The organism is Marinobacter profundi, from assembly GCF_002744715.1.
GTDB classification, from domain to species: domain Bacteria; phylum Pseudomonadota; class Gammaproteobacteria; order Pseudomonadales; family Oleiphilaceae; genus Marinobacter; species Marinobacter profundi.
Window position 1 is genome coordinate 56,948 of record NZ_KZ319375.1, and the last position, 57,671, is coordinate 114,618.

Annotated in this window: 48 protein-coding genes and 1 riboswitch (2 of these 49 running past the window's edge); of the genes, 20 read left to right on the plus strand and 28 right to left on the minus strand. The window is 61.2% G+C overall.

The annotated features are described in order from the left end of the window. A protein-coding gene (gene ettA / locus CLH61_RS15515) for an energy-dependent translational throttle protein EttA (RefSeq protein ID WP_099615682.1) crosses the window boundary here: on the plus strand, positions 1 to 1,047 show its 3' portion. It extends 615 nt beyond the left edge of the window; only the last 1,047 of its 1,662 coding nucleotides appear in the window; the start codon falls outside the window, past its left edge; the stop codon is at positions 1,045 to 1,047. A gap of 76 nt (positions 1,048 to 1,123) precedes the next feature. Further along, positions 1,124 to 2,500 (plus strand): DNA repair protein RadA, encoded by a 1,377-nt coding sequence (radA, locus tag CLH61_RS15520; RefSeq protein WP_099615683.1) that lies wholly within the window; start codon positions 1,124 to 1,126, stop codon positions 2,498 to 2,500. Between the two features lie 9 nt (positions 2,501 to 2,509). On the opposite strand, the gene CLH61_RS15525 is transcribed toward radA, so the two are convergent. The 11 genes from CLH61_RS15525 to CLH61_RS15575 all read right to left on the minus strand — a co-directional run bounded on the left by CLH61_RS15525 (position 2,510) and on the right by CLH61_RS15575 (position 17,139). Beyond that, positions 2,510 to 2,878, minus strand: a complete 369-nt coding sequence (locus CLH61_RS15525) for a PilZ domain-containing protein (protein WP_099615684.1) — start codon at positions 2,876 to 2,878, stop codon at positions 2,510 to 2,512. Between the two features lie 68 nt (positions 2,879 to 2,946). Continuing rightward, a complete protein-coding gene (hemE, locus tag CLH61_RS15530; protein ID WP_099615685.1) occupies positions 2,947 to 4,011 on the minus strand; it encodes a uroporphyrinogen decarboxylase in 1,065 nt (354 codons plus the stop codon). Between the two features lie 196 nt (positions 4,012 to 4,207). Continuing rightward, positions 4,208 to 5,626, minus strand: coding sequence for an FAD-dependent oxidoreductase (locus CLH61_RS15535; RefSeq protein WP_099615686.1), 1,419 nt, complete (start codon positions 5,624 to 5,626; stop codon positions 4,208 to 4,210). A gap of 76 nt (positions 5,627 to 5,702) precedes the next feature. Further along, positions 5,703 to 10,157, minus strand: a complete 4,455-nt coding sequence (gltB, locus tag CLH61_RS15540; RefSeq protein ID WP_099615687.1) for a glutamate synthase large subunit — start codon at positions 10,155 to 10,157, stop codon at positions 5,703 to 5,705. A 258-nt stretch (positions 10,158 to 10,415) separates the two neighbouring features. Continuing rightward, entirely contained in the window at positions 10,416 to 11,519 is a 1,104-nt protein-coding gene (aroB, locus tag CLH61_RS15545; protein ID WP_099615688.1) for a 3-dehydroquinate synthase, read from the minus strand. Beyond that, a complete protein-coding gene (aroK, locus tag CLH61_RS15550) occupies positions 11,512 to 12,078 on the minus strand; it encodes a shikimate kinase AroK (RefSeq protein WP_099615689.1) in 567 nt (188 codons plus the stop codon). Before aroK ends, aroB begins: the two co-directional genes overlap by 8 nt. Before the next feature lie 148 nt (positions 12,079 to 12,226). Then, positions 12,227 to 14,284, minus strand: coding sequence for a type IV pilus secretin PilQ (pilQ, locus tag CLH61_RS15555; RefSeq protein ID WP_228152671.1), 2,058 nt, complete (start codon positions 14,282 to 14,284; stop codon positions 12,227 to 12,229). 65 nt (positions 14,285 to 14,349) lie between these two features. Further along, positions 14,350 to 14,898: a pilus assembly protein PilP gene (locus CLH61_RS15560; protein ID WP_099615691.1), complete on the minus strand. Its 549-nt coding sequence runs from the start codon at positions 14,896 to 14,898 to the stop codon at positions 14,350 to 14,352. 2 nt (positions 14,899 to 14,900) lie between these two features. After that, positions 14,901 to 15,512, minus strand: coding sequence for a type IV pilus inner membrane component PilO (locus tag CLH61_RS15565; RefSeq protein WP_099615692.1), 612 nt, complete (start codon positions 15,510 to 15,512; stop codon positions 14,901 to 14,903). Continuing rightward, on the minus strand, positions 15,509 to 16,075 hold the full coding sequence (locus CLH61_RS15570) for a PilN domain-containing protein (protein WP_099615693.1): 567 nt from the start codon (positions 16,073 to 16,075) through the stop codon (positions 15,509 to 15,511). The genes CLH61_RS15565 and CLH61_RS15570 overlap by 4 nt, the downstream gene beginning before the upstream one ends. After that, the gene (locus CLH61_RS15575) at positions 16,075 to 17,139 is read right to left on the minus strand and encodes a pilus assembly protein PilM (RefSeq protein WP_099615694.1); all 1,065 of its coding nucleotides are present in this window, start codon (positions 17,137 to 17,139) and stop codon (positions 16,075 to 16,077) included. Before CLH61_RS15575 ends, CLH61_RS15570 begins: the two co-directional genes overlap by 1 nt. Before the next feature lie 186 nt (positions 17,140 to 17,325). Here CLH61_RS15575 and CLH61_RS15580 point away from each other — a divergent pair, with 186 nt between their 5' ends. Beyond that, on the plus strand, positions 17,326 to 19,845 hold the full coding sequence (locus CLH61_RS15580) for a penicillin-binding protein 1A (RefSeq protein WP_099615695.1): 2,520 nt from the start codon (positions 17,326 to 17,328) through the stop codon (positions 19,843 to 19,845). 121 nt (positions 19,846 to 19,966) lie between these two features. Here CLH61_RS15580 and CLH61_RS15585 read toward each other — a convergent pair whose 3' ends face one another. Together CLH61_RS15585 and rpmE are read right to left on the minus strand one after the other, a co-directional pair. After that, complete coding sequence (locus CLH61_RS15585) at positions 19,967 to 21,232, minus strand: malic enzyme-like NAD(P)-binding protein (protein ID WP_099615696.1); 1,266 nt, start codon at positions 21,230 to 21,232, stop codon at positions 19,967 to 19,969. A 309-nt stretch (positions 21,233 to 21,541) separates the two neighbouring features. Beyond that, complete coding sequence (gene rpmE / locus CLH61_RS15590) at positions 21,542 to 21,763, minus strand: 50S ribosomal protein L31 (protein WP_099615697.1); 222 nt, start codon at positions 21,761 to 21,763, stop codon at positions 21,542 to 21,544. Positions 21,764 to 22,002: 239 nt separating this feature from the next. On the opposite strand from rpmE, the gene CLH61_RS15595 reads away from it, so the two are divergent. The 6 genes from CLH61_RS15595 (at position 22,003) to CLH61_RS15620 (ending at position 28,955) form a co-directional block, all read left to right on the plus strand. Further along, positions 22,003 to 24,165, plus strand: a complete 2,163-nt coding sequence (locus CLH61_RS15595) for a primosomal protein N' (RefSeq protein WP_099615698.1) — start codon at positions 22,003 to 22,005, stop codon at positions 24,163 to 24,165. A 113-nt stretch (positions 24,166 to 24,278) separates the two neighbouring features. Beyond that, positions 24,279 to 25,964, plus strand: a complete 1,686-nt coding sequence (argS, locus tag CLH61_RS15600; RefSeq protein ID WP_099615699.1) for an arginine--tRNA ligase — start codon at positions 24,279 to 24,281, stop codon at positions 25,962 to 25,964. Between the two features lie 33 nt (positions 25,965 to 25,997). Then, positions 25,998 to 26,624: an SPOR domain-containing protein gene (locus tag CLH61_RS15605; RefSeq protein WP_099615700.1), complete on the plus strand. Its 627-nt coding sequence runs from the start codon at positions 25,998 to 26,000 to the stop codon at positions 26,622 to 26,624. Positions 26,625 to 26,706: 82 nt separating this feature from the next. Continuing rightward, positions 26,707 to 27,237, plus strand: a complete 531-nt coding sequence (hslV, locus tag CLH61_RS15610) for an ATP-dependent protease subunit HslV (protein WP_099615701.1) — start codon at positions 26,707 to 26,709, stop codon at positions 27,235 to 27,237. 12 nt (positions 27,238 to 27,249) lie between these two features. Beyond that, complete coding sequence (gene hslU / locus CLH61_RS15615; protein WP_099615702.1) at positions 27,250 to 28,578, plus strand: HslU--HslV peptidase ATPase subunit; 1,329 nt, start codon at positions 27,250 to 27,252, stop codon at positions 28,576 to 28,578. Positions 28,579 to 28,583: 5 nt separating this feature from the next. Further along, positions 28,584 to 28,955 carry a gamma-butyrobetaine hydroxylase family protein gene (locus CLH61_RS15620; protein WP_099615774.1) on the plus strand — a complete coding sequence of 124 codons (372 nt, stop codon included), beginning with the start codon at positions 28,584 to 28,586 and terminating at the stop codon, positions 28,953 to 28,955. Here the strand turns inward: CLH61_RS15620 and CLH61_RS15625 are convergent. The 3 genes from CLH61_RS15625 to CLH61_RS15635 form a co-directional block, all read right to left on the minus strand. Next, positions 28,940 to 30,184: a patatin-like phospholipase family protein gene (locus CLH61_RS15625; RefSeq protein WP_099615703.1), complete on the minus strand. Its 1,245-nt coding sequence runs from the start codon at positions 30,182 to 30,184 to the stop codon at positions 28,940 to 28,942. The genes CLH61_RS15620 and CLH61_RS15625 overlap by 16 nt on opposite strands. Positions 30,185 to 30,301: 117 nt before the next feature. Beyond that, complete coding sequence (gene ptsP, locus CLH61_RS15630) at positions 30,302 to 32,602, minus strand: phosphoenolpyruvate--protein phosphotransferase (RefSeq protein ID WP_099615704.1); 2,301 nt, start codon at positions 32,600 to 32,602, stop codon at positions 30,302 to 30,304. Between the two features lie 14 nt (positions 32,603 to 32,616). Then, positions 32,617 to 33,147, minus strand: coding sequence for an RNA pyrophosphohydrolase (locus CLH61_RS15635; protein ID WP_099615705.1), 531 nt, complete (start codon positions 33,145 to 33,147; stop codon positions 32,617 to 32,619). Positions 33,148 to 33,318: 171 nt separating this feature from the next. Between CLH61_RS15635 and CLH61_RS15640 the strand changes: the two genes are divergently transcribed. Beyond that, on the plus strand, positions 33,319 to 33,975 hold the full coding sequence (locus CLH61_RS15640; RefSeq protein WP_099615706.1) for a histidinol-phosphatase: 657 nt from the start codon (positions 33,319 to 33,321) through the stop codon (positions 33,973 to 33,975). Positions 33,976 to 33,985: 10 nt separating this feature from the next. Then, complete coding sequence (locus CLH61_RS15645) at positions 33,986 to 34,813, plus strand: imelysin family protein (protein ID WP_099615707.1); 828 nt, start codon at positions 33,986 to 33,988, stop codon at positions 34,811 to 34,813. Here the strand turns inward: CLH61_RS15645 and CLH61_RS15650 are convergent. The 7 genes from CLH61_RS15650 to thiC form a co-directional block, all read right to left on the minus strand. After that, entirely contained in the window at positions 34,793 to 35,992 is a 1,200-nt protein-coding gene (locus CLH61_RS15650; protein ID WP_099615708.1) for a class I SAM-dependent rRNA methyltransferase, read from the minus strand. The two genes, CLH61_RS15645 and CLH61_RS15650, sit on opposite strands and share 21 nt — an antisense overlap. Before the next feature lie 8 nt (positions 35,993 to 36,000). After that, positions 36,001 to 36,393: a glycine cleavage system protein GcvH gene (gene gcvH / locus CLH61_RS15655; protein ID WP_099615709.1), complete on the minus strand. Its 393-nt coding sequence runs from the start codon at positions 36,391 to 36,393 to the stop codon at positions 36,001 to 36,003. 63 nt (positions 36,394 to 36,456) lie between these two features. Then, a complete protein-coding gene (locus CLH61_RS15660; RefSeq protein ID WP_170003766.1) occupies positions 36,457 to 37,047 on the minus strand; it encodes a YqiA/YcfP family alpha/beta fold hydrolase in 591 nt (196 codons plus the stop codon). Positions 37,048 to 37,049: 2 nt separating this feature from the next. Further along, the gene (gene cpdA, locus CLH61_RS15665; RefSeq protein WP_099615710.1) at positions 37,050 to 37,856 is read right to left on the minus strand and encodes a 3',5'-cyclic-AMP phosphodiesterase; all 807 of its coding nucleotides are present in this window, start codon (positions 37,854 to 37,856) and stop codon (positions 37,050 to 37,052) included. Between the two features lie 110 nt (positions 37,857 to 37,966). Continuing rightward, positions 37,967 to 38,452: a DUF1249 domain-containing protein gene (locus CLH61_RS15670; protein WP_099615711.1), complete on the minus strand. Its 486-nt coding sequence runs from the start codon at positions 38,450 to 38,452 to the stop codon at positions 37,967 to 37,969. Beyond that, positions 38,449 to 39,072 (minus strand): NUDIX domain-containing protein, encoded by a 624-nt coding sequence (locus CLH61_RS15675; protein ID WP_099615712.1) that lies wholly within the window; start codon positions 39,070 to 39,072, stop codon positions 38,449 to 38,451. The genes CLH61_RS15670 and CLH61_RS15675 overlap by 4 nt, the downstream gene beginning before the upstream one ends. Positions 39,073 to 39,206: 134 nt before the next feature. Further along, complete coding sequence (thiC, locus tag CLH61_RS15680; RefSeq protein WP_099615713.1) at positions 39,207 to 41,084, minus strand: phosphomethylpyrimidine synthase ThiC; 1,878 nt, start codon at positions 41,082 to 41,084, stop codon at positions 39,207 to 39,209. Between the two features lie 103 nt (positions 41,085 to 41,187). Next, positions 41,188 to 41,314: riboswitch (TPP riboswitch) on the minus strand. 167 nt (positions 41,315 to 41,481) lie between these two features. Here thiC and CLH61_RS15685 point away from each other — a divergent pair. Continuing rightward, the gene (locus tag CLH61_RS15685) at positions 41,482 to 42,855 is read left to right on the plus strand and encodes a TolC family outer membrane protein (RefSeq protein ID WP_099615714.1); all 1,374 of its coding nucleotides are present in this window, start codon (positions 41,482 to 41,484) and stop codon (positions 42,853 to 42,855) included. 53 nt (positions 42,856 to 42,908) lie between these two features. Here the strand turns inward: CLH61_RS15685 and waaA are convergent, their stop codons facing one another. Beyond that, positions 42,909 to 44,174, minus strand: coding sequence for a lipid IV(A) 3-deoxy-D-manno-octulosonic acid transferase (gene waaA / locus CLH61_RS15690; RefSeq protein ID WP_099615715.1), 1,266 nt, complete (start codon positions 44,172 to 44,174; stop codon positions 42,909 to 42,911). A gap of 196 nt (positions 44,175 to 44,370) precedes the next feature. Between waaA and lpxL the strand changes: the two genes are divergently transcribed. From lpxL to CLH61_RS15725, 7 genes are all read left to right on the plus strand, one after another. After that, the gene (lpxL, locus tag CLH61_RS15695; RefSeq protein WP_099615716.1) at positions 44,371 to 45,318 is read left to right on the plus strand and encodes an LpxL/LpxP family Kdo(2)-lipid IV(A) lauroyl/palmitoleoyl acyltransferase; all 948 of its coding nucleotides are present in this window, start codon (positions 44,371 to 44,373) and stop codon (positions 45,316 to 45,318) included. Further along, positions 45,318 to 46,283 (plus strand): mitochondrial fission ELM1 family protein, encoded by a 966-nt coding sequence (locus CLH61_RS15700; protein ID WP_099615717.1) that lies wholly within the window; start codon positions 45,318 to 45,320, stop codon positions 46,281 to 46,283. The genes lpxL and CLH61_RS15700 overlap by 1 nt, the downstream gene beginning before the upstream one ends. Beyond that, complete coding sequence (locus CLH61_RS15705) at positions 46,280 to 47,383, plus strand: glycosyltransferase family 4 protein (RefSeq protein ID WP_099615718.1); 1,104 nt, start codon at positions 46,280 to 46,282, stop codon at positions 47,381 to 47,383. Before CLH61_RS15700 ends, CLH61_RS15705 begins: the two co-directional genes overlap by 4 nt. 3 nt (positions 47,384 to 47,386) lie before the next feature. Further along, on the plus strand, positions 47,387 to 49,108 hold the full coding sequence (locus CLH61_RS15710; RefSeq protein WP_099615719.1) for a YrbL family protein: 1,722 nt from the start codon (positions 47,387 to 47,389) through the stop codon (positions 49,106 to 49,108). Positions 49,109 to 49,189: 81 nt separating this feature from the next. After that, positions 49,190 to 50,098 carry a lysophospholipid acyltransferase family protein gene (locus CLH61_RS15715; RefSeq protein ID WP_099615720.1) on the plus strand — a complete coding sequence of 303 codons (909 nt, stop codon included), beginning with the start codon at positions 49,190 to 49,192 and terminating at the stop codon, positions 50,096 to 50,098. Next, on the plus strand, positions 50,089 to 50,556 hold the full coding sequence (locus tag CLH61_RS15720) for a hypothetical protein (RefSeq protein WP_099615721.1): 468 nt from the start codon (positions 50,089 to 50,091) through the stop codon (positions 50,554 to 50,556). Before CLH61_RS15715 ends, CLH61_RS15720 begins: the two co-directional genes overlap by 10 nt. Before the next feature lie 14 nt (positions 50,557 to 50,570). Next, positions 50,571 to 52,577 (plus strand): glycosyltransferase, encoded by a 2,007-nt coding sequence (locus CLH61_RS15725; protein WP_099615776.1) that lies wholly within the window; start codon positions 50,571 to 50,573, stop codon positions 52,575 to 52,577. Between the two features lie 33 nt (positions 52,578 to 52,610). Here the strand turns inward: CLH61_RS15725 and CLH61_RS15730 are convergent, their stop codons facing one another. The 4 genes from CLH61_RS15730 to CLH61_RS15745 all read right to left on the minus strand — a co-directional run bounded on the left by CLH61_RS15730 (position 52,611) and on the right by CLH61_RS15745 (position 56,610). After that, positions 52,611 to 53,612 (minus strand): polysialyltransferase family glycosyltransferase, encoded by a 1,002-nt coding sequence (locus CLH61_RS15730; RefSeq protein ID WP_099615722.1) that lies wholly within the window; start codon positions 53,610 to 53,612, stop codon positions 52,611 to 52,613. A gap of 104 nt (positions 53,613 to 53,716) precedes the next feature. Next, positions 53,717 to 54,778 (minus strand): CDP-glycerol glycerophosphotransferase family protein, encoded by a 1,062-nt coding sequence (locus CLH61_RS15735; protein WP_099615723.1) that lies wholly within the window; start codon positions 54,776 to 54,778, stop codon positions 53,717 to 53,719. Next, a complete protein-coding gene (locus CLH61_RS15740; RefSeq protein WP_099615724.1) occupies positions 54,779 to 55,897 on the minus strand; it encodes a glycosyltransferase family 4 protein in 1,119 nt (372 codons plus the stop codon). Beyond that, positions 55,894 to 56,610 (minus strand): 3-deoxy-D-manno-octulosonic acid kinase, encoded by a 717-nt coding sequence (locus CLH61_RS15745; protein WP_099615725.1) that lies wholly within the window; start codon positions 56,608 to 56,610, stop codon positions 55,894 to 55,896. Before CLH61_RS15745 ends, CLH61_RS15740 begins: the two co-directional genes overlap by 4 nt. A gap of 158 nt (positions 56,611 to 56,768) precedes the next feature. Here CLH61_RS15745 and CLH61_RS15750 point away from each other — a divergent pair, with 158 nt between their 5' ends. Then, positions 56,769 to 57,671 carry the 5' portion of a glycosyltransferase family 9 protein gene (locus CLH61_RS15750; protein ID WP_099615726.1) on the plus strand. It continues 141 nt past the right edge of the window, so only the first 903 of its 1,044 coding nucleotides appear in the window; its start codon is at positions 56,769 to 56,771; its stop codon lies beyond the right edge, outside the window.

Genomic DNA, 57,671 nt, shown 5'->3' on the forward strand with positions numbered 1-57,671 from the left:
CACGATTACGATGGCACCGTGGTAGCTATCACCCACGACCGCTACTTCCTCGACAACGTGGCCGGCTGGATCCTCGAACTGGACCGGGGCCACGGCATCCCGTTCGAGGGCAATTACAGCCAGTGGCTGGAAAACAAGGAAAAACGCCTGGAAATGGAATCCAAGCAGGAAGCTGCCCACCAGAAAGCGATCAAGCAGGAGCTTGAGTGGGTGCGCTCCAACGCCAAGGGCCGCCAATCCAAGAGCAAGGCCCGCCTGGCCCGCTTCGAGGAAATGAGCTCCCAGGAATTCCAGAAGCGCAACGAAACCAACGAACTTTACATCCCGCCCGGGCCACGCCTTGGCGACAAGGTGATCGAGGTCGACGGTATCAGCAAGGCCTTCGGCGACCGCCTGCTTTATGAGAACGTATCCTTCAACGTACCGGCGGGCGCCATTGTCGGCATCATCGGTGGTAACGGCGCCGGCAAGTCCACCCTGTTCAAGATGATTGCAGGGATGGACCAGCCGAGCGCCGGCACCATCACCGTGGGTGAAACCGTGGAACTGGCCTACGTTGACCAGATGCGCGACCTGGACGGCAGCAAGACCGTGTGGGAAGAGCTGTCTGGCGGCCAGGACATGATCAAGGTCGGCAACTACGAAACCCCGTCCCGCGCTTATGTCGGCCGCTTCAATTTCAAGGGCACCGACCAGCAGAAGCGCGTCGGCGACCTTTCCGGCGGCGAGCGTAACCGCCTGCATCTGGCCAAGCTGCTGAAGCAGGGCGGCAACGTGCTGCTGCTGGACGAGCCCACCAACGACCTGGACGTGGAGACCCTGCGCGCCCTGGAAGAAGCCCTGCTGAACTTCCCCGGCTCCGCCCTGGTGATCTCCCACGACCGCTGGTTCCTGGACCGGGTGGCCACCCACATCCTGGCATTCGAGGACGACGGCGAAGTGGTGTACTTCGAAGGCAACTTCACCGACTACGACGCGGACTTCAAGAAGCGCAAAGGCGACTCTGCCATGCAGCCCAAGCGCATGAAGTACAAGAAGCTCGCCTGACCATCGACTAGCCAGACCATCGACAGGGCCGGCCAACAGGCCGGCTCGCTTTCTTTTTCCTGTACGGACCCCGGCCATGGCCAAAGCCAGAACAGCCTTTGTCTGCACCGAATGCGGCGCCGATTACTCGAAATGGCAGGGCCAGTGCACTGCCTGCCAGAGCTGGAACACCATCAGCGAGGTGCGCGGCGTCAGCAGCAACGCCAAGGGCGCCCGTGGCGCCCGCTTCGAGGGCTTCGCCGGTAGCCTGGCGGAGGTCCAGAGCCTGGACTCCGTCAGCCTGGCCGAACAGACCCGCATCAGCACCGGCATGCAGGAGTTTGACCGGGTTCTGGGCGGCGGCCTGGTCGAAGGCTCGGCGGTGCTGATGGGCGGCCACCCCGGCGCCGGCAAAAGCACGCTGTTACTGCAGGCGGTCTGTCATCTGGCCGGCCAGGTGCCCGCACTCTACGTAACCGGCGAGGAATCCCTGCAACAGGTTGCGATGCGCGCCAAGCGCCTCGGACTGCCCACCAGCGACCTGAAGATGTTGTCGGAAACCAGCGTTGAGCGGGTCATCCAGGTAGCCGAACACGAAAAACCCCGCATTCTGGTGGTGGACAGTATCCAGGTGATGCACGTCGCCGACATCGAGTCCGCCCCCGGCAGCGTGTCCCAGGTGCGCGAGAGCGCCGCCTTTCTGACCCGTTTCGCCAAGCAGACCGGCACCATCCTGTTCCTGGTGGGCCACGTCACCAAGGACGGCAGCCTGGCCGGCCCCAAAGTCCTGGAGCACATGATCGACTGCTCCATTTTGCTGGAAGGCTCCAGCGACAGCCGCTACCGCACCCTGCGGGGCATCAAGAACCGCTTCGGCGCAGTCAATGAACTCGGGGTGTTCGCAATGCTCGAGCAGGGGCTCAAAGAGGTCAAAAACCCCAGCGCCATCTTCCTGAATCGCGGCGAAGATGCGGCTCCGGGGAGCGTCGTGATGGTGGTCTGGGAGGGCACCCGACCGATGCTGGTGGAGATCCAGGCCCTGGTGGACATGGCCCAGGGCGGCTATCCCCGCCGGGTTGCCGTAGGCCTCGACCAGAACCGCCTGGCGATGCTGCTGGCAGTGCTGCACCGCCATGGCGGCATGCACGTGTCCGACCAGGATGTCTTCGTCAACGTGGTCGGCGGTGTGAAGGTCAACGAAACCAGTGCCGACCTGGCCCTGTTAGCGGCCATCGTGTCATCGTTCCGGGACCGCGCCTTGCCGCAGGATCTGGTGATATTCGGGGAAGTCGGTTTATCCGGAGAGATCCGCCCGGTGCCCAGCGGCCAGGAACGGATCTACGAGGCTGCCAAGCACGGCTTTACCCGCGCCCTGGTGCCCAAGGGCAATGCGCCAAGGAAAGCGATCGACGGAATGAAAGTCATGCCGGTAACCCGGCTGGCCGACGCGCTCGCGGCACTGGACGAGCTCTGAGCAGCGGCCTCAGTCAATCAGGTGGCGGAATTCCCGCTCCAGCAACACCGGATCGCCCAGGTTGAGTTCCACCAGCCGCTTCAGGTGCGCCGCGCTGTCGAGATCGATGTATTCAGACTGGAAGCCGAGGCGGTGATCCTCAATGTGCCGCAACTCCACCGCCATCACGATCGCGGCTGACCTTGAGTCAAGGTGGATCACCACCTCGCAGGGTTGCCGCGACGGCACATTCCAGCCTTCAGGGCGCCTGACCAGCACCCCGCGCAGCGAAATATCAAGCACTTCGCTGGACCACACCTGGTCTTGCCAGTGGAGCTCACAGGGAGCATCAAAACGAATGCGGTGAAAGCGCCGCTTCTCCGGGGTCCTGGGCTGCAATCGATGACTCCTATCAGTCGGTTACTCGTGTCACTGACTATAGCCCCGACCCGGCGGCGCATCCAGAATTAGCGGTGGTACTCGGAGCTGAGCTCGACCACCGCTTCAATGAAGGCCCCGGCATTGGCTGGATCCACATCCGGAGTGATGCCGTGCCCCAGGTTGAAAATGTGGCCACTGCCGGTGCCATAACGGCGCAGGATATCGGCCACTTCCTGACGGATCCGCGCCGGCGGCGCGTACAGCATGGCCGGATCCATATTACCCTGAAGCGCGACCCGGTCACCGACCCGGGCCCGGGCATTGCCGATATCCGTGGTCCAGTCCAGACCCAAGGCATCGGCACCGCTGTCCGCCATGGATTCCAGCCATTGCCCGCCGTTCTTGGTGAACAGGATTACCGGAACCCGGCGACCGTCGTGTTCACGGATCAGCCCGGCAACAATCTTGTTCATGTAAGCGAGAGAGAACTCCTCATAGGCCCAGCTGCTCAGCACTCCACCCCAGGTATCAAATATCTGTACTGCCTGGGCGCCGGCCTTGATCTGACCGTTCAGGTAATCAATGACCGAGTCGGCCAGATGATCCAGCAGGCGGTGCATGACTTCCGGCTGGCCGTACATCAGCTTCTTGGCCTCACGAAAATCCTTGGAAGAGCCGCCTTCGACCATGTAGGTCGCCAGTGTCCAGGGGCTGCCGGAGAAGCCGATCAGTGGCACCCGGCCATTCAGCGCTCGGCGGATAGTGGAGACCGCATTCATCACGTAATCCAGATCCACCTCGGCATTCATCTTCGGCAGCGCCGCCACGTCCGCCTCGGAGCGAATGGTGTGACGGAATTTGGGACCTTCGCCGGTTTCAAAGTACAGCCCGAGGCCAAGGGCGTCCGGGATGGTGAGGATGTCCGAGAACAGGATCGCCGCATCCAGCGGATAGCGCTCCAGCGGCTGCAGGGTAACCTCGCAGGCCAGCTCGGTATTCTTGCAGAGACTGAGGAAATCGCCGGCCTTGGCCCGGGTGGCACGGTACTCCGGCAGGTAACGGCCCGCCTGGCGCATCATCCATACCGGCGTGCGGTCAACAGGCTGACGCATCAGCGCCCGGAGGAAACGATCATTTTTCAGCTCGGTCATAGGAATCCCAATCGGCTCTCGAAGTGCAAAAGTATGGGGAGCAATGATACCCCGTTTGGCGCAATAAAAAAGGGCGCGGTACCGATTGGTACAACGCCCTTGCCAGGATAAAACAGGATGATGCCGGGGACGGGCTTGAGCCAGCACCCTTCCCCACCCCGGGGACAGGCTTGAGCCTGCCCCCCCCTTGGTTTTCCTACAGGTCGAGGTAGTCCATGATCCCTTCTGCGGCCTGACGACCCTCCCAGATTGCCGTGACCACCAGATCGGAGCCGCGCACCATGTCACCGCCGGCAAAGATCTTCGGGTTGCTGGTCTGAAAGCGGAACTGTGCATCTTCCGGCGCCGTTACCCGGCCGGAGTCATCGGTGGTAACACTCAGGTCATCAAACCAGTCAGCGGGGCTGGGACGGAAGCCAAAGGCGACCAGCACCGCATCCGCGGGAATGACTTCCTCACTGCCTGGCACCACCTCCGGGCGGCGACGGCCATTCTCGTCCGGCTCGCCCAGACGGGTCTGGACCACCTTGACGCCCTCAACCTGGTCTTCACCGATAATGGCGATAGGCTGACGGTTGAACAGGAACTTGACGCCCTCCTCCTTGGCGTTGGCCACTTCCCGGCGGGAGCCTGGCATGTTGGCCTCATCCCGGCGATAGGCACAGGTCACGCTGGTTGCCTGCTGCCGGATGGAGGTCCGGTTACAGTCCATGGCGGTATCACCACCGCCAAGAACCACTACCCGCTTGCCCTTCATGTCGATGAAGTCATCGGCGCTCTTTTCGAAACCAAGACGACGATTGACGTTAGAGATCAGGAATGGCAGCGCATCATAGACCCCTGGCAGATTCTCGCCGGGGAACCCGCCCTTCATGTAGCTGTAGGTACCCATGCCCATGAACACGGCATCGAATTCGTCGATGATGTCCTGCAGCATGACGTCCTTACCCACTTCGGTCGACAGGCGGAATTCCACGCCCATCTCCTCAAACACCTTACGGCGGCGGGCCATGACCGACTTTTCCAGCTTGAACTCGGGAATACCGAAGGTCAGCAAACCACCGATTTCCGGGTAGAGATCAAAGACCACCGGCTTGACGCCGTTACGCACCAGCACGTCGGCGCAACCCAGGCCGGCAGGGCCGGCACCGATTACCGCCACTTTCCGGTCGGTCCACTTCACCTTTGACATGTCCGGCTTCCAGCCGAGGGCAAAGGCGGTATCGGTAATGTACTTTTCTACCGAACCGATAGTCACCGCGCCGTAGCCGTCATTGAGGGTACAGGCGCCCTCACACAGGCGGTCCTGCGGGCAGACCCTGCCGCACACTTCCGGCAACGAGTTGGTCTGGTGACACAACTCCACTGCTTTCATGATGTTGCCTTCCGAAACCAGCTTCAGCCAGTTCGGAATGTAGTTGTGCACCGGGCACTTCCACTCACAGTAGGGGTTGCCGCAGGCCAGACAGCGGTGCGCCTGGGGGGCAGCCTGCTCCTGGGAGAATGGATGGTAGATTTCACCAAACTCTTTCTTGCGCTTCTTGGCCGGGACTTTCTTCGGGTCGACCCGCCCCACTTCCACAAACTGGAAGTCGTTGTTCAGACGTTCTTTCATGTTGACGCTCTCATCAGCTCGATTTCGACAGGGGCGGCGTCAGCGACGCCAGCCCCGAACCCATCACGTGCGGCCCTTACTCCGGACGCGCCCGGGTACTCGCCAGCAGGCTGCGCAGGTTCGCCGCCTTGGGTTTGACCAGCCAGAAGCGGCCGATGTAGTCGTCGAAATCTTCAAGGATATGCTCCGCCCAGGTACTGCCGGTTTCCGAGATGTGCTCACGGATGACGCCGCGCAGGTGGTTTCGGTAGGCCTCCATTTCCTCGCGGGAAATGCGCTGGATTTCCACCAGTTCGTGGTTGTACTTGTCCACGAAGGTGTTATCCAGATCCAGCACATAGGCAAAGCCCCCGGTCATGCCGGCACCGAAGTTATAGCCGGTGCTGCCCAGCACGGTTACCAGACCACCGGTCATGTATTCGCAGCAGTGATCGCCGGCACCTTCAACCACGGCATGGGCACCGGAGTTGCGCACCGCAAAACGCTCGCCTGCCGTGCCGGCCGCAAACAACTTGCCGCCAGTAGCGCCGTAGAGGCAGGTATTACCGATGATGGATGTTTCCTGGGTATTGAAGTTGCTGCCGCGGGGCGGCTTGACCACCAGCTTGCCGCCGGTCATCCCCTTGCCCACGTAGTCGTTGGCGTCGCCTTCCAGGATCAGGTTGAGACCACCCACGTTCCACACACCGAAGCTCTGGCCGGCGGTGCCCACCAGATCCAAAGTGATCGGCGCATCCGCCATACCCTGGTTACCGTGCCGGGCGGCGATTTCGCCGGACAGCCGGGCACCGATGGAACGGTCGCAGTTGGTCACTTTATAGCTCCAGGCGCCGCCGGTCTTGTCGGCAATCGCAGCCGCCACATCCTTCACCATCCGCTCGGCCAGGGTACCCTGGTCAAACGGCTGGTTGCGCTCGACCTGACAGGTCTGCGGCTTGTCTGCCGGAATGTGGTCATTGGACAGCAGCCGGCTCAGGTCCAGCTTCTGCTGCCGCTCGGTATCTCCCGGCAGGCGCTCCAGCAGGTCGACACGCCCCACCAGCTCTTCCAGGTTACGAACACCCAGACGGGCCATCCATTCACGGGTTTCTTCCGCCACAAAACGGAAGAAATTCATCGCCATCTCCACCGTACCCTTGAAGTGCTCTTCCCGCAGGTAGTCATTCTGGGTCGCAACCCCGGTTGCGCAGTTGTTCAGGTGACAGATACGCAGGTATTTGCAACCCAGGGCAACCATCGGCGTGGTGCCGAAACCAAAACTCTCGGCGCCGAGAATGGCGGCCTTGACCACATCAAGACCCGTCTTGATACCGCCGTCAGTCTGCAGGCGGATCTTGCCCCGCAGATCGTTGGCACGCAGCGCCTGCTGGGTTTCCGTCAGCCCCAGTTCCCAGGGAGAACCGGCGTAACGGATGGACGTCAGCGGACTGGCGGCGGTGCCACCGTCATACCCGGACACAGTGATCAGGTCGGCATAGGCCTTGGCCACACCGGCCGCAATGGTGCCGACGCCGGGCTCGGATACCAGCTTGACGGACACCAGGGCCTCCGGGTTGACCTGCTTGAGGTCAAAGATCAGCTGCGCCAGGTCCTCGATGGAATAGATATCGTGGTGCGGTGGCGGCGAGATCAGCGTCACGCCGGGCACCGAGTAGCGCAGGCGGGCGATCAGGTCGTTGACCTTGCCGCCGGGCAACTGCCCCCCTTCGCCGGGCTTGGCACCCTGTGCGACCTTGATCTGCATGACATCGGCGCTGCGCAGGTACTCGGCGGTAACACCGAACCGACCGGACGCCACCTGCTTGATCTTGGAGCGCTTCTCGGTACCATAGCGGACCGGGTCTTCACCGCCCTCACCGGAGTTGGAGCGGCCGCCGAGGGTGTTCATGGCAACCGCCAGCGCCTCATGGGCTTCGGGAGACAATGCTCCAAGCGACATGGCAGCAGAGTCAAAGCGGGGGAAAATGCTCTCCACCGGCTCAACCTCGGACAGGTCGATCCCCTGGATATCCTTGCGGAACGTCAACAGGTCACGGATAGTCGCCACCGGGCGTTCGTTGACCAGCCCGGCGTATTCCTTGTAGTGGCCGTAGTCCCCGCTGATGACCGCATCCTGCAACTTACCCACCACGTCGGGATTGAAGGCGTGGTATTCCTGGCCATGGACATACTTCAACAGGCCACCCGGCGAAATCGGCTTACGGGGCTTCCAGGCCACATCGGCCAACAGTTGCTGGTCCTGCTGGAAGTCGAAGAAACCGGCACCCTGAATGCGACTGGCGACACCGCGGAAGCAGAGATCGACCACTTCGTCGGCCAGACCAATCGCCTCGAACAACTGGGCACCGCGATACGAGGTGATGGTTGAGATCCCCATCTTGGACAGGATCTTCAGCAGGCCCTTGTTGATACCCTTGCGGTAATTGTTCTTGGCCTCGACCGGATCCATCAGCATTTCACCGGTGCGGATCAGGTCATTCAGGATCTGGTACGCCAGGTACGGATAGACCGCCGTCGCACCGAAGCCGAACAGTACGGCGAACTGGTGCGGATCACGAGCCCAGCCGGTTTCCACAATGATGTTGGAATCGCATCGCAGGCCACACTTCACCAAGTGGTGATGCACGGCGCCGGTCGCCATCAGCGCATTGACCGGCAACTCACCCTGCCGGAGATCCTTGTCGCTGAGGATCAACAGGACCTTGCCACTGCGCACCGCCTGTTCGGCCTGCTCACACACGCGGCGAACAGCCTGCTCCAGCCCCATTTCCGGGCTGTGGCTCAGGGCGATCCGGGCAACCTCAAAGCCGGGGCGCTCGTTGTTCTCGATCCGCAGGAACTTGGCCGGCGACAACACCGGCGTGGTCAGGATGACCCGGTCGGCGTGCTCCGGACCTTCCTCGAACACGTTTCGTTCCGCACCGAGACAGGTTTCCAGGGACATCACGATCGCTTCCCGCAGCGGGTCGATCGGCGGATTGGTAACCTGGGCAAACTTCTGGCGGAAGTAATCGCCAACATGACGGACCTTGCTGGACAGCACCGCCATCGGGGTGTCATCGCCCATGGAGCCCACGGCTTCCTGGGCACTCTCACCCAGCGGCCGCAACACCTGGTCCCGCTCTTCATAGGAGACGTTGAACATCTTCTGGTGAACCAGCAGATCCTCGCTTTCCATCAGGCGGAACTCGGGGGTGTCCTGGTTCAGCGTCGTCTCGACCCGCAGGGCATTTTCGCGCAGCCACTTCTTGTAGGGGTGCGCCGCCTTGAGGCGGTTATCGATGTCCCGGGTATGCAGCACCTCACCGGTCTCGGTGTCCACCGCCAGCATCTGGCCCGGGCCGACGCGGCCCTTGGCAACCACGTCATCCGGGGTATAGCCGTAGGTGCCGATCTCGGACGCCAGGGTAATGAAGTCATCTTTGGTGACCACCCAGCGGGCCGGACGCAGGCCGTTACGGTCCAGCATGCAGACCGCATAACGACCATCTGAGAACACCAGTCCGGCCGGGCCGTCCCAAGGCTCCATGTGCATGGAGTTGTACTCGTAGAAGGCCCGCAGATCGGAATCCATGGTATCCACATTCTGCCACGCCGGCGGGATCATCATCCGCACCGCACGGAACAGGTCCACACCACCGGCCAGCAGCACTTCGAGCATGTTGTCCATGCTGGATGAGTCCGATCCGGTGAGATTGACCAGCGGTTGCAGGGTCTGCAGATCCGGGAGGTCCGGCGAGCTGAACTTGGCGGCCCGGGCCAGTGCCCAGTTGCGGTTACCGTCAATGGTGTTGATTTCGCCATTGTGGGCGAGGAACCGGAACGGCTGAGCCAGCGGCCAGCGCGGCATGGTATTGGTCGAGAAGCGCTGGTGGAAGACACAGATGGCGGTCTGCAGATCCGGATCACCCAGATCCTTGTAGAAGTTGGCCAGGTCCGCCGGCATCATCAGGCCCTTATAGGCCAGTGTGCGGTGGGACAGGCTGCAGATATAAAACTCGGAGTCTTCCGCTTCGGCCATGTCGCGCTCAGCGTGACGACGACCGACAAACAAAGCGATAGAAAAATCTTTTTCGGATTTGCCGGCCGGCGCCACGAAAACCTGCTCGATGCGTGGCAGGCAGTCCAGGGCCATGGGGCCAAGGCAGCTGTTATCGGTGGGGACGTCACGCCAACCCAGAATGTCGAGCCCCTGCTCGGTCAGACGCTTTTCCAACGCTGCCTTGGCGGCAGCTGCCCTGGAGTCGTCCTGAGCAAGAAAGACCTGGCCGACTGCAAACATATCGCCGGGCTCTTTGCCAAAAGCGGCTTTCGCAGCCTTGCGAAGGAAGGCGTCAGGGCTCTGAATGAGCAGGCCACAACCATCGCCGGTCTTACCGTCCGCTGCAATACCACCACGGTGGGTCATGCAGGTCAGCGACTCGATGGCAGTTTGCAATAACTTGTGGCTTGGCTCGCCCTTCATGTGGGCGATAAGACCGAATCCACAGTTATCCCTGAACTCGTCGGGATGATACAAACCTGACATCATAAGCGTACTCTCACATAAGAAGTGCTTTTCAATCAAAGAGTTATAATCTAATTCCGTATAAAGTGACCCTTTGACACTGAAAATGGGGGCTGGACATTCTACACACGTAGAACTACGTACTCAAACCGAAATTGATTTACGGTAGGCGGAAAGCGCGGAAAGTTCGCAAACAAATTGTTTAAAATCAGGAAGCTGGAGAGCCATCCGGGGGCTTGACAAAAATCCGGAACGGCCCTCCAAAAACTGCAGAATGGTGGCTTAACGCGACGTGGAGGCTCCACAAAACGCCTCAAGAGTGGCTTGCAGGCTGTCACTTTTCACGTCAGAGGTTACCAGAGCATCACCCAGGGCTCGCAGCAGCACCAGCCGCAGATTACCGTCGACATTCTTCTTGTCGACGGCCATCAGCGTGAGGAAATCCTCCGGCGTCATACCCGCGGGCGCCTTCTCCGGCAGCCGCGCCCGACCGATCAGCACGCCTGCGCGCTCCGCATCGGCCGGCGCAATCAGCCCCAGCCGCACCGAAAGATCGGCCGCCATTAACATACCGGTGCCGACGGCCTCGCCGTGGAGCCAGTTACCGTAGCCGGCAAACGTCTCGATCGCATGGCCAAAGGTGTGGCCAAGATTCAAAATGGCCCGCAGGCCACCTTCCCGCTCATCCAGCGCGACCACTTCGGCCTTGCAGGCACAGGAACGGTGAATCGCCTCGGCTAACGCCTCTGGCTGGAGGCCGACCAGATCGGTGATGGCGCCTTCAAGCCAGCTGAGAAACGGCTCATCACGAATCAGGCCGTACTTGATCACTTCCGCCAGACCCGCCGATACCTCGCGGGGCGGCAACGTCTGCAGGGTCGCGGTATCAATCAGCACAGCTTCAGGCTGATGGAAGGCGCCAATCATGTTCTTGCCAAGGGGGTGATTGATCCCGGTCTTGCCCCCTACCGACGAATCCACCTGGGACAGCAGCGTCGTGGGAATCTGGATAAACGGCACACCGCGCTGGTAACAGGCTGCCGCAAAGCCGGTCATGTCGCCAACGACTCCGCCACCGAGCGCGACCAGGGTGGTCTTGCGGGTGTGGCGGCGCTCCAGCAGCGCATCGAAAATCCGGTTGAGGGTCTGCCAGTCCTTGTACTTTTCCCCGTCCGGCAGAACGACCGTATCCACCTGCTTACCCGGGAAACAGGCCTTCGCGGCCTCCAGGTAAAGCGGCGCAACGGTTTCGTTAGACACGACCATCACCTGATTGCCTGCCACATAGGGTGTCAGGTCCTGGCTTCCGAGCAGGCCCTGCCCGATCAGGATCGGATAACTCCGGTCACCCAGATCAACTTTCAGCTCGAGGACAGATTCACGCATGGTTTCGGCCTTCCTTTCGAATCTGGCGCTTATGGCGCGCCGTTTTCGGATTGATCCGGTTAATCAGCTGGCGCACCACCAGGCGGGGGCTTTTGCGGTCGGTGTACATCACGATATCCGCCAACCGGGTATAGATGGGGTCCCGCAGTTCGAACAAGTGGCGCAAAACCCCTTCCGGGTCGTCATTTTGCAACAATGGCCGGTTACGATCCCGACGTGTTCTTTCTACCTGCTGTTCGAGGGATGTCCGCAGATACACGATCAATGCGTCCTTACGCAGCACCGGGTGGTTCTCCGCCCTCATCACCGCACCACCGCCGGTGGCCAGAACGGTCTGGGGCTGCTCGGCGAGCTCGGCCAGCATGGCCGACTCCCGCTGACGGAACCCGTCCTCGCCCTCGACATCAAAAATCCAAGGGATATTTGCGCCGCAACGTTCCTCAATGATCCTGTCGGAGTCCAGGAAGCGATAGCCGAGTTCTCGTGCCAGCATCCGGCCGATGGTACTTTTACCGGCCCCCATCGGGCCGACCAGGACTATACGTTTGGGCAAAGACATAACTTCCGCTCATTGTTATTCAGGCGGCTGAGAATATCACAGAGCACCCGTTTCCCTAAGTTTCCTCCCTCACCCAAGCGGCAAAAATACGTCAGCCATAAAAAAACCGCCGGAGGTCCGGCGGTTTTCAAAGTCTTCAATCCGGTGATCAGTTCACCAGGTCACCCTTGAGAATCTTCGGAGTGATGAAGATCAGCAGCTCGCTGCGCTCATCAATCTTGGTCTTCTTGGTGAACAGGCGGCCCAGTACCGGGATATCCCCAAGTACCGGCGTCTTCACGGTGGTGGTAGAGGTTTCGGACTGGAAGATACCGCCGAGCACCACTGTTTCACCGTTGCGCACCAGCACCTGGGTAGTCACTTCGTTGGTGTTGATGCTCGGCACACCGGCAGTTTCCTGGCCACGGGAATCCTGATTCACCGTCAGGTCCATGATGATACGGTCATCCGGAGTAATCTGCGGGGTGACCTCCAGCGACAGGGCGGCCTCCTTGAAGGAAACCGAGGTCGCACCGCTTGAAGAGGCTTCCTGATAGGGAATCTCCTCACCGGATTTGATCTTCGCTGTCTGACGGTCAGCAGTCACTACTTTCGGCTGCGCCACAATTTCCGCCTGGCCATCGCTTTCGAAGGCGGACAGTTCCATGTCGAGGAGGAAGTCAGTGCCGATGTAACCGAAGGCAATGGACGACGTGTTGGTACGGGTTACGCCGAGATCCACGTTGAGGTCCGCCGGCAGGTTCAGCCCGGTGTTGGCAATACCGGCAACACCGCCCTGGCTGCCACCGACGATGATCTGGTCGGTGCCGCCATCCGCAGTGGCCCGACCCGCGGCGCCCCACTTGATGCCGATTTCTTCGGCCAGATCAGTCTGGGCACGAACAATACGGGCTTCGATCAGCACCTGACGCACCGGTACGTCCCAGGTGGACACCAGGCGACGGATTTCCTCCAGCTTTTCGGCAGTTTCGCGGACACTGATGGTGTTGGTGCGAACATCGGAGGAAATGAAGCCACGGGAAGAGATCAGCTCCTTATCTGCCTGGATCAATGCAACCACATCGGCGGCCTTGGCATAGTTAACCTGAATGATATCGAGGCGCACCGGTGCCAGCTCGGCGATCTGCTTGTTGGTTTCCAGCTCCAGCTTTTCGCGGGCGGCAATTTCGTCCGCCGGCGCAACCAGCAGAACGTTACCGATCTGCCGCTTGTCGAGGCCCTTGGTTTTCAGGATCAGGTCCAGAGCCTGGTCCCAGGGGACATTCTGCAGGCGCAGGGTAATGCTGCCGCTAACGGTGTCACTGGCAACCAGGTTCAGCCCGGTGAAATCAGCAATCAGCTGAAGTACCGAACGCACCTCGATGTCCTGGAAGTTGAGCGACAGCTTGTCACCGGTATAGGGGAATTTGTCTTCACGACGGGACTCCGCCTCTTCCTCGGTCAGCTTTTCCACGCTCACGGTGAACTGGGAACCCGATTGGTAGGCAATGTAGTCATAGTTGCCCTGGGGCCGGATTTCGACCACGGCATCGCCATCCATCATGAAGGTGTCGATGCGGGTAACCGGTGTGGCGAAATCGGTGACGTCCAGACGCCGACGGAGGTTCTCGGGCACACTGGTACCATCCATCACCAGGCGGATGCGACCGGCCGCTTCAGACAGGTCGACCGGCACATTGGCAGAGCCGAGATCTACAATGACCCGCCCTTCGCCATTTTCGCCGCGCCGGAAATCAACACCAGCCAGGCCACTGACCGCTGGTCGGGAACTGGTTGCCGGAGCGGCAGTGGCGGATGACGTCGGGGTAGCAACTGCCGGGGCACCTTCAGCAGCGCCGATGGTCAGCACCAGCGAATCACCATCGCGACGGGTTTCGTAAGGCGACAGCTCCACCAGATTAAAGATCAGGCGGGTGCGGTCCTTGGTTTCGACGACTGTCATGCTCTGGGCATTTCCGGAACCCAGGGAGATATTGCGACTGCTGAGTCCGCTCTGGGTATCCTTCAGGTCGACCGCGATCCGTGCCGGACGCTCAATGGTATAGCCGGAAGGTTCCGGCGGTGTGCCATCAAATTTCAGCGTCACTTCGGTGCGATCACCGGATAGCGACGAAAATGACACGTCTTCCAGCGTGACCGCATTGGCCAGGCCGGACAACAACCCAAAAGCAATCACGCCGACGTATACATTTAGTTTTCTGAACATCGCTAGCCTCGACCCCAAACTATTTTGTTCGTGCATGTTTCTTTCGTTATTCATTGTGCCGCTCCTTAGCCTTCTTCTTCGTCCAGTGCCAGGGTACGGGGACGCTCGACCCACCCGCCCCTGCCGTTGGGAACGATTTCGATAAGCTCGATGCGGTTCTCGCCCACACCGACGATGCGGCCGTAATTCTGGCCCATGTAGTTTCCGGTTCTGACCCGGTGAATCCCGCCATCGCTGTCTTTTACCAACGCCTGCAGCGTGCCGCCGACACCACTGAGAGTCCCCACCATATCCAGGCTCTTCAGGTCGTAGTTTTCCAGCACTTCCCGCGGCCTATCCAGATCGGGCTCGACATCACTGGCCGGCTCGTCATCCATCATGGTCAGCTGAACGTCAATAGGCGGCTCGAATGGCGCCCGCCGGTCCGCAGCGGAATAGCTGAATGCCTCATAGGCCTTGAACTCCGGCAACGGTTCCACGTAGCCGCGGGGCTTGGCCCGGGTTTCAGCCATGAACTGATCAATATCGGCAAAGCCATTACCCTGGGAACAGGCTGTCAGCAGGGATACCACACACACACCCAGCCAGGCCTTTCCTGCATGCTTCACTGCCATGCTTATTCTCCTGCCCGGTAACGGTAGGTGCGCGCCACGACCTGCATGTCGAGAATCTCGCCCTCACCGCCAGTTGGTTTAATGGTAAAGTCGTGCAAGGTCACGATCCGGGGCAGGCTGGCCACGCTGCTCACAAAAGACGCGAGCTCGTGATAGGAACCCGATACCCGGATGTTGATCGGCAGTTCGGCATAGAAATCCCGCTTCTGCTCTGGCTGCAGTTTGACCTCCTGCAGCGCCAGACCGTTACCCAACGCCGTATTGGTGATGTCCTCGAGCAGACCCGGCACCTCGGTCTCACTGGGCAGCTGGCGAACCAGGGCACCAAAGGTCTCCTCCATTTCTTCCATCTGCGCCTTGAACACCTCGAGGTTAGCCACCTGATAGGCCTTTTCCTCGTATTGCTTGCGCAGGTCAAGCTCGGTCTTTTCGACCCGCTCCAGCTGGGCATACTGGTCTTTGACAAAGAACCAGTAACCACCGCCAAGGATTGCGCCGAAAATGATCAGGATCACAATCGCCTTGACCGGCGCCGGCCAGATGCCGGCGTTATTGACATCAAGATCATTGATGTCGAACTCGTTCAGACTTTTCAGGGAATCCGCGAGGCTCATTTGCTCTCCTCCCCTTCGGCTTCCGGTGTCTTTTGCTGCACCGACAGGTTGAACTGGCTGTACCCGGCACGACGCTTATCGGCTGCGGCTACGTTGGTGAGGTTGGGGTCGGTGAACCAGTCTGACTCGTCAAACTTTCTCATCAGCGACGAGATCCGGCTGTTGGACTCCGCCATCCCGACCACATCGATGCGGTCGCCCACTTTCTTCAGGTCGGTATAGAACAGACCGTCCGGCAGGGTGCGCACCATCTCGTCAAACACTCTCACGATGACCGGGCGCTTGCCCTGCAAGTCCTGGATGACCTTCATCCGGGCCAGCAACTCATCACGCTTGCGCTTGAGGCTCTCGATTTCCTTGATCTGGGCATCGAGCTGCTTCATTGCGGTCTGGATGTAGGCGTTGCGGGACTGCTGGTAGGCAATCCGGCTATCCATGTCGGTTTTCCACAGGAAAGCCAGACCGGCGGCCAAGATTGCCGCCCCCAGGATCATCACCACGAACTGTTTCTGTTTTTCCGCCCGGAGTTCTTCACGCCACGGCCTGAGGTTGATCTTTGCCATCAGTCAAAGCTCCTCATCGCAAGCCCGCAGGCGATCATCAGGGAAGGCGCATCATTGCCAAGTGCCGATGCGTTAACCCGCGAACCCACTGCCATATCTGCAAACGGATTGGCAATCAGGGTCGGGGTGCCGGTTTTTTCTTCGACCATTTCCGTCAGCCCCGCAATGGACGCCGTACCTCCGGCCAACACAACGTAATCCACCGCGTTGTACTGACTGGCACCAAAGAAGAACTGCAGAGCACGGGCAACCTGCTGCACCACTGCCTCCCGGAACGGGTTCAGCACCTCGGCCTCGTAGTCATCGGGCAGACCGCCCTGCTTCTTCGCGAGCCCGGCCTCCTCAAGGGAGAGGCCATACCGGCGCTGAATTTCTTCGGTGAGCTGCTTGCCACCGAACACCTGCTCCCGGGTATAGACCGTCTTGCCGTCGGCCAGCACGCTGAGTGTGGTCATGGTGGCGCCGATATCGACGATCGCAATCACCAGCTCTTCACCCTGGGATTCCAGCTGGGATTCGATAAGTTCGTAGGCGCGTTCGAGGGCGTAGGCCTCGACGTCGACAATCTTGGCGGTCAACGAGGCAATTTCGAGGGCATCCTCACGGATATCGACATTCTCCTTGCGGCAGGCCGCAAGCAGGACATCAACCCGGTCCGGATTGGTTTCCGATGGACCGAGGACCTCGAAGTCGATGGCAACTTCGTCGAGGGGATAAGGAATGTACTGATCTGCCTCCAGGGCGATCTGGTCTTCCATCTCGAACTCGTTGAGGCCACCATCCATCTGGATGACCTTGGTGATGACGGCAGAGCCGGATACGGCCACAGCCACCTGTTTCAGGCTGGTGCGGGACTTCGAGGCAACCCGTTTGAGCACCTCACCCACCGCCTCAACGTCGGTGATATTTTTTTCGACAACCGCGTTGGCCGGCAGCGGCTCGACAGCATAGCTCTCGACCTTGTAGCGGTTACCTTGTTTTGATAATTCCAGCAATTTCACCGAGCTGGAACTGACGTCCACGCCCAGCACTGCACTGGATTTCTTTCCGAACAATCCGAACACGCGCTCACCCTATACCTGGTTACATGCACCCGGTTATGTGTTTTTTATTTAAGAGAATTTCTTCAGTTTTCCGTCTACAATGCCAGTTCTCATATCGCGAGAGGCATTGTAGTGGTGAAGTGACCCAGTCCTTCCTAAAGCAATTTCTCAAATGATAGACCTATATCCAACAGTTGTCAGAAAAAAATGTCCAGATTGCTACGCTCTTCCCGCATCCTTGCCTGGTTTTTTCTCACCGGACTCAGTCTCGCCGCTCTCGTGTCCTCAGGCTTCTATCTGTACCTGCGACCCGGGCTTCCCCCGGTCGAGCAACTTATGGACATCAAGCTGCAAACCCCGCTCCGGGTCTACAGCGCGGACAACAGATTAATAGCAGAATTCGGTGAAAAGAGAAGGGCACCGATCACAATCGAACAGATACCAACAATTCAGTTACAAGCCTTCATGGCCGCCGAAGACGCCCGGTTTTACGAGCACATCGGAGTGGACTTCAAAGGCCTGCTGCGGGCTGCAGTCGAGTTGGTCACCACCGGCGAGATCCAGTCCGGGGGCAGCACCATCACCATGCAGGTTGCAAAAAATTACTTTTTGTCACGCGACCGGACCTTCATCCGCAAGTTCAACGAGATACTTCTGGCAATTCAGATCGAGCGTGAACTCGACAAAAACCGGATCTTCGAGCTGTACCTGAACAAAATTTACCTTGGCAACCGGGCGTACGGTATCCAGGCCGCCTCCCTGGTTTATTACAACAAGCCGGTCCATGAACTGGACCTCGCCCAGATGGCAATGCTGGCGGGCCTGCCCAAGGCCCCGTCAGCTTATAACCCGCTTGCCAATCCGCAGCGGGCGCTGATTCGTCGCAACTGGATCCTGGGCCGCATGCAGGAGCTGGGCTATATCACCCCGGACGCCTACCAGCTCGCGGTTGAGGCACCGCTGACCGCCAGCTACAACGCCACTGCCACCGAAGTCGACGCCGATTACGTCGCCGAAATGGCCCGTAGCGAACTGGTCGAGCGCTTCGGCGAAGCGGCCTACACCGACGGCTACAAAGTCACCCTGACCGTAGACAGCAGCAAACAGCAGGCCGCCACCATGGCGCTCCGCAACGGGCTGGAAGCTTACGATCGGCGCCACGGCTATCGGGGACCCATTGGCAAGGTTGCCGCGGAAGAACTGGGCAACGGAGCCCCGGACGAGCTGCTGGCTGGTTACCCCCGGATCGAAGAGCTCCGACCGGCACTGGTTACCAACGTCCGGGACAAGGACGGCGAGGTGGACGTTCATGTCCGCCATCTCGGGCCAGCAACCATGGCCTTCGAATCGATGACCTGGGCCAAGCGCTTCAAGACCGAGAGCTACACCGGCGCCGAGCCCAAACAGGCCTCGGAGGTCGTCAATCCGGGCGACATCGTCTATGTCAAGGCACTCAGCGCTTCTGCACCGGACGGCGGCGAAACCGATACCGCAGCAGAACAGGGTGAGAGCGTCACCTCGTCACCACTGCAGGTCGCACTGTACCAATTGCCCAACGTTCAGGGCGCACTGATCTCCCTTGATGCCAAGAGCGGCGCCATTGAAGCACTCGTTGGTGGCTACAGCTTCAGCCAGAACAAGTACAACCGGGCAGCCCAGGCCAGGCGTCAGCCCGGCTCGACTTTCAAGCCGTTTGTCTACCTGACCGCCCTCGAAAGCGGAATGACACCGGCCACCATCTATAACGACGCGCCGATTGTCTTTAACGATGCCGAGCTGGAAAACACCTGGCGCCCGGAAAACTCGTCCGGAGAATTCGACGGCCCCACCCGGCTGCGCGAAGCCCTTTACCGCTCCCGCAACCTGGTTTCCATCCGGTTGCTGCGGGATCTCGGCATCCAGAATACCCTCAATTACCTGCAACAGCTCGGCCTGCCGACCGATGACATGCAGAAGGATCTGTCCCTGGCGCTCGGCAGCGGACTCCTGACCCCGATGGAACTGGCCCGGGGTTTTGCCGTCATCGCCAACGGCGGCTACGATGTGCAGCCCTGGCTCATCAAGGAGATCCGCGACGTCAACAACGACGTGGTATACGAGGCGCCGGAGGTTGTGCTCTGCGACCGTAACTGCGAGGAGATGGCCCAGACGGTCACACTGCCTGCCCCGCAGGATCCCGGTACCGGCGAGCGCACTGCAGACACCCCGGACCCCGAATTGCGGATCGCCCACCGACTGGCCGATGAACGGGCAGTGTATATCCTGCACTCCATGATGCGCGACGTTATCAAGCGCGGCACCGGTCGCCGGGCCCTTGCCCTGGGACGGGATGACATTGCCGGCAAGACCGGCACCACCAACGACCAGCGGGACGCCTGGTTTGGCGGCTTCAACTACGACCTCGCCACCACCGTCTGGGTGGGCTTCGACCAGCCCTCCCCCATGGGCCGCGGCGAGTACGGTGCGGTAGCAGCACTCCCGGTGTGGGTTGACTACATGAAGGTCGCCCTTGCCGACACCCCGGCTGCGTTCATGCCCCAGCCCAACGGGATTATCAGTGTGCGCATCGACCCAGCAACGGGACGGCGCGCCCGCGCCGGGCAGGAAGGCGCGGTCTTCGAGCTGTTCCGCGAAGAGAATGCACCGGAGGCACTGCCCGCAGATATCGGAAACGGCGGCCAGATCAGCGGCGGCAGCGCCGGCGGCCTGCCACAGAGCCTGTTCTGACGCAGCAGCGGGGCCTCCCGCCCCGCTGCGGAACCGGGCGACGCACACCCGGACCGCCAAACTGCAGACACAAAAAAACCGGTGGTTAACCACCGGTTTTTTTGTGCTCAAACGGATGCTATCAGATGATGTCGTCCATGGACTTCAGCGGATAGTGAGCCGGGTAAGGCAGGCCAGCTACGCCGGAATCTACCGCAGCGCGGGCTACAGCAGCAGGAACCACCTCCAGCAGACGAACGTCCATCGGCTTCGGAATGATATATTCCTTGCCGAATTCAAGGCTGTCTACACCGTAAGCCGCACAGATTTCCTGCGGCACCGGCTCCTTGGCCAATTCACGGATAGCGTGAACAGCAGCCACTTTCATTTCCTCGTTAATCGCGGTTGCACGAACGTCCAGCGCGCCACGGAAAATGAACGGGAAGCCCAGCACGTTGTTCACCTGGTTCGGATAGTCGGAACGGCCGGTTGCCATAATCAGGTCATTACGGGTAGCCATAGCTATTGCCGGGCTGATTTCAGGGTCCGGGTTGGAACAGGCAAACACGATCGGGTTCGGAGCCATCTTGGCCAGCTGATCGCCGCTCAGCAGATCCGGGCCGGACAGGCCCAGGAATACGTCGGCACCGTCAATGGCATCATCCAGAGTGCGCTTGTCGGTTTCGTTTGCGAACATCGCCTTGTACTGGTTCAGGTCATCGCGACCGGCGTGAATCACACCCTTACGGTCGAGCATGTAGATATTTTCAGACCGGATACCACAGCTTACCAGCAGCTTCATGCAGGCGATGGCGGCCGCACCGGCGCCCAGGCATACCACCTTGGCTTCTTCGATTTTCTTGCCCTGCAACTCAAGCGCGTTCAGCATGCCAGCGGCAGTCACAATGGCAGTACCGTGCTGGTCATCGTGGAAGATGGGTACATTGCACTTTTCGATCAGAGCACGCTCAATCTCGAAGCACTCGGGCGCCTTGATGTCTTCCAGGTTGATGCCGCCGAAGGTATCTGCGATGCGCTCGACAGTTTCAATGAACGCTTGCGGGCTTTCGGAATTGACTTCAATGTCGAACACGTCGATTCCGGCAAAGCGCTTGAACAGTACGCCCTTGCCTTCCATTACCGGCTTGCTCGCCAGAGGGCCGAGATTACCCAGACCCAGGATGGCAGTTCCGTCAGAAATAACGGCTACCAGGTTGCCCTTGGCTGTGTATTTGTATGCATTCTCGGGGTCCTTCGCGATCTCGCGGACCGGCTCGGCAACCCCGGGGCTGTACGCCAGGGAAAGATCGCGGGCAGTTTCGGTAGGCTTGGTGATTTCAACACTCAGCTTACCAGGCCGCGGCTTGGCGTGATATTCAAGGGCTGCTGCTTTCAGATCTTGAGACATTGCCACTGTTCCGTTTGTCACGTTTAAAGGGACGGAGATACGTTGTTGCTGACCGACTCCGGGCGCCCGGCAGTGCCGTGTGCGACTCCGGCTTTGGATTCTGGGTATACGGCCAGCCTGAATCTCTTTAACCATTCCCCAGGTACTCACCTGAAGGAGCGCGCCATTATGGCGCGAAGCCCACAACCAGACAAGGGCTCCTGAATATTCTGTAACCAGTCAATCCGGCAAAGTGCTAATAGACGCTTTAAACTGCAGGCACAAAAAAAGCGCCCCGCAGGACGCTTTTTCGTGCAATCGGGACCTGAATCAGTCCTTCTTGCCACCGATACGGCCACCGAAACGCTTCTGGAAACGGTCGATACGGCCGCCGGTATCCATCACCTTCTGCTTGCCGGTGTAGAACGGGTGACACTGGGAGCATACGTCCAGCTGCAGGTCGTGACCAACAGTGGAGCGGGTCTTGATCACGTTGCCGCAGGAACAGGTGGCAGTGATCTCTTCGTACTTCGGGTGGATACCTTCTTTCATGGCGAACCTCTGTAGGTCATGCCGCTACCCGATCACGGAAACCCGGAGGTTCCAGGTGTCAGGCACCGCATGTTTGAATCAAATGAAAAGACGGGGCACAATCAGGCCCGGCCTCAAACAGACCGCGAATATTACTTGCAATCCGGGTGCTACGCAAGCATCCGACCGGTTCCCGGCTCCATATGCAACGCCGGACCGATACGCAATTTCCACAGCATTCACCGAGGCCGGAGCCGCCAGTGACCCGAACCGCCCGCATTGCCCTCAATCGCCCGTTGCGCCGGTTGTTCGATTACCTGATCCCGGACGACCAAGAGCTCCGGAACGGGCAACGGGTTACCGTGCCGTTTGGCCGCCAGTCTGCCACCGGCATCGTCGTCGACAACAACAGCGAACCACCAGAGGGCGTCACCCTGAAGCCGGTCACCGGCGCCCTGGAACCCTGGCCGGTACTGCCCGAAGAAACATTCCAGCTGCTCAACTGGGCGGCGAGCTATTACCAGCACCCGCTGGGTGAATGCCTGTTCATGGCACTGCCGCCAGCCCTGCGTCGCGGCCGTCCGGCAGAACAGAAGCGGGAAAGCGCGTGGCAGGTCGCCGGAACGCCGGCAGACCTGCCCGCCAACGCCCATCGCCAGCAGGCATTGCTGGACTGGCTCGGGAGCCAGCCCACCGCCCGCGAAACCAGCGCCATCGTAAAAGCAGGATTCACCCGCGCCCAGCTCAGCGCCCTGGCCGACAAGGGACTGGTTGTCGAGACCCGGGTGGATGCCGAGCCCGTGGCAACGGCACAGCTGCCAGAGCTGTCTGCGGCGCAGCAACACGCCCTGGATCAGCTGCCGCTGCCCGCTGACGGCTTTGCCACCGCCCTGCTCTATGGCATCACCGGCAGCGGCAAGACCGAGATCTATCTCCATTACCTCAGGGAGTTTCTTGACGCCGCCCGCCAGGCCCTGGTGCTGGTGCCCGAAATCAACCTGACACCGCAGACCGTTGCCAGATTCCGGCGCTACTTCGGCGATCGCGTGGTGGTCTGGCACTCCTCCCTCAACGATGGCGAACGGCTGGCTACCTGGCTCCGTGTCCGCAACGGCGAACCGGTCATTCTCATCGGCACCCGGTCAGCAGTACTGCTGCCGTTCACCGGCCTGCAAACCATCATCGTGGACGAGGAACACGACAGCTCGTACAAGCAGGGCGACGGCTTCCGCTATTCCGGCCGCGACATTGCGGTCTATCGCGGCCATCTTAACCAGTGTCCGGTGATTCTCGGGTCCGCCACCCCCTCCCTTGAGTCGATCCACAACAGCCGCAACGGCAAGTACCGGCTGGTCTGCCTTGAAGAGCGGGCGGGCAACGCCCGGCTACCGGAAATCAGCCTGCTGGACATCCGCAGCCGACCCCTGGAAGGCGGACTGTCACGGCCGGCACTGCAAGCCCTTCGCCAATGCCTCGACCGGGGCCAGCAAGCCCTGGTTTACGTCAATCGGCGGGGCTATGCCCCGGTGATGATGTGTTTTGACTGCGGCCATATAGAAGAGTGCCCCCGTTGCGACACCCGGCTCACCTACCACCGTCGTGACCGCGCCATGCGCTGTCATCACTGCGACTTCCAGGCTGCCGCCAGCGATCATTGCCCGAAATGCCAGAGCGCGGCATTTAAACCGGTTGGCCAGGGTACCGAAAGGGCTGAAGACGTGTTGGGCGCGGAGTTTCCCGCCACGCCGGTGGTCCGGGTGGATCGTGACAGCACCCAGCGCAAAGGCAGCATCCAGGGCATCCTCGACCGGGTGAACAGCGGACAGCCCTGCATCCTGGTGGGCACCCAGATGCTGGCCAAGGGCCACGACTTCCCCAATGTCACCCTGGTGGTGGTGGTCAATGCCGATGGCGGCCTGTTCAGTGTGGACTTCCGGGCCCCGGAACAACTGGTCCAGACCCTGCTTCAGGTCAGCGGAAGGGCCGGTCGCGGTAACTTGCCGGGGCGGGTCCTGGTGCAGACCTGTCACAGCGACCATCCCTTACTGCAGGCCCTGTGCCGCGGCAAATACCTGCCCATGGCCGAACGCCTGCTGGCAGAACGGGAAGCCGGCCAGTTCCCGCCATTTCGCGCCATGGCCCTGTTGCGGGCCGAGGCCGACACCATGGAGAACAGCCTGGGCTTCCTCGATGGCGCGCGCCGGCAACTGGATGGCAGTGATCACGACATCGAGCTCTGGGGACCGCTTCCTGCCGTTATTGCGCGCCGTGCCGACCGCTTCCGAGCGCAACTGGTGCTGCTCGCCCACAGTCGGGGCCGCCTCAACCAGGTGCTCAGCAACCTGTGCCAGCAACTGGATAACCAGCGCCAGCCCAAGGGGCTGCGCTGGCAGGTCGACGTCGATCCACAGGAAACCGCCTGATGCGCTATGGTTTTTGCTTGCGCAGGCAGTTTCCGCGATAATAGCGCCCTTTGATTCCCTGACGGCACCGCCGTCTCCGCCCAATTTCCCGTAAAGCCGAGTCACCTGACAGCATGAAAGAAACCGTTACCCAACTGCTCGAGTCTGCACTGGCCAACCTTCAAGCCCAGGGCATCCTGCCGGCTGACCAGCAATTCTCCCCCCAGGTGGGCAACACCAAGGACAAGGCCCACGGTGATTACGCCTGTAATATTGCGCTGATCGCCGCCAAGGCCGCCGGCTGTCCGCCACGCCAGCTGGCGGAGACCCTGATCGCCAACCTGCCTGCCAGCACCGCCGTGGACAAGGTGGAGATTGCCGGACCGGGATTCATCAACTTCTTCATGAGTACCGCCAGCGCCTTTGAGATTGTGGAAACGGCGTTAGCCCAGGGCAGCGAATTCGGCCGCAACAACTCCGGCAACGGCGAAGCGGTCCAGGTGGAATTTGTGTCCGCCAACCCGACCGGCCCGCTGCATGTCGGTCACGGTCGTGGCGCGGCCATCGGCGACTGCCTGTGCCGGCTGCTGGAAGCCAACGGTTACAACGTGACCCGCGAGTTCTACTACAACGATGCCGGCGCCCAGATCAACAACCTGGCACTGTCAGTCCAGGCACGGGTCAAAGGCCTCACCCCGGACGACGGCAGCTGGCCGGCCGACGGTTACCGCGGTGATTACATTATTGATGTTGCCCGCGCCTACACTGCCGGCGAAACCATTACCGCCGATGACCGCGAAGTGACCGGCAACGGCGACGAGGATGACCTGGACGCTATCCGCGAATTCGCCGTCGCGTACCTGCGCCGGGAACAGGACCTGGACCTGCGCGCCTTCGGTGTCGAGTTTGACGTCTTCTTCCTGGAGTCTTCCCTGTACGAGGACGGCAAGGTCGAGGCCACCGTTAACCGCCTGAAAGACAACGGCTACACCTACGAACAGGATGGCGCCCTGTGGCTGCGCACTACCGAATTCGGTGACGACAAGGACCGGGTAATGCGCAAAAAAGACGGCGGCTACACTTACTTCGTGCCGGATGTGGCGTACCACCTGGACAAGTGGCAGCGCGGCTTCACCACGGTTATCAATGAGCAGGGCGCCGACCACCATTCCACGGTGACCCGCGTACGCGCCGGCCTGCAGGCGCTCAACGCCGGCATCCCCAAGGGCTGGCCGGATTACGTACTGCACCAGATGGTGATGGTGACCCGCTCCGGCCAGGAAGTAAAAATCTCCAAGCGCGCCGGCAGCTACGTCACCGTACGGGACCTGATCGACGAAGTCGGCCGTGACGCCACCAGGTTCTTCCTGGCGGCCCGCCGCGTCGACTCCCAGTTGACCTTCGATATCGACCTGGCGCGCTCCCAGACCAATGAAAACCCGGTGTACTACATCCAGTATGCCCATGCCCGGATCTGCTCGGTACTGCGCAAGCTGGCCGAAGAAGGCGTGGTGCGCGGGCGCCAGGAATGCGCGGGCGACCTCACCCTGCTGACCCTGGACGAAGAGAAGGAACTGGCAAACCAGCTGGCCCGATACCCCGAACTGGTCGCCAATGCCGCCGCCCAGCGGGAACCGCACCATGTCTCCCACTACCTCCGGGAGCTGGCGGGACAGTTCCACACCTATTACAACGCCCACAAGGTGTTGATTGACAACACCGAACTGCGGGATGCCCGGGTCAGCCTGTACCTCGCCGTGCGTCAGGTCATTGCCAATGGCCTGGACCTGCTGGGCGTCAGCGCGCCGGAAGAAATGTAGGCCTCGGAAGCGACGACAGGATAACCACGGTACATGTCACGAGATTACGCCAGGAAGACTCCGCCACGCCGGGCAGCTGCCCGGCCCGAGCGGTCGGCCCACAAGCCCCGCAAACGGGAACCGGCCCGCATGCCGTCGGCCAACAGCCAGGCGGGCGGGCTATCCCTGCGCTGGATTTTCTCGCTGGCCGCCGTGGGGGCGTTCATCGGATTTATCGTCTACCTGAACTCGCTGCCCACCGGTAGCAGCCCTGCCCGACAGACCACGCCTGCAACGCCGCCACCAGAATCGCAGCCCGCCACCCCGGCAGTCAGCGAGCAGAAACCGCAGAACTTCCGCTTCTACGAGATGCTGCCGGATTCCGAGGTGATCCCGCCCAAAGTGGAAGAGTATACCCCGGGCCCCAGCCAGCAGAACTTCCGCTACCTGGTACAGACCGGTTCATTCCGCCAGCAAGCTGATGCGGAACGCCAGCGCGCCCAGATCGCCTTCCAGGGCCTGCGCGCTTCGGTCAGCCGCATCGACCTCAACAACGGCTCCACCTGGTACCGGGTCAATGTCGGCCCGTTTGATTCCCGCAGCCAGATGAACGCCGCCATCGACAAGCTGGTGGCGATCAACATCCAGCCGCTGGCGCGGAAAATTCCCAAGGAAGACTGAATCCCCTCTCCCTCCCTTGAAAACGGCTCCACCGCCACCATAACGTCTCAATACCGTTTCTGATCAGGCAAGTGGAGCCAACATGACAACCATACTTTCTGTGCGGCGGGACGACGAAGTCGCCATGGGCGGCGACGGCCAGGTTTCCCTCGGCAACACCGTTATGAAAGGCAATGCCCGCAAAGTTCGCCGGCTGTACAACGGCAAGGTGCTGGCCGGTTTTGCCGGCGGTACCGCCGATGCCTTTACCTTGTTCGAGCGTTTCGAGGCACAGCTGGAAAAGCACCAGGGCAACCTGACCCGGGCGGCGGTTGAGCTGGCCAAGGACTGGCGAACGGATCGCGCCCTGCGGCGGCTGGAAGCGCTGCTTGCGGTGGCCGACAAGACTGCGTCCCTGATCATCACCGGCAATGGTGACGTGATCGAGCCGGAACAGGGCCTGATCGCCATTGGCTCCGGCGGCCCCTTTGCGCAGTCCGCAGCCCGCGCCCTGCTGGAGAACACCTCACTGGGCGCGCAGGACATTGTGGAGAAAGGTCTGGATATCGCAGCCGATATCTGTATCTACACCAACCACAACCGCACCATTGAAGTGCTGCCTGTTAACGACTGACCCGGAGTTCCCATGTCTTCGATGACCCCGAGAGAAATCGTCCACGAGCTCAACAAGCACATCGTGGGCCAGGAAGAAGCCAAGCGCGCCGTTGCCATTGCCCTGCGCAACCGCTGGCGCCGCATGCAGCTCGACAGTGAGCTGCGTGAGGAAATTACCCCGAAGAACATCCTGATGATCGGCCCGACCGGTGTCGGCAAGACCGAAATTGCCCGCCGCCTGGCCAAACTGGCGGACGCCCCCTTCCTCAAGGTGGAAGCCACCAAGTTTACCGAAGTGGGTTACGTGGGGCGGGATGTGGAATCCATTATCCGCGACCTGGCGGACATGGCGGTAAAGATGCTGCGCGAGCAGGAAATGAAGCGGCATGAATACCGCGCCCTCGATGCTGCTGAGGACCGCATTCTCGATGCCCTGCTGCCGCCCGCCCGGGATTTTTCCGAAGACAGCAAACCCGCGGCCGACTCTTCCACCCGCCAGCTGTTCCGTAAGAAATTGCGGGAAGGTGAACTCGACGACAAGGAAATCGAGATCGACCTGCGCGCCAGCAGCGCCGGCGTGGAGATCATGGCACCTCCCGGCATGGAAGAGATGACCAACCAGCTGCAGAGCATGTTCTCCAACCTGTCGTCCGACAAGCGAAAAACCCGCAAGATGAAAGTCGCCGACGCCCTGAAACGGGTCAAGGACGAGGAAGCCGCCAAGCTGGTGAACGAGGAAGAGATCAAGCAGAAAGCTCTGCAGGCGGTGGAACAGAACGGCATCGTGTTTATTGACGAAATCGACAAGGTCGCCAAGCGTTCCGAGGGAGCCTCCGCCGATGTCTCGCGGGAAGGCGTCCAGCGCGATCTGCTGCCGCTGATCGAAGGCAGCACCGTCAGTACCAAGTATGGCGCCGTGCGCACCGATCATATCCTGTTCATTGCGTCCGGGGCCTTTCACCTGTCCAAGCCGTCGGATCTCATTCCGGAGCTGCAGGGGCGGCTGCCGATCCGGGTCGAGCTCAAGGCCCTGACCCCGGATGACTTCAAACGCATCCTGACCGAGCCGGACGCCTCCCTGGTCCAGCAGTACGAAGCCCTGATGCAGACCGAAGGCGTCACCCTCAGCTTCCGTGAAGACGCCATTGCGCGCCTCGCAGAGGTGGCCTGGAAGGTGAATGAGACCACCGAGAACATCGGCGCCCGCCGCCTCCACACGGTGCTTGAGCGACTGCTGGAGAGCCTGTCGTTCGATGCGGGCGACAAGGTCACCGACAGCTTCGAGGTGACCGCGGCCTACGTGGACGAAAAGCTGGGCGAACTGGCCGAAGACGAAGACCTCAGCCGGTATATCCTGTGAACAACCTGCGCCCCACGGACATCCGCATCCGCACACAAAGCCGCGTACTGCGGCTGGAGTATGTCGATGGCCAGGTGTTCGAGTTGCCCTTCGAACTGCTGAGGGTGTATTCACCCTCAGCAGAGGTGCGAGGCCATGGCATGGGCCCGGGCACATTGCAGACCGGCAAGCGCAAGGTGGCGCTGACCGGGGCAGACATGGTGGGCAACTACGCCCTCAAGCTGTCCTTCAGTGACGGCCATGATTCCGGGCTCTACACCTGGGAGTACCTGCGGGAGCTGGGCGAGCAACAGGACACCTACTGGCAGCGCTACCTGGCAAGACTGGAAAAGGAAGGCGGCTCGCGGGACGAGCCGGATACTTACAGCGCTTTGTGAAGCAGCCCGGTGACGTTATCGAGCCCGGAGGCGAGTCTGCCCTTCCGGGCTTTTTTGTTCCTGCCTTTCGCCACATACAGTGGCAGCATCTCACCGTACAGGCTGGTACTGATGGTACGCTGTTCGTCCTCCAGGCGGTCCCGGCGCAAGCGAATGCCGTACTTCGCCAGCCGCGGCTCCAGCTCATCAGCCCGGGCCAGCAGATCGCGCCGGGTCATCTGGTAGGCGTGCTCACAGACCATCCGGCGGGACTGGAAACTGAACACATTGGAGAAAAACAGTTTGGCATCGTCCCGGGTGGGCTCAAAAAGCAGGATGTCCTTGTCGGGATAATCCCGGGCATATTGCGCAATACCTGACTGCATCCGCGAATACACCATGGTGCGATAGGCCTGGGAGAGCAGATTGGGCATTCCGGAACGGGTCAGCGTTCCCGGCCCCATGGTTCCGGCCCGCACGGCGGCACTGGCATCAATGGGCACCTGGGGGTTGACCGCAAACACCAGGTCCGCGCCGTCCTCGAAGGCCACCGAGGCATGCAGCCCCTTTCTCAAGGTACCGTCCACATAGTAACGACCATCAATGGTAACCGGCACATAGATGCCCGGCGACGCAGTGCTGGCCTGGATGGCCCGGGATATGGGGACATGATCAAAGCCCGGCGCTCCGAAACACACCGCCTCGGTGCTTTCCACATCCGCGGCGACGATATACAGGCTGCGCCTGAGCTGGCGGAAGTCGTTGGTCCGCCCCAGCATGGTGAACGACCGCTGCAGGTAATCGTGCAAGCCCTCGTTGTCGAACAGGCCGGCGGGAGCGGCCTGGGCGAGGATGGTCAGTGCTTCGAGCAGGCTCTGGTCGTAGGGGTTGTTAACAAATCGGGTGACCGCGCTGGCGACCAGCCCGGGCACCGCCATCAGGCGACTGCCGATTTCCCGGAATGCCGGGCGATAGAAGACTTCAGGGTGGAACGGGTGAACTTCAGCCTCGTTGCGGACAAAGATCCGGCACAGCTGGGCTGTCGTTACCTGGTTCGCCAGGTTAGCCGCCACAAAGGAGCCGGCATTCACACCGACATAGACGTCGATATTATTGAAGTCGAGACCGTCGAGCGCCTCGTCCAGCGCCCTCAGGGCGCCAATTTCATAGATACCGCCGAGCGGACCACCACCACCAAGTGCAAGACCGATACGGGGCCTGGGCTTGATCTCTGTGCTCGTTGCCGCCATGACACTGTATCCCCGCTGTCGCCATCAATGTGTTGAACCTGCATCGACGTTATCAGCAACTTTTAGAGTTTTCACCCTATAATCTGCACAAAATACGCAAAAATACAACAATTTACATTAAACGGCCTGTTCGGCAATTGCGGCAGCCGAGCGCCCAGGACGCAGGTAGCGACCAAAACCGGCATTGCGCAGGGACAGGTCCACGCAACTCTTGATCACGTGGGGGGAATCCAGCAGCAAGACATCCTCCAACAACTGGATCGCCCAGCTGCGGCTGATGCTGCGGATCACCGACTTGACCTTGGGCAGGCTGGCCGCATTCATCGACAACGCGTCATAACCCATGGCCATCAGCAGCGCCGCTCCGCCCGGGTCGCCGGCCAGTTCACCGCAGATGCTGACCGGCTTGCCGACGGCATGGGCATCATGGGCAATCCGCACCAGCGCCTGCAGCACGGCGGGGTGGTAGGAATGGTAGAGCTGGGCGACCCGCGGGTTGTTACGATCCACCGCCAGCAGGTACTGGGTCAGGTCATTGGAGCCGACCGACAGGAAATCGACCCGGTCCGCCAGTTCCCGCACCTGGTAAACCGCCGCGGGCACTTCCACCATCACCCCTACCTTGGGCATGTGGATCTCATAGCCCTCTTCACGAACCTCGTGATAGACCCGATAGATCAGGTGGAGCGACTCCTCAACCTCGGATATGTTGCTGATCATCGGCAGCATGATCTGCAGGTTGTTCAACCCTTCACTGGCCTTGAGCATGGCCCGCACCTGCACCAGGAAGATCTCGGGGTGGTCAAGGGTCACCCGGATGCCCCGCCAGCCCAGGAAGGGGTTTTCCTCCTGGATCGGAAAATAGGTCAGCGCCTTGTCACCGCCGATGTCGAGTGTCCGCATGGTGACCGGGTTCGGCGCAAAGGCTTCAAGCTGTTCGCGGTAGTATTCCCGCTGCTCCTGCTCGGAGGGGAAACGGTCCTTGATCATGAACGGCACTTCCGTGCGGTACAGGCCGATCCCCTCGGCCCCATGACTCAGGGAACGCACCACATCCGTCATCAGCCCGGTATTGACCAGCAATGACACCCGGTGGCCGTCGGTGGTCTCGCAGGGTTTGTCCCGCAGCGCCTCCAGCCCCTTGACCAGCTCGTCTTCCTCGTCACAGATTTCCTGGTAGACCGCCCGCAGATCGGCCGACGGCGAGGCAAAGATCTGGCCGTCAAAACCATCAACCACCAACTCTTTGCCATCAAGTTGGTTGACCGGAATGTCCACCAGGCCCATGACCGTCGGCACACCCATGGCACGGGCCAGGATGGCAACGTGGGAGTTACTGGAGCCGCGCACCGACACCAGCCCCACCAACTGCCCTTTGGGCACCTCCCCCAGCATGGCGGGTGTCAGTTCTTCGCTGACCAGGACGGTACGCTCCGGGTAGTTCACATCTTTCTGCTCGCCTTCCTGAAGGTGCGCCAGCAGGCGGCGGCCCAGATCGCGGATATCGACCGCGCGCTCCCGCAGATAGTGGTCGTCCATCATTTCGAAATGGCGGATATACTGCTGAACCACTTGCTTGAGGGCGCCAGGCGCCCACAGGCCCTCGCGGATTCGGTTGACCACCTCGCCCGGAAGCGCGTTGTCACCCAGCATCCGCAGGTACACTTCGAACAACGCCTGCTCTTCCGGCCGTAACTGGGCGGCCAGCCGGCTGGCCACCCGCTCTATATCCTCGCGGACGGCGGTCACCGCCTTACCGAACTGGGCAAGCTCATAATCAATGTCGTCGGTCTGCTTCTCGGGCACAACATCCAGATCCGCCGAAGGATACACCACCACACCCTGACCGATCGCGACACCCGGCGCCCCGGGCACCCCGCTGAAGCAGACATCCTTCGCCTCCTCCCCGGTCAGCGACAGGCCACTGATCGCCCCGGTTGCCTCGCTGTGGGCGATCACTCCGGCCAGCTGGGCCGACACGGTGACCAGGAAGGCTTCCTCGCCTTCATCAAAGCAGCGCGAGCTTTCCCGCTGTTGCACCACAAGAACGCCCAGCACCCTCCGGTGGTGGATGATGGGCACCCCGAGAAAGGAGCGAAAACGCTCTTCACCGGTCTCGGGGAAATAACGGTAACGGGGGTGCGACGGGGCATCTTCCAGATTGATGGGCTCCTCCCGGGACCCCACAAGACCAATCAGGCCCTCGGAATACGCCAGGCTGACCTGGCCCACCGCCTCGCGATAGAGGCCTTCGGTCGCCATCAGGATGTAGCGGTTACTGGCGGGGTCAAGCAGGTATACCGAACAGACTTCCGTACCCATGGCGTTCTGCACCCGCGAAACGATGATATCCAGCGCCTCCTGCAGATCCCGGGCGCCGTTTACCTCTTGTACAAGACTTCGCAGTATGCTCAGCATGGCGGGTCAATCCGTCATTTCTGGTGATCCTTGATGCGCCTGGACGACTCCCCCCTCGCCACCTGCTCCATATTGTGGAACAACCGCGGGGCAAGTTCGCGCAGCGCACGTCTGTATACCTCTCGCTTGAAGGAGACGACCTGTCCCAGCGGGTACCAGTAACTCACCCACTGCCAGCCATCAAACTCCGGCGAATCTGTACCGTCCACGCGTACCTGCGCATCCGGTGAAAGCATCCTCAACAGGAACCATTTCTGTTTCTGCCCCACACACACGGGGTGCGAGTTATGACGCACCATGCGGCGGGGAAGGCGGTATCTGAGCCACCCCCGGGTACAGCTGATGATCTCCACATCCGCCGCCCCGAGACCGATTTCCTCGCCCAGCTCCCTGTACAGTGCCTCTTCCGGTGATTCGTTCTGTTTGATACCACCCTGGGGAAACTGCCAGGAATCCTGGCCTATACGCCTTGCCCACAGAACCTCGCCCCTGTGGTTGGACAGAATGATTCCGACGTTGGGTCTGAAGCCGTCCGAGTCAATCACGGCACAGTCCTCTTAAAGTCGGTGAACCGGACGAACTTTATCCGGTCGAATTTTTCCAAGTTGCTCTCATTCTTACAGAAACCCCAGGGTTCGGCAAACGCAGCCTGAGCATGAGTGTCATGGTAGACTGTGACGCTTTGATTTACTGAGCCTGCTGCGGAGGACGCACCGTTGACACTTGCCATATTTGACCTCGACAACACCCTGCTTGCCGGGGACAGTGACCACGCCTGGGGCCAGTTTCTGGTAGAAGAGGACATTGTAGATGCCGAGCTTTACCGCCAGGCCAACGATCGTTTCTACCAGGATTACCTGAACGGTGAGCTGGATATCATGCGATACCTGGGGTTTGCGCTCGAACCGCTGGCCCGCCACGACCTGGACCAGTTGCTGGCATTGCGGGAACGTTTCATCGAGCACAAGATCCGGCCGATGCTGCAACCCAAAGCTTTTGAACTGCTCGACCGGCACCGCAGTCAGGGGCACACCCTGATGATCATCACCGCAACCAACCGGTTCGTGACCGAGCCGGTGGCCGGCCTGCTGGGCATTGGGCACCTGATTGCCACCGATCCCGAGATGGTCAATGGCCAGTACACCGGCCGGGTGGCAGGCACACCGAGCTTCCGGGACGGCAAGGTTTCCCGGCTACAGGAGTGGCTGCAGAGCTCTGGCGAATCCCTCGACGGCGCATGGTTTTACAGCGACTCCCACAATGATGCGCCACTCCTGCGCCAGGTCACCCACCCGGTAGCGGTCGACCCGGACCCGACCCTCGCGGCACTGGCCGCGGCAGAGGGCTGGGATATCATCTCGCTACGGGACTGAGGAACTCCGGATGACCAAGCCTGCTACCGGGCGCCGGGGCCACTTGCGGATGCACCGGCTTCCGGCCCTGCTCATCGCAGTGGCCTCCGCAATCCTGGCCGCCTGCAACGACGCTGGCCCGGCCCCAGAAGCCCCGACTACAGCACCGACCACAACCCCGGCCCCCGCCCTGCCTACGGTAACGGTCAGCGAAGCACTTGCCGGAGCGGTCAACGAACGTGCCACGGCGACCTGCGAGGCGACCGCACGGCTCCATGAAAACGTGACTCGCTTTCTCGACGCGCCGTCGGCCAGCACCCTCACCGCCGCCCGCCAGAACTGGCAGGACGCCCACCAGCGCTATCGGGAACTGGTTTCGCTCTACCTGCTTGCCGGTATCGGACTGCCACAGATCGGTGATGACCGGGATCCGATCGACGCCTGGCCGATATTGCCCGGCTACCTGGATGAAGTGGCCGGCTATCCCCGCAGCGGTATGGTTTTCTCGGAAGTCCCACTGACGCCGGAATTCCTCCGTGAAGAGCACCAGTCCACCGACTTTCTCTACCTGACCCGCGGATTCCATCCGCTGGCGGTGATGCTTGACGGTGACGGCGATGGCGCCCCGCGGCACGAGGCCTTTGCACAAGCTGACGATGACGAGCAAGGCATCAATGCCCCGCAGCGGCGGGCCGACCTGACAAGGCTGATGTCAAACCAGCTGACGAAGGATATCCGGGTGCTGTGCAGCCAGACCGAGCAACAGCAACTGGCCGAAGCCCTGGCGAGAGTCGTAGAAACGCTGCCGGAACCCGTTCCGGCAGCTCATGAGCCGGCGTCAGAAGAACCCGGTCAGTGAACGGACAAAGCAGGACTTGATGTAGTCCGTCTCCGGAATACCCGGCACCACCGGGTGGTCCGGAGCCTGGTGGCCCTGCTCCAGCAGCTGCACGAAGCGGTCGATCTTGCGGCCGCTGCTGCGAATGATGTCGATCAGCCGCTCCTGGGACAGGTGCATGGAACAGGATGCCGACACCAGCAGGCCGTCACGCTCCAGCAGCCGAAGGCCAAGCTGGTTGAGTCGCGCGTAGGCCTGTTCGCCGGCCTTCTGGTCGCGCCGGCGGGGAATCAGTGCCGGCGGGTCCAGTACCACGATGTCGAATTTTTCCTTTTCGTCGCACAGTGCCTTGAGCGCATCAAAGGCATCGCCCTCAATGGTGTCGACATTCTGCAGTCCATTGAGGCGCGCATTGTGGTGCACCGAGTCAACGGCCTGGGCCGAACTGTCGATACAGGTCACCTGGCTGGCCCCGGCACACGCCGCCTGGATACCCCAGCCACCGACATAACTGAACACGTCCAGCACCTTTTTACCGGGCGCGTAGGCCTGCAGGCGCTGACGGTTCATCCGGTGGTCATAGAACCAGCCGGTTTTCTGGCCACCTGCCAGCGGCACCTCGAAGCGGACACCGTTTTCCACCACCCGGAGAAGCTCGGTCTGCGGACCATGGACCTGCTCGACATAACTGGGCAGCCCCTCCACCTGACGCATCTTGCCGTCGTTCTTGAGGATAATCGCGGCGGGATGAACCAGCCGCTGCACCGCCCGCACGATGGCATCCCGCAGCGACTCCATACCCGCGGTGGAAATCTGCACCACCACGGTGTCGCCAAACCGGTCGATGACCAGCCCCGACAGGCCGTCACTGTCGCCGAACACCCAGCGGTAGAAGGGTTGCGGAAACAGCCGGTCGCGGATCGCCAGGGCGGCTTCCATACGCTGGGTCAGGCGCTGGGGGGTCATACCGTGGGAGGCATCCCGACTGATCAGACGCCCGCAGATCAGCGCATGGGGATTGACAAAAATCGTACCCAGCGGCTTGTCCGAGGCTGCCCGCAGCTCGGCCTGGGCCCCCGGCTCAAAGCCGGTCAGCGGTGACCGGTGGGTATCCACCTCGTTGCTGTACACCCAGAGATGGCCGGCTTTCAGCCTGCGTTCCGCACCCTTGCGCAAATATATTACCGGGAAATTCGTCAAAGGGATCGTCACTCCTCGGCTGCCACGTGCTCGCCATAGGCAGCTGCATCCATCAGCCCGTCCAGCTCACCGGCATCCGCCAGACGTACCCGGAACATCCAGCCGTCGCCGTAGGGATCTTCGTTGACGATTTCGGGCTCGTCTTCCAGACGCTCGTTAACCGCGATGACTTCGCCGGTCACCGGGCTGAAAACATCGGAGGCCGATTTGACCGACTCGGCCACACCGGCCTCCTCGCCACCATTGACTGTGACACCCACATCCGGCACCCCGATGTAGACCACATCGCCGAGCTGCTCCTGGGCGAAGTCGGTGATTCCCACGGTGGCAGTACCGTCGTCCGACACCCGCACCCACTGATGGGTCTCGATGTATTTGAGATCGACTGGGATTTCGCTCATTGTCTTGTTCCTTGGCGTTAATTTCGGGCAGTTTAACCGAAGTGTGCCTGCTGAAAACAGCTCTCAGAGGCCGGAATGCGGGATGCCGAAGAAGCTCAGGATAGCCGGCACCACCCGTTCGAAATGCTGAAAGCGATGATCCCCGCCCGGCTGGATCCATGCCGGCGAGTCGGGATACCGGACCAGGGCCTCGCGGTAATCCAGGGTCTCATCCCCGGTCTGCAGCAACAGGAACAGTCGCTCGGGGTGAGCGACCTGCCCTGCATCCATGCTCTCCAGCACCGCCATGTGAGACTCCGTCAGCAGGTAGTCTTCGCCGGTGTAGGGGTTATGCTGCGGCCCGAGGTAGTCTGCGAGCAACCGGTAGGGGTAGACCGCCGGGTTGATCAGGGCAGCCCGGATTCCGGACGCCTGGCTCAGCGCAGCGGCATAAAAGCCACCCAGAGAGCTGCCGATAATGCCGGCCGGGCGGCCTGCGATGCCTTCAAGCGCAAGACGCGCCCGCTCCAGGGCAAGCGCGGGATCAAAGCCCAGTTCCGGCACCACCAGCTCGACCTCCGGATTGAGCCGCGGCAGCATGGTCCGCAGCTCCGAGACCTTTTGGGATTTCGGGGAACTGTTGAAGCCGTGCAGGTAAAGCAGCGCCGGTCGCACGTCTAGTAACCCGTGCTGTTGTGATCGAGCCGGAACGTAAAGCTGTCCGCCCGGCGAATGCCGGTGTCAAACGTCCCCCCGGGATACAACTCAAACCAGCGATAACCTGGTGGAAGTGCTTCCACCGCAAAGCCGTCGGAATCCGGGGCGAACTGGATGCACGTCGAGGGCGAGGCCAACAACCGGACCCCGTTGCGCACCCGGTCCAGCTCCTGATGAACGTGCCCCCACAGCACCACACGAACCTGGGGAAAACGGTCGATGATATGCCAGAAAGCGTCTCGATTCCGTAAACCGATTTCCGCCATCCAGCGTGCACTGACATCCACCGGATGGTGATGGAGCACTACCATGGCAGGCAATCCCGGGTTTCTGGCCAGCGTGTCCGCCAGGAAATCGAGCTCAGCGTCCGCCAGCTCGCCATGGACCTTGCCGGGTACCGACGAATCCAGCATCAGGAATTGCCAGCCGCCGAGAACGACGTGCCGGCAGGCAACATCGGAGCCGACAACCACACCGGCCATGACTGTGCGGTCATCATGGTTGCCCGGGATCCACAGCGAACGGCACGGCAGGCACGCCAGTTTGTCCCGGAACACCTGGTAGGCGGCTGCCGAGCCGTCCTGGGCGAGATCCCCGGTGGCCAGCACCAGGTCGGGCTCCGGATGACAGCGCAGCACCTCACCGATCACGGCATCCAGGCTTTCACGGGTATTTACGCCCAGCAGGGCACCGGCTGGGTCAGCCATCAGGTGCGGATCGGTGATCTGGAGCACCCTCAGGGCTCGTCGGTTATCTGTCTGGCTCATCGCGGTTTGTTGGTCAACCCGTGGGCACGCCCGTGACGGCGGTACCTGAAAAAACTGAAACTATAGATATTCTCGCAAGCGTGTCCGGTGTATCCGTCACATTCCTGAGCCTAGCCCATTTCGCTGCCGGTTGACCACTGCGACAGCTCGATAGGCAAATGGCCAAAATGCAGGCAGAAATCCAGCCAGTCGGCGAGGAAGCCGTTGACCTGAACCTTTTCGTCAGGATGATGCATAAACCGGTTGGGGTAGTCATTGACGGGAGCAATTTGCCGGTCCCGATAACAGCTGACGACCTCTGCCATTCCGGCATCGTGGTACACCCGCACTGTAAGCTGCGGATTGTTCAGCCACTTGCCGGCATTGTGAATCTGCTCCAGCAGCAGGGTTTCGGTGAACCGGGCCGTCTGCAGCACCTGGATACGCACCCGGCCCAGATACAGATTTTCCCGGTGCAATTCAAACTCGCTCACCGGCTCGCCCCCGGCCTCCAGTTGACGAAGCCGGCGTAGCCGCAGGTAATTGCCTTCACACAACGCGCCCAGACGGCGCAGGTCCGGCACGTAGCGCTTCGGCTTCATGGCCCATTCGGTCATGGCTGCCCCCGCCCGGCGCGCAATCGCGACCGGTTAAGCTGCAGCCACTGCAAGGCAATAATGGCCGCCGCGTTGTTGATGCGACCGTCGCTGATCATGGCAATGGCCTCATCCGCAGCGACCACATGGGCCCGGATGTCCTCGTGCTCATGCTCCATGCCGAAAATTCCCCCGGCAGACTCGGTGCTGACCTCTCCCCAGAACAGGTGGATCATTTCCGTCGAACCACCCGGAGAGACCAGGTAATCACAGATTTTTTCCAGACAGGAGAAGCTCAGCCCTGCTTCTTCCTGTCCTTCGCGCTGGGCGACGTCCTCCGGCGACTCACCCTCTTCGTTCATCCCGGCAACCAGCTCCAGCAGCCAGGGCGACTGGGTGCGACCCAGCGCACCGAGGCGGAACTGTTCCAGCAACACGACCTCGTCCCTGACCGGATCATACGGCAGTACACAGGTGGCGTCGCCGCGGATGAAAAGCTCGCGGGTGAACACTGGCATCTGACGGCCATCAAAACGCGGGTGGGTCAGCCAGAGTTTATCCATGCGGAAAAAGCCATGAAATACGGTTTCGCGCTTCTCGACGTTGACATCACTGGCGGTGAACTGGAACGGTCTGGTCATCGGTTATCCCGGTTATCTGCTGGCCTTGAACGATAGCGTCTGGTCTTGCTGTTGTGCAAGTGTCTCGCTGGTGGCGCAGGGCTGTAGCCCGGCTCCTGCACCACAGCTATCAGGCCAACCAGACAGGTCGGCACTCACACCTTGTCGTAAAGCTTACCCCCGGATGCCACAAACTCCCGGGACTTCTCCTGCATGCCCGCATCAATCGCCGAGACTTCATCAATGCCATGCTCTGCCGCGTAGTCCCGGACTTCCTGGGAGATCTTCATGGAACAGAACTTCGGCCCACACATGGAGCAGAAGTGGGCCACCTTGGCAGACTCCTTCGGCAATGTCTCGTCGTGATAGGCCCGCGCGGTGTCCGGATCCAGCCCCAGGTTGAACTGGTCTTCCCAACGGAACTCGAAACGGGCCTTGGACAGCGCGTTGTCGCGGATCTGGGCACCCGGATGACCTTTGGCCAGATCGGCAGCATGCGCGGCAATCTTGTAGGTGATGATGCCGGTTTTGACATCGTCCTTGTTGGGCAGGCCCAGGTGTTCCTTCGGCGTGACATAGCACAGCATGGCACAACCGTACCAGCCGATCATGGCGGCGCCGATACCCGAGGTGATGTGGTCGTAACCGGGAGCAATATCGGTGATCAGCGGACCCAGGGTGTAGAACGGCGCTTCATCGCAGCACTCCAGCTGCTTGTCCATATTCTCCTTGATCAGGTGCATGGGCACATGACCCGGACCTTCGATCATCACCTGCACATCGTGCTTCCAGGCAATTTTGGTGAGCTCACCCAGGGTTTCCAGCTCACCGAACTGGGCGGCGTCGTTGGCATCGGCAATGGAGCCAGGCCGCAGGCCGTCACCGAGACTAAAGGAGACGTCGTACGCTTTCATGATTTCGCAGATGTCTTCGAAGTGCTCGTACAGGAAGCTCTCCGTGTGATGCGCCAGGCACCACTTGGCCATGATGGAGCCACCGCGGGAAACGATGCCGGTGGTGCGTTTGGCGGTCAGCGGCACGTGATGCAGCCGGACACCGGCATGAATAGTAAAGTAGTCCACCCCCTGCTCCGCCTGCTCGATCAGGGTGTCGCGGAAGATTTCCCAGGTCAGGTCTTCGGCGACGCCGCCCACCTTCTCCAGCGCCTGGTAGATCGGCACGGTACCGATCGGGACCGGGGAGTTGCGGATGATCCATTCCCGGGTTTCATGGATGTTCTTGCCGGTAGACAGGTCCATGATGGTATCGGCACCCCAGCGGATACCCCAGGTCAGCTTCTCCACCTCTTCTTCGATGGACGACGTAACCGCAGAGTTACCGATGTTGCCATTGATTTTCACCAGGAAGTTACGGCCGATGATCATCGGCTCGACTTCCGGGTGATTGATGTTGGCAGGAATGATGGCACGGCCGCGGGCCACTTCGTCGCGAACGAATTCCGGGGTGATCTCCGCCGGCAGGCTGGCACCGAACGACTGGCCGGGATGCTGCTGGTCCAACAGACCTTTGTTGCGGGCCTCCTGCAGCTTCAGGTTCTCGCGGATGGCGATGTATTCCATTTCCGGGGTGATGATGCCCTGGCGGGCGTAGTGCATCTGGCTGACGTTCCTGCCCGGCTTCGCCCGCAGGGGTTTACGCTCGTCCATGAACCTGAGCGGATCAAGTTGCGGGTCTTTCATGCGGCGGCGGGTGAATTCCGAGGTGTAATCCGCCAGCGGCTCCACATCGCCACGCTCGGCAATCCAGCCTGCGCGAACCGGTGCCAGCCCTTTGCGCAGATCAATGGTGGCCTCGGGATCCGAGTATGGGCCGGAGGTGTCGTACACCAGCACCGGAGGATTCTGTTCTCCGCCCATTGCCGTGGGGGTATCACCCACGGTAATTTCCCGCATGGGCACCTTCATGTCTGGTCGGCTACCCTTGACGTAGATTTTTCGCGATCCGGGTAGTGGCTGGATGGCCGCGCGGTCAACCTGTGCGGCATCACTGAGGTATTGCGGTACTTTGGTCATGTTGCGCCCCTGCTTGTTGTTGGCTCGACGGGTCGCGTATGACGGAGTCCGGCTGTTGTCCGGATTCTGGCTGCGCTCTGGCCCGCAAATGGCTGCCGGAACGCTGCTGACTGGCCTTGGATCCCTACGCCGGTATTATCCGGATCAGGTGGCGGGTTCTGCCGAAGCAATCTCAGCCAGCACCTCCAAAGCTCGAAAGCAGGAGAGTGCCAGCACCCCGTCAAGACGCGATAACTTGATGAACTTGTCACTAAATGAGTGCGATTTGCAAGTGTAGAGATGAACGGGATTATTGTCCATAATGGCGTGCGAAAGACACCTGACGGCTGACCGTTACGCGAAGTAATTGTCTGCGCCGGTTCCCGCATCCACGCCCGATGTTAATTCAGGAGAACACATGAAGAAGACACTGCTTTCAGGACTGATCGGCCTGTTTGCCGCCCAGCCCGTATTTGCCATGGATCTGGTCGAGACCTACGAGAAAGCACTCTCCTATGACTCCGGCATTGCAGCGGCGAAAGCCAGTTACGAAGCCCAGGTTGCCGGCAGCGACGTAAGCCGCAGCGCCCTGCTGCCCCAGGTCGGTGCCTTCGGGGAAGCCAACCATACTGACGTGGACGGCCCGAACCAGGACAACTCCTACCGCACCCTGAGCTACGGCGTACAACTGACCCAACCCCTGTTCCGAGCCGATAGCTGGTTCCGCTACGACGCCAGCAAGTTCCAGACCGAGGCGGCACAAGCCCGTTACAACCTGGCTCAGCAGCAGCTGATTCTCGATGTGGCAACCGCATACTTCAACGTACTGCGCGCCGCCGACACCCTGACAACAGCCCGTGCCACCGAAGCGGCGATCCAGCGCCAGTACGAGCAAGCCCAGGAGCGCTTTGATGTTGGCCTGATTGCCATCACCGAGGTGTATGAAGCCCGCGCCAGCTACGATGACAGCAAGAGCCAGCGCATTGCCGCCGAAAGCCAGCTCGACATTGCCCGCGAGCAACTGGCCCGCCTCACCGGCGAATACACCGAGGAGCTGGCTAACCTGCGGCGCAACTTCCCGCTGGGACGACCACAACCGATGGACCCCTCGGCCTGGGAAACCACCGCCCTGGAACAGAACTGGACCATCCAGTCTGCCATCTATGAGCTCAACACCAGTGAAGCCAATCTGAAAACCGCCAAGGCGGGCCACCTGCCGACCCTGGACCTGGGGGCTTCCTATGGCAAATCCGACGTCACCGGCATCGAGGGCCAGAACTCCCTGCAACAGGACGGCACCACCACCCAGGGCGTCATCGGCCTGACGCTTAATGTACCGCTGTACAGTGGTGGCGGGACCCAGGCGGGCGTCCGCCAGCAACGTTCGCTGGTTACCGTGGCCGAACAGACCCTGGAAACCACCCGCCGGGATGTCCGGGTGACCACCCGCAGCCTGTTCCGCACCGTCAATACCAACATTGAATCGGCCTCGGCCCTGGAACAGACCATCATTTCCCGCCGCAGTGCCCTGGATGCGACCCGCGCGGGTTACGAAGTGGGTACCCGGAATATTGTTGAAGTGCTGGATGCCGAGCGTGCCTACTATGTCGCGCTGCGTGACTATGCCAATGCCCGCTACGACTATGTAATCAACACCCTGCAACTGAAACAGGCCGCCGGTACGCTGAGCCCCCAGGACCTGATTGACCTGAACAACTGGCTGAGTGAAACGGCGCCCGGCATCGAGGCCCTGGCGGAAGAAAACCGAACCATGGCTGATCCTGCCCGGTAACTGCCGGGCTGGCCCCCGGGCCACCACGTGGTGGCCCGGGGGCCAGCCATCGGTCAAACCCTGGCGCTAATTCCATCGATAACGCGCTCCAGGGCGCCCCGGTTGGCATTGACCACCGCAAGGGCGTTGTTTCCCAGCGTCCCGGCAGCTGAGCGGTCGCGGAACAGGTCCGTCACTACCCTGGCCAGCTCCGTGCAGCTGGCCACCAGGGTCACCCCCCCGCCCTCGCCCAGCTGGCGATAGATCGTTTCAAAGTTGAAGATGTGCGGCCCGGACACCACGGGCATGCCCCAGGCGGCCGGCTCCAGCGGATTATGGCCGCCACGCTCGATCAGCGAGCCACCGACAAACGCCACGTCAGCCGCGCCATACAGCATCAGCAATTCGCCCATTGTGTCACCCAGGTAAACCTGGCTCTTACCGATCCGTTCCGACTGCTGTTGCCGCGAGCGCCGCGCCAGCGTAAAACCCTGCTCTGCGACCATCCCGGCCACCTGTTCAAAGCGTTCTGGATGCCGGGGTACCAGCACCAGCAGGCTGTCCGGAAACTGTTCCAGTACCGCCGCGTGCGCGTTGAGTATCTGCAGGTCTTCACCGATATGGGTACTGGCGGCAATCCACACCGGACGCGCAGCGCCCAGATCGCCACGAACGTTTCGCGCCGCCTGTCTGAGCTCATCCGAAATGTCGACATCGAACTTGATGCTGCCGGTGACCGTCACGGTATCTTCACGGGCGCCGATCCGCAGAAAGCGGCCGGCGTCTTCCTCCGCCTGGGCGGCAATCCAGCTGATCGACGCCAGCAACGGACGCGCCAGCGAGCGGACCCGCTGGTAACCCCGCGCCGAGCGCTCGGAAAGCCGGGCGTTAATAAGAAAAATGGGGACGCCGCTGTGGTGGCTGATCGAAACCATGTTCGGCCACAACTCGGTTTCCATAATCACCAGCACACGGGGCCGGAGACGGCGAACGAACCGGCGCACCGAACCCGGCGTGTCGTAGGGGGAGTAGGCATAGCGAACCTGATCACCAAAGATCGCCCGGGCCCGGGCGGACCCGGTGGCGGTCATCGCGGTCATGACAATGGGGATGCCTGGGTGACGCCGCAACAATCCCCTCACCAGGGGCGCGGCGGCAATGGTTTCGCCCACAGATACGGCGTGGACCCAGATGACCGGCTCCGGCGAGCGCGCCACAAACCCCAGCCGCTCCTGCCAGCGGTCCCAGGCCTCGGGCTTGCTGCGGCCACTCCACCACAGGCGCAGCAGGACAAAGGGCAATGCAATCCTGAAGCAAAGAGAATATAGAAAATGCAGCATGCGGCCTCCGGCTGGTCCGTCCGGCGCCATTCTACATAAATGCCCCCGCTTTGGCCCGAAACCGCCATGACTTTGATTGCCCCGGACAAATGCCGGTCGATTCATACTTTAGTCTGCGACAGCGAGCCTGTTAAACTTCCCGCCACAGTTTACCCATACTATTGATCCCAACCGGAAAGGGACGGCGGCAGTCAGCGTGAGCAAACACAAGTCGAGAACCCGAGAAACCCGTTACACCCGCTTCCTGCATCCCCGCTGGTGGCCCAGCTGGCTTGGCATCGGATTCATGTGGCTGATGGCGCAACTACCCATCCGCGTGCAGTGGTGGCTGGGTAAGCTGATCGGTGAACTGGCCTACCGGCTGGTCGCGCGCCGAAGGCACATTACCGAGGTCAATATCCGGCTCTGTTTTCCGGAATTGTCCGCTGCCGAGCAGCAGGCCCTGGTGCGTAAAGCCTTTCATTCCAACGGTATCGGTATCATGGAACTGGGGCTCGCCTGGTTCCGCAATCCCCGGCAGTTTGCCTCGATCACCCAGGTGCACGGACTGGAACACGTTGATGCTGCACTGGCCCGGGGCAAGGGTATCCTCCTGCTGGGCGGTCACTACAGCACGCTCGACCTGGGGGGCTCGCTGGTCACCGAACACATTGACGCGGATGTAATGCAGCGGGACCACAACAACCCGCTGATCAACGCCGTGATGACCCGGGCCCGCGAGCGCCGCTACGGCATGGCCCTTGGCAGCCGTGATTTGCGGGGCCTGCTAAGGCAACTCAAGCAGAACCGCATCGTGTGGTACGCAACCGACCAGGATTATGGCCGCAAGGGCATTGTGTTTGCTCCGTTCTTCAACATTCCTACCGGCAGCATTACTGCCACGTCAAGGATTGCCGAGCGCAGCGGCTGTGCGGTGGTCCCGTTCAGTCATTTCCGCCGCGAAGACAAGCCGGGGTATGACATCTACTTCCAGGCGCCACTGGAAAATTTCCCTTCTGGTGACGACCTGGCAGACGCCACCCTCGTCAACCAGACCATCGAGCGGGAAATCCGCCGCCATCCGGATCAGTACCTGTGGATGCACCGGCGCTTCAAAACCCGTCCCGGCCCCGCTGATCCCGACTTCTACCGGAAGCAGGACTGATGGTGCCGGCGGCAACCGGGTCAGCCCGTGCACCGGTACTCTGGCTGCTGACGGATAACAAACCAGGGCACCGCAACCAGTTGCGCGGACTGGGCGCCCGCCTGAAGGCGCTCGCCGGTGCCAGTGTCTACTGGCTGGATGCCACCGAATACCGGATACCCCTCTGGCGCGCCCTGCTCGGCCTCGCACCAAGGCTGGAACCGAACCTGCCGGTGCCCGACCTGATCATTGCCGCCGGCTCCGGCACCCATCGCCTGCTGCTGTCCCTGCGCCGGATCGGCAACGCCCGCACCGTAGTCCTGATGAAGCCCGGTTTCCCGCTGAACTGGATTGACGCTGCCATCGTTCCCGAGCACGACGGCATTACGGATAACACAGCAGGCAACACCAGGTTGCTGCTTACCGAAGGCATGATCAACACCCTCACTCCGCTCGCCCGCCTGACTACAAAGCAGGAAGCGCTGGCACTGATCGGCGGCCCTTCGTCGCACTATGAGTGGGACGACGACGTGGTTTTCGATCAGCTGCTGCACCTGATGCGCAGCTACCCGGACTGGCACTGGACCCTCAGCGGGTCACGGCGAACACCGGACACCCTGCGGCAACGGCTGCGCGACCTGGCGGGTGCAAGGGTCACCGTGGCAGAGCCGGAACAGACCCATGAAGACTGGCTTGCCCATCGACTGGCGGCTTCCCGTGCGGTATGGGTAACCCCCGACAGCGCCTCGATGGTGTACGAGGCGGTTACTTCCGGCATTCCGACCGGACTGTTTGAACTGAGCGCGAATACGGGTAGCCGGGTTGCCAGGGGGAATGCTCTGCTGCACCAGCGCGGCCGGGTCGCCCGCTGGAGCGATCACACGTCGGTGATGTCCGCAGCCACCGTGCCATCCCGCTCGCTGTGGGAAGCCGACCGCGCTGCGCGCTGGCTGCTGCAACGGTTACCGGGGCGTACCGCGCCATGAGGATTCTCCAGGTGCTGCCCGCGTTGTTCAGCGGCGGTGTCGAGCGGGGCACCGTGGAATTTGCCGCCGAACTGGTCAAACGAGGCCACGACTCGTTTGTGCTGTCCCGCGGCGGCCCTATGGTGGAGCAACTGGAACGCCAGGGCAGTGTTCACGTTGCCTTGCCGGTGCATCGCAAGTCACTGACCTCGCTTACCCAGATCCGCCCGGTGCGTCGACTGATCCGCCAGCTGCGCCCGGATATCATCCACGTGCGCTCCCGCATGCCGGCCTGGATTGTCTGGCTTGCCCTGCGCGGGCTTCCGGAAGCGGAGCGCCCGGTGGTGGTATCGACGTTCCACGGCATGTACTCAGTCAACCGCTACAGTGCCATCATGGCCAGGGCCAACCAGGTCATCGCCGTCTCCGAATGTGTGCGGGATTACGTGCTGAAGAATTACCAGGTTCCGCGGGAACAGCTGACGGTCATCCAGCGGGGCGTCGACGTCGATCACTTCCGCCAGCGCAAACCGGCCCCGGCCTGGAGCCGGTCCCTGCTGCAGCAATATCCGGAACTGGCCGGCAAGACCCTGATCATGATGCCGGGCCGCATCTCCCGCTGGAAAGGCCATCTGGCGTTTCTCGAAGTCATGGCGAATATCACCCGATCCCGACCGGACTGTCATGGCATCATCGTTGGCAATGTCGAGCCCGGCAAAACCCATTTCCTCAGGGAACTGATCCGCCGTCGCAACAAACTCGGCCTGCAGAAACATGTAACCTTCCTCGGCCAGCGCAATGACATCGCGGACCTGTACCGGTTGTCCGGCGTGGTCTGCCACCTGTCCAACAAGCCGGAGCCGTTTGGCCGTACCGTCACCGAGGCGCTGGCCTCCGGCACGCCGGTAGCTGCCTTTAACCGGGGCGGCGCCGCGGAAACCCTGCGCGCCTGCTTCCCTGCCGGGCTGGTGCCGCCGGATGACATCGAGGCATTCACCGCCACCGTACTAAAGCTGCTGGCCGTTCCGGCTCACCACATTGAAATTCCCCCGCACTTCCGCCTCGAGGCCCAGACGGAAGCCACCCTCGCGGTTTACCGTAAAGTCCTGCGACAGGATTAAGCGATGGGCGGCAACGGTATTCGGGTCGTGCTCCTGGTCGCCACTCCCGGTACCACCTGGGGCGGGATGGAGAAACACACCGCCGAGCTGGCTACCGGTCTGGCCCGGCGCGGTCACGACGTTCACGTTCTCGGGCACCCGGCTTACCGCAACCACTTCGGCCCCGACATCCACTATCATCCATTGCCGGTGCAACGAAGCCGCCATCACCCGCTGCTGCGCCGGCAATTGCAGCGCCTGCTGCGCTCACTGCGCCCCGATATCTGCCATGCCCAGGGCAACAAGGCTATCCGCCTGTTACGGCGACCAGCTCCAGGCACCGGGCTGGTCGGTACCGTGCACGGTATCAAACGCCGCCACCCGGGCCTGACACGACTGGATCGGGTGATTGCCATAAGCAAGCCCGTGCTGGACAGCCTCTCCCACCCCCATAAAACCCTGATCCATAACGGTTGCATGGTCGCCGAGCCGTCGGGTGCCGCCCACGCCAATCCGCAGGCGCGGGGAATCCACGCCATCGCCGTTGGCAGGCTGGAGCCGGTCAAGGGCTTTGACCGGCTGATCACGGCCTGGTCGCACCTGCCTGCAGACCGGCGGCTGACCATTCTCGGCGAAGGTAGCGAGAGGCCCCGTCTCGAAGCTCTGATCAGCCGCCTCGAACTCGGCGACCGGGTGCGGCTGGCCGGACTGCAGCATAATGTCGCAGACTGGCTCCAGGGCGCCGATGTCTGCGTGATCAGCTCGCTGCGGGAAGGTTTTTCCTATGTGCTGATCGAGGCACTGCAGGCCGGCTGCCCGGTATTGGCTACACCGATTGCCGGTGCGCGGGAACTGCTGCCACCCGAGGCCATTGCCAGTGCGGTAGACGGCGAGGGGTTACGGAATTTGCTGAGCCGGCAACTTGGAGCCCTCGAGGCACTGCGGCAGCTCGAACAACCCGCGATGATCCGGGCACGGACCGAATTCACCATCGACCGGATGGTGGAGCGTACTGAGCAGGTTTACCGCCAGAGCCTCGCTGAGCGCCGGGCCGGCGTCCAGCCAGGAAAGGCCGCGATGATTGATCTGACAGCTCTGACACCCTTCGCATCCGGCGCCAACCGCCATTGCTTTGTCCACCCGGACGATCCGGCACGATGCCTGAAAGTCATCCGTCCCGAGAACATTGAAGCGCGCTTCCGCCGCCAGCCGGCGTTCAAGCGGTTGCTGGGTCGGCAGCGCCTCAACGATAACCTTCAGGAACAGCGGGCCTACCGTCAAACCGCCATTCAACAACTGATAGCCGCAGGCAAGGAAGAAATCCCGTGGCAGCATCTGCCCCGGTTCTTTGGCAGCCGGGCAACCAGTGCAGGTGCCGCCAATGAGAGCGAACTGATTCGCACCGCCGCCGGGGACATTGCCCCGACCCTGGAGCGCTATCTGGCCCGCAATGGCTTCGATCCCGACTGCCGCGCCGCCGTTGAGCGCTTCTGCCAATGGCTCGGCTCAACCGGTATCCTCACCCGTAACCTGTTACCCCATAACCTGGTCCTCAGTGACCGTACCGGCCGCCCGGAACTTCACCTGGTTGACGGGCTTGGCGCCCCTGCCATTCCGGACTGGCTGGCGGCGGTGCCAGGCTATCGGCAGCGCTACATTGACCGCAAGATCCGTCGTTTTCGCAAGCGCATTGACTGGGAACTCAGCGGCCGCCACGGTGACTGGCAGGACGCATCCAGGCTTTGACCTGTGGCCATCCCGACTTGCCGGACTTCGACGTTGGTGGTAGTTTCCCGCGCAGTTACCCATTTGGATAAAGCGTCTGACATGGCATCGCCCAAAGCTTCCGCTCTGCTGTTCCTGCTCAAGCTGGCAGGGAAACTCTCGCTCCAGTCAGCCCAGCGAATTGGCCGGGTTCTGGGCACGCTGTTGTGGTTCATCCCCGGCAAGCCGCGGCAGGTCACCAACATCAACCTGGAAATCTGCCTGCCCGAACTGTCCGCCAACCAACGCAAGCAGCTTGCCCGTTCCAGCCTGCGCCATACCGGCCAGACCATGATGGAAATTCCGCTGATGTGGGAGTGGCCGGTGGAACGCTGCCTCGACCTGATCCGGGAGGTCGACGGCGAGGAATTGCTGACGCAGGCCCGTGCCGACGGCAAGGGCCTGATCCTGCTGGCACCGCATCTGGGCAACTGGGAACTGGCCGGTCTCTACTTTTCGTCACGTTACAAGATGGCTGCGCTGTACAGCCCTCCTCACATGCCCGAGTTTGAAGACTATATGATCCGGGTACGGGGCCGCATGGGATCGGAACTGGTCCGCGGCGACCGGCGCGGCCTGGCACGCCTCATTGGCTTGCTGCGGGAAGGCGAAGTCGCGGGCATCCTGCCGGACCAGAGCCCGCGGGGCAAAGGTAACGCCTATGCACCGTTCTTTGGTATGGAAGTCCGCACCATGACCCTGGTGGCGAAATTGATGCAGAAATCCGGAGCCACTGCCCTGATGACCTATGCCGAACGGCTGAAAGACAGCCAGGGTTTCCGCCTGGTCATCCGCCCCTGCGAACCGGGCATGGCGGATGACGACCCGGTGGTGGCAACCACCGCGCTCAACAAGTCGGTGGAAAACTGCGTGCGGGAGATTCCAGAACAGTACCAGTGGGAATACAAACGGATGCGCCACCGCCCGCCCGGCCAGCCCAACCCGTACAAACCCGGACGGGTTTGCCAGTAGGATCAAACCGGTCAAAACTGAAGTGGATCAGTATTCCTGACCAAGCGACCGCACTCTATGTCACCATCCTGTACACCGGACAGCTCGGCAATATCCGCAAGGTGACTTCGAGCGACAACATCCACTGGCCCGGCATGACGCCAGCACAGATACACAAAAAGACAGTACACTTTGATATTGCCCCAAGCCTTTTAAAACACGCACTTGGGTGCGAAGATACGCCCCCGGAAAACGTCGCCTCCGACTTTGGCCTCTTCACGGACAGAAGCAAAAACTGGACAATAGCGCACAGCTATATGAGCCATGCGCTGATTCTTGATGACGCCATGGTCGTAACGGGTCCCACGGGCCACGTTGATGTGCTGGACCCGCACCTGAAGCCCAAGGCCTCCTTTACTGCAACTGCGGGGCTGGTGAGCGACGTCCTGCACGAGCTTTCCCGATTCAACACCAACTGACGGAAACCATGAACATGACCGCGCCCACCCGCATGCTTCTTCCTGCCCTGCTTATGGTCGGGCTGGGAGGCGCCCTGTTGTCCTCGAGTATTCTTGCGGGTGCAACCTTGCTGCTGGCGGTGGCCGGTATGGTATTCATCCTGAAGAAGTCGCTCCCCGGGACCGGCTGGGATACCCCGAAAGAACTGCGCCTGATGCACTTTGCCTTCTGGTTTTTTGTCCTGGTGAGCGGTTATTCGTGGCTGATGGAGGGGTTCGCCTATGAGGGTGGCAAAACCCTGGGCACCCATGCCCGCCTGATCCTGTTCTGGCCCCTGGTGGTGGCCCTGACCTGTTCCGGGGTGAGAGCCCGGGGTGCATTCATCGCGCTGGGGCTGATCTCCCTGTCGGTAATTGTTGCCCTGGTCAGCGCCCTGGCTGCCCGTCACGGCTCCCTGGACAAGATCCTGAGCATCCGTTTTGGTGGCGGTATCAACCCCATCAGTTTCGGCAACCTGGCCCTGCTCGGCGGTATGCTGACCCTGGTCGGAGGCTTTTTCTTCGGGCGCAGCAAGCGGCCGGTGCTGGCGGGGCTGTTTTGCGTTGCCGGTGTCACTGCCGTGGTCATCTCCATGCTGTCAGAGACCCGCAGCAACCTGGTCGCATTGCCCTTCCTGCTCTTGTTGCTGCTTCCGCTGCTGGGCCGAAAGCTGCGGGTTGGCGGCGTGATTGTGGTGGCCGTCATTGCGATCAGTGCGGTGGCCAGCAGTGACCGGATGTTCAATTCACTGGAGGGGCTGCTGCATGACCGCAGCCTCGATACCGGAATGGATGCGCGGATTGAGGTCTGGGGCCTGGCCTGGAACATGTTCCTCGCCAACCCGCTGACCGGCATCGGCCTCGGAGGTTATACCGCGTCGGTCGAAGCCGCGGTAGCGGCCGGCGAAGTCTCTGCCAAGCTGGGCCTGTGCTGTACCGGCCACGCCCACAACGACCTGCTGAACAATGCCGCTACCAGCGGTATTCCGGGCATCCTGAGCTGGGCCCTGCTGATCTTCATTCCCCTGGCCATTTTCGCCCGGCACCTGTTCAGCAAACACCGGCCAACCGCCCACCTCGCGGTCGCCGGCACCATGGTGGCCACCGGCTACCTGATGTTCGGGCTGACCGAAGCAACCTTCGACCGCAGCCTGTTCCTGACATTTTACCTGCTCATCATGGCCGGACTGGCGTCGGCCCTGTTTACCGAACTCAACGCTTCCTGCTATCGGGACCGCAAGGTGCGGGTGTCCGCCACCATCATTACCAAAAACGAAGAAGATCACATTGCCGACTGCCTGCAGTCTGCCCGCCTGGTCGCCGATGAGATCATCGTCCTGGACAGCGGCAGCACCGACCGGACCGTAGACATCGCCCGCCAGTACGCTGATATTGTTGAGGTGACCGACTGGCCGGGCTTTGGCATCCAGAAACAGCGGGCGCTGGAAAAGGCCACCGGTGACTGGGTACTGTCACTGGACGCCGATGAGCGCATCACGCCCGAACTGGCCCGCGAGATCAACCATCACCTGGCAGAACCGGATGCAGACGCCTACAAGCTGCCGTGGGCGGTGACCATCTACGGCAAACGTCTCGATTTCGGCCGCAGCGGGCGGGCGCCCCTGCGACTGTTCCGCCGCGAAGGTGTGAGCTTTTCCGATGCCCTGGTACACGAACGCATCCTTATCCCGAGTGGCCGCCGAATCAGGACCCTCCGCGGGCGCCTGACCCATTACACCCATCGGGATTTTGGCCATTCCCTGGAAAAAAGTGCCAAGTACGCCTGGCTGGGCTCCCTGGAGAAGCACCGCAAGGGCAAGAAAACCCGCACCATGATCTACCCCACCCTGCGGGGATTGCTGACCTTCGTGCAGGTTTACTTTATCCGCTTCGGATTTCTGGATGGGGCAGTGGGCTATCTGACGGCGGTGACTTATGCTCAGGTGACGTTTAACAAGTACGCGGGACTGTGGACGCTGGACAGGAACGGACGGAAGAACTGAGCCAATGCGGACGACCCCGGCTACCCCGGGCCCTCAAAGCCGGGTGGATTCGACGCCCGCCCCCCTGAACATCGCCAGGATCTCCTCATAGTAAGGCAGGGCTGCCGCCATGGCCCGGTCATCGATCTGAAAGACCGCCGTGTCCGGGAAGATTTTCTTGAGGGTAAATAATGCGGTCGAAGCAAAGCTGTAGAACGCTTCATAAGGCACCCCGGACAGGGCAACTTCGACCTCGATAGGATGCCCGACCTGCCGGAACTCTACTGGCAGCGCCCCCAGCGCCTTCTCAAGCTCCTGCCTTCGTTCTTTCCGGTGCATGAAATAGACAACCTTTGCCCCGGGATGCCGCTCGATGACGTGTTCAAGCTGGACCCGCAACTGCATCAGCCGGTGCTCTCCCCCGAAAGGCTGACCAAGAAAACCCACCAGCGGCATGGCGTCCCTGCTAATCCCGGAGCTGCAGAATATGCGCCGGAATACCGGGAAATCATGAACTTCCACCGAAAGATGGTCTGTGCTGGCCAACGGAAAGCAGGTAAAGAAGGTTACGCTATCGGGCAAATTCCGGTGCAGCCGGATCCGGAAAAACTCAAGCAGACGCCGCTTGCCCGGTGAGATTCGCGAGACCAGCCCCTCGCCATGGATCGCGTGGTAATACCGGACGGTTGCGAGGCCATCGTCCACAAAAACCAGTGTTGCCCAATCCAGGCCGCGATAAAAGATTTCGTGGATCCAGCTCGATTTATTGCCGATAAACAACCGGTTGACCTGACGCCTCGCCAGGCGCCGGAAGACGTGCCCCAACTTGAGATAGAAGGTGTCTTTGCTCAGGTATACGGTCTCGATGCCCTGCCAGCCAAGGTGATCCACCAGAAACGCCATCTGCGATTCGGTCATCTTGTTATCAGGCCGGGCAATGATCAACAAGCTCTCGCGCCCCTCACACTGATAGTGCTCCCGGGCCTCGGTGCAACTGATCAGTTGCAGTGGCGTACTTGCAACAAAGACGTCAATTCGGCGTTCAGGCTCTAACAATTCGGGCAATTCCTTTCAGAAGCATAGGTGATCCTGGACCATGAAGGTCACCGGGGGGCGTCCTTGACGACTGAAGCCGGCGTTCCTGCAAGCTCTGGCCCCCCTTACATCTTGCGCAACTCCCTGCGAAGCCTGCGTCTCACCTTGAGTTTTCTCAGCAAATTCAGCGGCTTTTTCCGCAGGCCTGCCTGTCGGTTAACCAGGAAATCCTCAACCGCATCGAGTACCCGCTGACTGGACTGGCCATCGTGGTAACTGTGCAGGTCACGACACAGTGCCCGTGTTGCATCCATCAGTTCTTGCGGGTATTCCAGGGCCCGCTGCAGTGCCGGTTCAACCTCGTCCACCCGCTCCACGTCAATCAGATAAGGCCCCGGCATCCGGGTTTTAAAGGTGACCACCGGGCGATCCAGGAACATGAATTCGAACATGATCGAGGAGGTGTCGCACAGCATAACATCCGCCTCGGGAAGAACCGGGAGCAAGTCCACATCACTTTCAATAAAGCGCAGGTTTTCGCCTGCCAGGCCGCGATATCGTTCGACGACGGCAGGATCCATCTTCGGATGCAGGGTAACAATGAACTTCCAGCGGCCACTGGCGGCCAGCTCACCAATCTTGTCGACCAGATCCGGCGCCGAAGTCACCGAGCGGCTGAACGTAGATGCGTAAAAGACGACGGGCAACTCACCGGCTTCTCGGGGCCGTTTACCCGCAACACCTTGCGACAACAACGGGTCCAGCTTCGGCCATCCGGTATGGGCTACGGCGAAATGTCCGTGTTCCCTGGCAAGCTCGCTGAACTTGGCAGTGTCTTTCTCAGCATGGGTGCAGTACAGGTCAAACCACCCCCGAATCCGGTAATGGTCACTCTCGTCCTCACTGTTATGGCCACGCTTGTTCCGCGCCATGCCATGGAAGACCTCAACCTTGATGCCGGGAAAGAAGTAAGGTACCCAGTCGCCGGGCACAAAGGTGGCATCGGCCTTGTATTCCATGACCTCCCCGACGGTCTTCAGGCGCCGCTCATCCGGGCGAAGGGGCGCGGTGCTGCAACCGGCAACGAACCAGGCTGCCTCGTCACCGCGGCGGCGAATCTCGTCCTGCAGCGGACGAAGAATCGAATAGGAATACGGCTGATTGACAAAAAACAGGTAGCGACGCATTCAGTTCCTGCCCGTCAGTGATTTGTACAGTTCACCGGTTTCGCGCACGGTTCTCGATGTATGGAAGTCACCGGCGATGCGCTCCCGGGCGGCGTTCGACAGGCGGGCCAGCAGTTCGCGGTCCCGGTATAGACGCTCGATGGCGGACGCCAGGGCGTCCGGGCTTTTCTGTTGCACCACCAGTCCACTCACTTCGTTCTCCACCAACTCGGGCATACCGCCAACGTTGGTCACCACCGGGGCGACACCGTACGCCATCGCCTCGATAACCGCCCTGGGCAGGCCCTCCCGCTCGGTTGACGGCAACACGAACACGTCGCTGGCGCGGGCAATCGCGGGTGCATCCTGGCGGTAACCGGTGAAGTGGACCCGCTCGGGGTGCCTGATCCCGGCGATCTGCGCTTTCAGCTCCTGGTTGTCGATCACATCGCCCACCAGCACCAGGTGGACCTCAACATCCGCTGGCAGCTTGTCGATTGCACTGACCAGAACATCAAACCCCTTGCGTGGCCGGTCGCGACCGGTGCAGCACACCACAAACGCGCCCTCCGGCACCCCGAATTCCGCCAGATCGGCCGCCGGATCCTGGTACCAGCCCAGGTCATGACCTTTATAGATCCGCTGCAATTTGCTGTCCGGAATGTGCATCCAGAGCAGGCGGACACTGGCCAGGTAATCCCGGATCGCGTCCGCGACGCACACGATCTTGCTCACCCGCGGGTGCAGGAACGTAATCCACGATTCAGGGTTGAGAAAACTGATGTTCCCGATCACGCCCCGATAGGCAACAATCCTGATATCCGTCCCTCGGGACGCCCGCAGTCCACAGGCGAGCGACCTGGGATTATAGGCATGGATGATGTCGTATTTCTTACGACTCAACTGTTTCCGGATAGCCGCCGTGCCCTCCTTGTCGAAGCGATTCTTCAGGGCAATCGGCTGGGCAACCATGCCTTCATCCACCAGGCGCTGGTAGTTACGCCCCTTCGGATTGCACATGACATCCACGTCAAACCCGGCCTTCTTCAGACCGATAAAAAGTTCGGTCTCAGGGCGATCGCAGGCGTCCGTCAGGCAGAGTACGGCCGGCAGTGAGTGGCCTTGGTGTTGGTCGGTCAAGCGATATGACTCCCGTTATATCCGTTCATAAATGAATCCCACACCCTGCTCTGCGCAGCCTCTCCGGCCACTTTCCTGAGGGAACGGGCGAGACGCTCCAGATTGGCGGCCTTCCAGCTTGCCTCAGCCGGTGCGGCCAGAATGCGCCCCTTGTCAAAATCAATCAGAAAAAACGTGTCCCCGCGTACCAGCACATTGAAGCAGTTCAGGTCGGCATGGTGGACACCGGCATCGTGAAAGCGACGGATGGTCTGGCCGAGCAGTGTCCAGTGCCGGTCGTCCAGGTCCGGGACCAGGTCCGCCAGGGGGGTGGTATCTTCCAGCTGCTCGATAATAATCGCCGCCTGGTAACGCAGGGCCGAGGTTTTCCGATAGAGCGCAGCTACCGGCCGGGGCACGGGCAGCGCCAGGGCGACCAGTTCGTTGAGCAGCCGGAATTCGGCAAAGGAGCGGACGTCCCGTTCGCGGGTAAAGATGTAACCTTTCTCCGACAGCCGCGCCATCAGGCCGCCACGGCGATACTCCCGCAACACCAGCTTGCTGCCATCGGCGTTGATAAACCAGGCACCACCACGGCCCCCGCTGCTCACCGGGCGCGCCTGCCCGGCCCAGTAGTCCGGCCGGAACCAGTCCGCAGTCACCCGGCCATCATAATCCGGATGCACCAACAGTGCCGAGCCGTTTTCCCGCAGACAGATTTCAGACTCAACCATGGGCACCTGAACACCAAAAATTTGAACGACCGCAAGCCGACCGGGGCGCCCATCAGGACGTACGCCGGCGAGTACGATAGAATGGCGGCCAGTTTACCAATGATTGCCGGCAAAGCTCTAGCAACCCGCTTTCCGAACCTGTAACGGATTATTACCCGATGAAGTCCATCTGCATTCTCCGCCTTTCCGCGATCGGCGATGTCACCCATGTCATACCCGTGGTACTGAGCCTCCAGGAACAGGTTCCCGGCATCCGAATTACCTGGGTGATCGGCAAGATCGAGGCGAAACTGATCGGCGACCTGCCCGGTGTCGAGTTCATTCTTTTCGACAAGAAGGCCGGGCGTAAGGGCTATGCCCAGCTGCGCCAACAGATGAAAGGCCGCCGGTTTGACGCCCTGCTGCACATGCAGGTCGCCTTTCGCGCCAACCTGGCTGCTGCCTGTATCCCGGCAAAGATCCGGGTAGGTTATGACAAGGCCCGCAGCAAGGATCTGCACAGCCTGTTTATCAATCGCCGCATTGCGGCAGCACCGCAACAGCATGTTCGCGACTGCCTGGCGAGTTTCCTGGTGCCTCTGGGGCTGGAAGCTGCCCCGCCACGCTGGCAGATTCCGCTCAGCGAGGACGACCACGCCTTCGCACACCAGCACCTCGCCACCGACCGCAGGAACCTGGTCATCAGCCCCTGCGCCAGCCACACCCTGCGGAACTGGCCGGCTGAGCGCTATGCCCAGCTGGCCGACTATGCCATCCGCCAGCATGGCATGAAGGTCATCCTGGTAGGCAGTCCGGCACCGTTTGAAGCCGAATATTGTGCCGCCATCGAGTCCGCCATGACGGAAAAAGCCCACAACATCTGCGGCCGCGACACCCTCAAGCAGCTTACCGCGCTGATGACCCATGCCGACCTGGTGGTCGCGCCGGATACCGGGCCGGCCCACATCGCCAGCGCCGTGGGCACCGACGTGCTCGGGCTGTTCGCGGCCAGCAATCCCAATCGTTCGGGGCCGTACAACTCCCTGCAGTGGTGTGTAAACCGCTACCCGGAAGCACTGCAA

Excerpts from the sequence above, each read along its gene's own strand:
- cpdA (WP_099615710.1), bottom strand. The coding sequence starts at position 37,856 with ATGAGCCAGACAGATAACCGACGAGCCCTGAGGGTGCTCCAGATCACC.
- CLH61_RS15710 (WP_099615719.1), top strand. The coding sequence starts at position 47,387 with ATGGGCGGCAACGGTATTCGGGTCGTGCTCCTGGTCGCCACTCCCGGT.
- CLH61_RS15645 (WP_099615707.1), top strand. The coding sequence starts at position 33,986 with ATGACCAAGCCTGCTACCGGGCGCCGGGGCCACTTGCGGATGCACCGG.
- waaA (WP_099615715.1), bottom strand. The coding sequence starts at position 44,174 with ATGCTGCATTTTCTATATTCTCTTTGCTTCAGGATTGCATTGCCCTTT.
- aroB (WP_099615688.1), bottom strand. The coding sequence starts at position 11,519 with ATGCGTGAATCTGTCCTCGAGCTGAAAGTTGATCTGGGTGACCGGAGT.
- CLH61_RS15560 (WP_099615691.1), bottom strand. The coding sequence starts at position 14,898 with ATGGCAGTGAAGCATGCAGGAAAGGCCTGGCTGGGTGTGTGTGTGGTA.
- CLH61_RS15670 (WP_099615711.1), bottom strand. The coding sequence starts at position 38,452 with ATGACCGAATGGGCCATGAAGCCGAAGCGCTACGTGCCGGACCTGCGC.
- CLH61_RS15700 (WP_099615717.1), top strand. The coding sequence starts at position 45,318 with ATGGTGCCGGCGGCAACCGGGTCAGCCCGTGCACCGGTACTCTGGCTG.
- hslU (WP_099615702.1), top strand. The coding sequence starts at position 27,250 with ATGTCTTCGATGACCCCGAGAGAAATCGTCCACGAGCTCAACAAGCAC.
- CLH61_RS15745 (WP_099615725.1), bottom strand. The coding sequence starts at position 56,610 with ATGGTTGAGTCTGAAATCTGTCTGCGGGAAAACGGCTCGGCACTGTTG.
- hslV (WP_099615701.1), top strand. The coding sequence starts at position 26,707 with ATGACAACCATACTTTCTGTGCGGCGGGACGACGAAGTCGCCATGGGC.
- gcvH (WP_099615709.1), bottom strand. The coding sequence starts at position 36,393 with ATGAGCGAAATCCCAGTCGATCTCAAATACATCGAGACCCATCAGTGG.
- CLH61_RS15725 (WP_099615776.1), top strand. The coding sequence starts at position 50,571 with ATGACCGCGCCCACCCGCATGCTTCTTCCTGCCCTGCTTATGGTCGGG.
- pilQ (WP_228152671.1), bottom strand. The coding sequence starts at position 14,284 with ATGTTCAGAAAACTAAATGTATACGTCGGCGTGATTGCTTTTGGGTTG.
- CLH61_RS15685 (WP_099615714.1), top strand. The coding sequence starts at position 41,482 with ATGAAGAAGACACTGCTTTCAGGACTGATCGGCCTGTTTGCCGCCCAG.
- gltB (WP_099615687.1), bottom strand. The coding sequence starts at position 10,157 with ATGATGTCAGGTTTGTATCATCCCGACGAGTTCAGGGATAACTGTGGA.
- CLH61_RS15585 (WP_099615696.1), bottom strand. The coding sequence starts at position 21,232 with ATGTCTCAAGATCTGAAAGCAGCAGCCCTTGAATATCACGCCAAGCCG.
- CLH61_RS15570 (WP_099615693.1), bottom strand. The coding sequence starts at position 16,075 with ATGGCAAAGATCAACCTCAGGCCGTGGCGTGAAGAACTCCGGGCGGAA.
- CLH61_RS15535 (WP_099615686.1), bottom strand. The coding sequence starts at position 5,626 with ATGAAAGAACGTCTGAACAACGACTTCCAGTTTGTGGAAGTGGGGCGG.
- CLH61_RS15565 (WP_099615692.1), bottom strand. The coding sequence starts at position 15,512 with ATGAGCCTCGCGGATTCCCTGAAAAGTCTGAACGAGTTCGACATCAAT.
- thiC (WP_099615713.1), bottom strand. The coding sequence starts at position 41,084 with ATGACCAAAGTACCGCAATACCTCAGTGATGCCGCACAGGTTGACCGC.
- hemE (WP_099615685.1), bottom strand. The coding sequence starts at position 4,011 with ATGACCGAGCTGAAAAATGATCGTTTCCTCCGGGCGCTGATGCGTCAG.
- CLH61_RS15675 (WP_099615712.1), bottom strand. The coding sequence starts at position 39,072 with ATGACCAGACCGTTCCAGTTCACCGCCAGTGATGTCAACGTCGAGAAG.
- argS (WP_099615699.1), top strand. The coding sequence starts at position 24,279 with ATGAAAGAAACCGTTACCCAACTGCTCGAGTCTGCACTGGCCAACCTT.
- CLH61_RS15735 (WP_099615723.1), bottom strand. The coding sequence starts at position 54,778 with ATGCGTCGCTACCTGTTTTTTGTCAATCAGCCGTATTCCTATTCGATT.
- aroK (WP_099615689.1), bottom strand. The coding sequence starts at position 12,078 with ATGTCTTTGCCCAAACGTATAGTCCTGGTCGGCCCGATGGGGGCCGGT.
- ptsP (WP_099615704.1), bottom strand. The coding sequence starts at position 32,602 with ATGCTGAGCATACTGCGAAGTCTTGTACAAGAGGTAAACGGCGCCCGG.
- radA (WP_099615683.1), top strand. The coding sequence starts at position 1,124 with ATGGCCAAAGCCAGAACAGCCTTTGTCTGCACCGAATGCGGCGCCGAT.
- CLH61_RS15605 (WP_099615700.1), top strand. The coding sequence starts at position 25,998 with ATGTCACGAGATTACGCCAGGAAGACTCCGCCACGCCGGGCAGCTGCC.
- CLH61_RS15705 (WP_099615718.1), top strand. The coding sequence starts at position 46,280 with ATGAGGATTCTCCAGGTGCTGCCCGCGTTGTTCAGCGGCGGTGTCGAG.
- rpmE (WP_099615697.1), bottom strand. The coding sequence starts at position 21,763 with ATGAAAGAAGGTATCCACCCGAAGTACGAAGAGATCACTGCCACCTGT.
- CLH61_RS15580 (WP_099615695.1), top strand. The coding sequence starts at position 17,326 with ATGTCCAGATTGCTACGCTCTTCCCGCATCCTTGCCTGGTTTTTTCTC.
- CLH61_RS15715 (WP_099615720.1), top strand. The coding sequence starts at position 49,190 with ATGGCATCGCCCAAAGCTTCCGCTCTGCTGTTCCTGCTCAAGCTGGCA.
- CLH61_RS15625 (WP_099615703.1), bottom strand. The coding sequence starts at position 30,184 with ATGGCGGCAACGAGCACAGAGATCAAGCCCAGGCCCCGTATCGGTCTT.